General features: G+C 63.7%; 58 protein-coding genes, 1 pseudogene and 1 riboswitch (2 of these 60 cut by a window edge). Of the genes and pseudogenes, 27 read left to right on the forward strand and 32 right to left on the reverse strand.

From position 1 onward, the window contains the following. Window positions 1–42, reverse strand: the beginning of a protein-coding gene (locus AWB74_RS09325) for a DJ-1/PfpI family protein (RefSeq protein WP_061146672.1). It extends 573 nt beyond the left edge of the window; 42 of the gene's 615 nt are visible here — the first part of the coding sequence; its start codon is at window positions 40–42; its stop codon lies beyond the left edge, outside the window. A 110-nt stretch (window positions 43–152) separates the two neighbouring features. On the opposite strand from AWB74_RS09325, the gene AWB74_RS09330 reads away from it, so the two are divergent. Further along, window positions 153–1,490: an aminotransferase-like domain-containing protein gene (locus AWB74_RS09330; RefSeq protein WP_061146485.1), complete on the forward strand. Its 1,338-nt coding sequence runs from the start codon at window positions 153–155 to the stop codon at window positions 1,488–1,490. Window positions 1,491–1,588: 98 nt separating this feature from the next. Then, window positions 1,589–4,096 (forward strand): hybrid sensor histidine kinase/response regulator, encoded by a 2,508-nt coding sequence (locus tag AWB74_RS09335; RefSeq protein WP_061146486.1) that lies wholly within the window; start codon window positions 1,589–1,591, stop codon window positions 4,094–4,096. Here the strand turns inward: AWB74_RS09335 and AWB74_RS09340 are convergent. Next, complete coding sequence (locus AWB74_RS09340; protein WP_087038918.1) at window positions 4,038–5,972, reverse strand: CaiB/BaiF CoA-transferase family protein; 1,935 nt, start codon at window positions 5,970–5,972, stop codon at window positions 4,038–4,040. The genes AWB74_RS09335 and AWB74_RS09340 overlap by 59 nt on opposite strands. A 58-nt stretch (window positions 5,973–6,030) precedes the next feature. Here AWB74_RS09340 and AWB74_RS09345 point away from each other — a divergent pair, with 58 nt between their 5' ends. Continuing rightward, window positions 6,031–6,915 carry a LysR substrate-binding domain-containing protein gene (locus AWB74_RS09345; protein ID WP_061146673.1) on the forward strand — a complete coding sequence of 295 codons (885 nt, stop codon included), beginning with the start codon at window positions 6,031–6,033 and terminating at the stop codon, window positions 6,913–6,915. 4 nt (window positions 6,916–6,919) lie between these two features. Here AWB74_RS09345 and AWB74_RS09350 read toward each other — a convergent pair whose 3' ends face one another. Both AWB74_RS09350 and AWB74_RS09355 read right to left on the reverse strand, forming a co-directional pair. Further along, a complete protein-coding gene (locus tag AWB74_RS09350; protein ID WP_061146487.1) occupies window positions 6,920–7,723 on the reverse strand; it encodes an enoyl-CoA hydratase/isomerase family protein in 804 nt (267 codons plus the stop codon). Window positions 7,724–7,733: 10 nt separating this feature from the next. Continuing rightward, window positions 7,734–8,489: an SDR family NAD(P)-dependent oxidoreductase gene (locus AWB74_RS09355; RefSeq protein ID WP_061146488.1), complete on the reverse strand. Its 756-nt coding sequence runs from the start codon at window positions 8,487–8,489 to the stop codon at window positions 7,734–7,736. A 191-nt stretch (window positions 8,490–8,680) separates the two neighbouring features. Between AWB74_RS09355 and AWB74_RS09360 the strand changes: the two genes are divergently transcribed. After that, complete coding sequence (locus tag AWB74_RS09360; RefSeq protein WP_061146489.1) at window positions 8,681–9,982, forward strand: MFS transporter; 1,302 nt, start codon at window positions 8,681–8,683, stop codon at window positions 9,980–9,982. 55 nt (window positions 9,983–10,037) lie between these two features. Then, a complete protein-coding gene (locus tag AWB74_RS09365; protein WP_061146490.1) occupies window positions 10,038–11,210 on the forward strand; it encodes a thiolase family protein in 1,173 nt (390 codons plus the stop codon). Here AWB74_RS09365 and AWB74_RS09370 read toward each other — a convergent pair. After that, a complete protein-coding gene (locus AWB74_RS09370; RefSeq protein ID WP_061146491.1) occupies window positions 11,191–11,970 on the reverse strand; it encodes a DeoR/GlpR family DNA-binding transcription regulator in 780 nt (259 codons plus the stop codon). The two genes, AWB74_RS09365 and AWB74_RS09370, sit on opposite strands and share 20 nt — an antisense overlap. Window positions 11,971–12,225: 255 nt before the next feature. On the opposite strand from AWB74_RS09370, the gene AWB74_RS09375 reads away from it, so the two are divergent. Genes AWB74_RS09375 through AWB74_RS09390 form a run of 4 tightly spaced genes read left to right on the forward strand, consistent with a single transcriptional unit; the run spans window position 12,226 to window position 16,946 of the window. Next, window positions 12,226–13,242: a 2-keto-3-deoxygluconate permease gene (locus AWB74_RS09375; protein WP_061146492.1), complete on the forward strand. Its 1,017-nt coding sequence runs from the start codon at window positions 12,226–12,228 to the stop codon at window positions 13,240–13,242. Further along, the gene (locus tag AWB74_RS09380) at window positions 13,239–14,489 is read left to right on the forward strand and encodes a four-carbon acid sugar kinase family protein (protein ID WP_061146493.1); all 1,251 of its coding nucleotides are present in this window, start codon (window positions 13,239–13,241) and stop codon (window positions 14,487–14,489) included. Before AWB74_RS09375 ends, AWB74_RS09380 begins: the two co-directional genes overlap by 4 nt. 26 nt (window positions 14,490–14,515) lie before the next feature. Next, the gene (gene pdxA, locus AWB74_RS09385) at window positions 14,516–15,517 is read left to right on the forward strand and encodes a 4-hydroxythreonine-4-phosphate dehydrogenase PdxA (RefSeq protein WP_061124119.1); all 1,002 of its coding nucleotides are present in this window, start codon (window positions 14,516–14,518) and stop codon (window positions 15,515–15,517) included. 49 nt (window positions 15,518–15,566) lie between these two features. After that, the gene (locus AWB74_RS09390) at window positions 15,567–16,946 is read left to right on the forward strand and encodes a CoA transferase (protein ID WP_061146494.1); all 1,380 of its coding nucleotides are present in this window, start codon (window positions 15,567–15,569) and stop codon (window positions 16,944–16,946) included. 99 nt (window positions 16,947–17,045) lie between these two features. Here AWB74_RS09390 and AWB74_RS09395 read toward each other — a convergent pair whose 3' ends face one another. The 4 genes from AWB74_RS09395 to mntP form a co-directional block, all read right to left on the reverse strand. Next, entirely contained in the window at window positions 17,046–18,857 is a 1,812-nt protein-coding gene (locus AWB74_RS09395) for an L-lactate permease (protein ID WP_061146495.1), read from the reverse strand. A 145-nt stretch (window positions 18,858–19,002) separates the two neighbouring features. Continuing rightward, window positions 19,003–20,037 (reverse strand): MerR family transcriptional regulator, encoded by a 1,035-nt coding sequence (locus AWB74_RS09400; protein ID WP_061146496.1) that lies wholly within the window; start codon window positions 20,035–20,037, stop codon window positions 19,003–19,005. Window positions 20,038–20,091: 54 nt separating this feature from the next. Further along, window positions 20,092–21,195 carry an alanine racemase gene (gene alr / locus AWB74_RS09405; RefSeq protein ID WP_061146497.1) on the reverse strand — a complete coding sequence of 368 codons (1,104 nt, stop codon included), beginning with the start codon at window positions 21,193–21,195 and terminating at the stop codon, window positions 20,092–20,094. Between the two features lie 122 nt (window positions 21,196–21,317). Next, entirely contained in the window at window positions 21,318–21,887 is a 570-nt protein-coding gene (gene mntP / locus AWB74_RS09410) for a manganese efflux pump MntP (protein ID WP_061146498.1), read from the reverse strand. An 8-nt stretch (window positions 21,888–21,895) separates the two neighbouring features. Beyond that, window positions 21,896–22,067, reverse strand: a riboswitch (yybP-ykoY riboswitch). 99 nt (window positions 22,068–22,166) lie between these two features. On the opposite strand from mntP, the gene AWB74_RS09415 reads away from it, so the two are divergent. Further along, window positions 22,167–22,613: an ester cyclase gene (locus tag AWB74_RS09415; protein ID WP_061146499.1), complete on the forward strand. Its 447-nt coding sequence runs from the start codon at window positions 22,167–22,169 to the stop codon at window positions 22,611–22,613. Here AWB74_RS09415 and AWB74_RS09420 read toward each other — a convergent pair. Then, window positions 22,610–23,083, reverse strand: a complete 474-nt coding sequence (locus AWB74_RS09420) for a hypothetical protein (RefSeq protein ID WP_061146500.1) — start codon at window positions 23,081–23,083, stop codon at window positions 22,610–22,612. The two genes, AWB74_RS09415 and AWB74_RS09420, sit on opposite strands and share 4 nt — an antisense overlap. Window positions 23,084–23,147: 64 nt before the next feature. Further along, window positions 23,148–24,827, reverse strand: a complete 1,680-nt coding sequence (locus AWB74_RS09425; protein ID WP_061146674.1) for an outer membrane protein assembly factor BamB family protein — start codon at window positions 24,825–24,827, stop codon at window positions 23,148–23,150. 147 nt (window positions 24,828–24,974) lie between these two features. Here AWB74_RS09425 and AWB74_RS48180 point away from each other — a divergent pair, with 147 nt between their 5' ends. Then, window positions 24,975–25,109, forward strand: coding sequence for a hypothetical protein (locus AWB74_RS48180; RefSeq protein WP_268807827.1), 135 nt, complete (start codon window positions 24,975–24,977; stop codon window positions 25,107–25,109). Window positions 25,110–25,148: 39 nt separating this feature from the next. Here the strand turns inward: AWB74_RS48180 and AWB74_RS09430 are convergent, their stop codons facing one another. The 3 genes from AWB74_RS09430 to AWB74_RS09440 form a co-directional block, all read right to left on the reverse strand. After that, window positions 25,149–27,695, reverse strand: coding sequence for a glucose/quinate/shikimate family membrane-bound PQQ-dependent dehydrogenase (locus AWB74_RS09430; protein ID WP_061146501.1), 2,547 nt, complete (start codon window positions 27,693–27,695; stop codon window positions 25,149–25,151). 174 nt (window positions 27,696–27,869) lie between these two features. Next, a complete protein-coding gene (locus tag AWB74_RS09435) occupies window positions 27,870–28,193 on the reverse strand; it encodes a hypothetical protein (RefSeq protein ID WP_061146502.1) in 324 nt (107 codons plus the stop codon). 51 nt (window positions 28,194–28,244) lie between these two features. Then, on the reverse strand, window positions 28,245–28,493 hold the full coding sequence (locus tag AWB74_RS09440; protein ID WP_061146503.1) for a hypothetical protein: 249 nt from the start codon (window positions 28,491–28,493) through the stop codon (window positions 28,245–28,247). A 147-nt stretch (window positions 28,494–28,640) separates the two neighbouring features. Here AWB74_RS09440 and AWB74_RS09445 point away from each other — a divergent pair, with 147 nt between their 5' ends. Next, a complete protein-coding gene (locus tag AWB74_RS09445; RefSeq protein WP_061146504.1) occupies window positions 28,641–29,012 on the forward strand; it encodes a hypothetical protein in 372 nt (123 codons plus the stop codon). 1 nt (window position 29,013) lies between these two features. Here the strand turns inward: AWB74_RS09445 and AWB74_RS09450 are convergent, their stop codons facing one another. Further along, the gene (locus tag AWB74_RS09450; protein WP_061146505.1) at window positions 29,014–30,216 is read right to left on the reverse strand and encodes an amino acid aminotransferase; all 1,203 of its coding nucleotides are present in this window, start codon (window positions 30,214–30,216) and stop codon (window positions 29,014–29,016) included. A 23-nt stretch (window positions 30,217–30,239) separates the two neighbouring features. Beyond that, entirely contained in the window at window positions 30,240–31,640 is a 1,401-nt protein-coding gene (locus tag AWB74_RS09455) for an amino acid permease (protein ID WP_061146506.1), read from the reverse strand. Between the two features lie 21 nt (window positions 31,641–31,661). Between AWB74_RS09455 and AWB74_RS45565 the strand changes: the two genes are divergently transcribed. From AWB74_RS45565 to AWB74_RS46885, 3 genes are all read left to right on the forward strand, one after another. Next, a complete protein-coding gene (locus tag AWB74_RS45565; RefSeq protein ID WP_143749175.1) occupies window positions 31,662–31,874 on the forward strand; it encodes a hypothetical protein in 213 nt (70 codons plus the stop codon). A 60-nt stretch (window positions 31,875–31,934) separates the two neighbouring features. Then, window positions 31,935–32,204, forward strand: coding sequence for a hypothetical protein (locus AWB74_RS09460; RefSeq protein ID WP_235024526.1), 270 nt, complete (start codon window positions 31,935–31,937; stop codon window positions 32,202–32,204). Between the two features lie 66 nt (window positions 32,205–32,270). After that, window positions 32,271–32,429 (forward strand): hypothetical protein, encoded by a 159-nt coding sequence (locus AWB74_RS46885; RefSeq protein WP_200821952.1) that lies wholly within the window; start codon window positions 32,271–32,273, stop codon window positions 32,427–32,429. Between the two features lie 38 nt (window positions 32,430–32,467). Here the strand turns inward: AWB74_RS46885 and AWB74_RS09470 are convergent, their stop codons facing one another. Continuing rightward, entirely contained in the window at window positions 32,468–32,767 is a 300-nt protein-coding gene (locus tag AWB74_RS09470) for a fimbrial protein (protein WP_061146508.1), read from the reverse strand. 8 nt (window positions 32,768–32,775) lie between these two features. Further along, entirely contained in the window at window positions 32,776–33,141 is a 366-nt protein-coding gene (locus AWB74_RS09475) for a hypothetical protein (protein WP_143749177.1), read from the reverse strand. A 651-nt stretch (window positions 33,142–33,792) separates the two neighbouring features. Between AWB74_RS09475 and AWB74_RS09480 the strand changes: the two genes are divergently transcribed. Together AWB74_RS09480 and AWB74_RS46890 are read left to right on the forward strand one after the other, a co-directional pair. Beyond that, a complete protein-coding gene (locus AWB74_RS09480) occupies window positions 33,793–34,047 on the forward strand; it encodes a hypothetical protein (protein ID WP_061146510.1) in 255 nt (84 codons plus the stop codon). Window positions 34,048–34,122: 75 nt separating this feature from the next. Continuing rightward, the gene (locus tag AWB74_RS46890) at window positions 34,123–34,284 is read left to right on the forward strand and encodes a hypothetical protein (RefSeq protein ID WP_200821953.1); all 162 of its coding nucleotides are present in this window, start codon (window positions 34,123–34,125) and stop codon (window positions 34,282–34,284) included. 64 nt (window positions 34,285–34,348) lie between these two features. On the opposite strand, the gene aroQ is transcribed toward AWB74_RS46890, so the two are convergent. The 3 genes from aroQ to AWB74_RS09495 all read right to left on the reverse strand — a co-directional run bounded on the left by aroQ (window position 34,349) and on the right by AWB74_RS09495 (window position 37,394). Then, window positions 34,349–34,795, reverse strand: a complete 447-nt coding sequence (aroQ, locus tag AWB74_RS09485; protein ID WP_061124133.1) for a type II 3-dehydroquinate dehydratase — start codon at window positions 34,793–34,795, stop codon at window positions 34,349–34,351. A gap of 25 nt (window positions 34,796–34,820) precedes the next feature. Beyond that, window positions 34,821–35,879 (reverse strand): Gfo/Idh/MocA family protein, encoded by a 1,059-nt coding sequence (locus AWB74_RS09490; protein ID WP_143749179.1) that lies wholly within the window; start codon window positions 35,877–35,879, stop codon window positions 34,821–34,823. A gap of 93 nt (window positions 35,880–35,972) precedes the next feature. Then, window positions 35,973–37,394 (reverse strand): MFS transporter, encoded by a 1,422-nt coding sequence (locus AWB74_RS09495; protein ID WP_061146677.1) that lies wholly within the window; start codon window positions 37,392–37,394, stop codon window positions 35,973–35,975. 457 nt (window positions 37,395–37,851) lie between these two features. On the opposite strand from AWB74_RS09495, the gene AWB74_RS09500 reads away from it, so the two are divergent. Next, window positions 37,852–39,426, forward strand: a complete 1,575-nt coding sequence (locus AWB74_RS09500; RefSeq protein ID WP_087038919.1) for a sensor domain-containing diguanylate cyclase — start codon at window positions 37,852–37,854, stop codon at window positions 39,424–39,426. A gap of 15 nt (window positions 39,427–39,441) precedes the next feature. Here the strand turns inward: AWB74_RS09500 and AWB74_RS09505 are convergent, their stop codons facing one another. The 6 genes and pseudogenes from AWB74_RS09505 to AWB74_RS48185 form a co-directional block, all read right to left on the reverse strand. Continuing rightward, window positions 39,442–41,763: a putative bifunctional diguanylate cyclase/phosphodiesterase gene (locus tag AWB74_RS09505; RefSeq protein ID WP_061146511.1), complete on the reverse strand. Its 2,322-nt coding sequence runs from the start codon at window positions 41,761–41,763 to the stop codon at window positions 39,442–39,444. Between the two features lie 13 nt (window positions 41,764–41,776). Next, window positions 41,777–42,382, reverse strand: coding sequence for a methylamine utilization protein (locus tag AWB74_RS09510; RefSeq protein ID WP_061146512.1), 606 nt, complete (start codon window positions 42,380–42,382; stop codon window positions 41,777–41,779). Next, the gene (locus AWB74_RS09515) at window positions 42,379–42,801 is read right to left on the reverse strand and encodes a group I truncated hemoglobin (RefSeq protein ID WP_061146513.1); all 423 of its coding nucleotides are present in this window, start codon (window positions 42,799–42,801) and stop codon (window positions 42,379–42,381) included. The genes AWB74_RS09510 and AWB74_RS09515 overlap by 4 nt, the downstream gene beginning before the upstream one ends. Beyond that, window positions 42,801–43,703 carry a DUF3034 family protein gene (locus tag AWB74_RS09520; RefSeq protein ID WP_407642423.1) on the reverse strand — a complete coding sequence of 301 codons (903 nt, stop codon included), beginning with the start codon at window positions 43,701–43,703 and terminating at the stop codon, window positions 42,801–42,803. The genes AWB74_RS09515 and AWB74_RS09520 overlap by 1 nt, the downstream gene beginning before the upstream one ends. A 229-nt stretch (window positions 43,704–43,932) precedes the next feature. Then, window positions 43,933–44,319, reverse strand: a complete 387-nt coding sequence (locus AWB74_RS09525; RefSeq protein ID WP_235024535.1) for a hypothetical protein — start codon at window positions 44,317–44,319, stop codon at window positions 43,933–43,935. Window positions 44,320–44,325: 6 nt separating this feature from the next. Then, window positions 44,326–44,493 (reverse strand): annotated as a pseudogene (locus AWB74_RS48185) (TetR/AcrR family transcriptional regulator); the annotation flags it as partial. Between the two features lie 204 nt (window positions 44,494–44,697). Between AWB74_RS48185 and AWB74_RS09530 the strand changes: the two are divergent. Beyond that, a complete protein-coding gene (locus tag AWB74_RS09530; RefSeq protein ID WP_061146516.1) occupies window positions 44,698–45,591 on the forward strand; it encodes an NmrA family NAD(P)-binding protein in 894 nt (297 codons plus the stop codon). A 3-nt stretch (window positions 45,592–45,594) separates the two neighbouring features. Here the strand turns inward: AWB74_RS09530 and AWB74_RS09535 are convergent, their stop codons facing one another. Together AWB74_RS09535 and AWB74_RS09540 are read right to left on the reverse strand one after the other, a co-directional pair. Next, window positions 45,595–46,185 (reverse strand): hypothetical protein, encoded by a 591-nt coding sequence (locus AWB74_RS09535; protein WP_061146517.1) that lies wholly within the window; start codon window positions 46,183–46,185, stop codon window positions 45,595–45,597. Between the two features lie 128 nt (window positions 46,186–46,313). Then, window positions 46,314–46,748: a response regulator gene (locus AWB74_RS09540; protein WP_087038920.1), complete on the reverse strand. Its 435-nt coding sequence runs from the start codon at window positions 46,746–46,748 to the stop codon at window positions 46,314–46,316. 190 nt (window positions 46,749–46,938) lie between these two features. Between AWB74_RS09540 and AWB74_RS09545 the strand changes: the two genes are divergently transcribed. Continuing rightward, window positions 46,939–47,277 carry a hypothetical protein gene (locus AWB74_RS09545; protein WP_061146679.1) on the forward strand — a complete coding sequence of 113 codons (339 nt, stop codon included), beginning with the start codon at window positions 46,939–46,941 and terminating at the stop codon, window positions 47,275–47,277. 116 nt (window positions 47,278–47,393) lie between these two features. After that, a complete protein-coding gene (locus AWB74_RS09550) occupies window positions 47,394–47,897 on the forward strand; it encodes a hypothetical protein (protein ID WP_061146519.1) in 504 nt (167 codons plus the stop codon). Between the two features lie 87 nt (window positions 47,898–47,984). On the opposite strand, the gene AWB74_RS09555 is transcribed toward AWB74_RS09550, so the two are convergent. Beyond that, on the reverse strand, window positions 47,985–48,494 hold the full coding sequence (locus AWB74_RS09555; RefSeq protein ID WP_061146520.1) for an Lrp/AsnC family transcriptional regulator: 510 nt from the start codon (window positions 48,492–48,494) through the stop codon (window positions 47,985–47,987). Between the two features lie 163 nt (window positions 48,495–48,657). Between AWB74_RS09555 and AWB74_RS09560 the strand changes: the two genes are divergently transcribed. From AWB74_RS09560 to AWB74_RS09570, 3 genes are all read left to right on the forward strand, one after another. Further along, window positions 48,658–49,794: a branched-chain amino acid ABC transporter substrate-binding protein gene (locus AWB74_RS09560; protein ID WP_061146521.1), complete on the forward strand. Its 1,137-nt coding sequence runs from the start codon at window positions 48,658–48,660 to the stop codon at window positions 49,792–49,794. Between the two features lie 64 nt (window positions 49,795–49,858). Beyond that, the gene (locus AWB74_RS09565; RefSeq protein WP_061146522.1) at window positions 49,859–51,088 is read left to right on the forward strand and encodes a diaminopropionate ammonia-lyase; all 1,230 of its coding nucleotides are present in this window, start codon (window positions 49,859–49,861) and stop codon (window positions 51,086–51,088) included. Between the two features lie 35 nt (window positions 51,089–51,123). Continuing rightward, window positions 51,124–52,287, forward strand: coding sequence for a M20 aminoacylase family protein (locus AWB74_RS09570; RefSeq protein WP_061146523.1), 1,164 nt, complete (start codon window positions 51,124–51,126; stop codon window positions 52,285–52,287). A 24-nt stretch (window positions 52,288–52,311) separates the two neighbouring features. Here AWB74_RS09570 and AWB74_RS09575 read toward each other — a convergent pair whose 3' ends face one another. Then, the gene (locus tag AWB74_RS09575) at window positions 52,312–52,752 is read right to left on the reverse strand and encodes an RDD family protein (RefSeq protein ID WP_061146524.1); all 441 of its coding nucleotides are present in this window, start codon (window positions 52,750–52,752) and stop codon (window positions 52,312–52,314) included. A gap of 259 nt (window positions 52,753–53,011) precedes the next feature. Here AWB74_RS09575 and AWB74_RS09580 point away from each other — a divergent pair, with 259 nt between their 5' ends. The 3 genes from AWB74_RS09580 to AWB74_RS09590 all read left to right on the forward strand — a co-directional run bounded on the left by AWB74_RS09580 (window position 53,012) and on the right by AWB74_RS09590 (window position 54,907). Continuing rightward, a complete protein-coding gene (locus tag AWB74_RS09580) occupies window positions 53,012–54,322 on the forward strand; it encodes a hypothetical protein (protein WP_061146525.1) in 1,311 nt (436 codons plus the stop codon). A 33-nt stretch (window positions 54,323–54,355) separates the two neighbouring features. Beyond that, on the forward strand, window positions 54,356–54,628 hold the full coding sequence (locus AWB74_RS09585) for a hypothetical protein (RefSeq protein WP_061146526.1): 273 nt from the start codon (window positions 54,356–54,358) through the stop codon (window positions 54,626–54,628). 99 nt (window positions 54,629–54,727) lie between these two features. Beyond that, a complete protein-coding gene (locus AWB74_RS09590) occupies window positions 54,728–54,907 on the forward strand; it encodes a hypothetical protein (protein WP_235024527.1) in 180 nt (59 codons plus the stop codon). 1 nt (window position 54,908) lies between these two features. Here AWB74_RS09590 and AWB74_RS09595 read toward each other — a convergent pair whose 3' ends face one another. After that, window positions 54,909–55,535, reverse strand: the 3' portion of a protein-coding gene (locus AWB74_RS09595) for a response regulator transcription factor (protein ID WP_061146528.1). The gene runs 36 nt beyond the window's last position; only the last 627 of its 663 coding nucleotides appear in the window; its start codon lies off the right edge, out of view — the gene reads right to left on this strand; its stop codon occupies window positions 54,909–54,911.

Here is a 55,535-nt window from a genome sequence, read left to right on the forward strand (position 1 = left end):
CAGCTCGTTGAAGCCGTCGAACGTGAGTATGGCGATATGCATGATGTGTTCCTTTCGGGCATGGGTTGCGCACGGACCCATGCTAAGGGCATAAACAAATACAATCAAAAACTTGTCATGGATACATCTGCCACGTCCGACGAGGGCCGCTCATGCCGCAACCGCCTCGCTACAAGCAAATCGTCGACCGATTCGCGGACGATATCCGCTCGGGGCGGCTGAAGCCGGGCACGCGACTGCCGACGCATCGGCAACTGGCCGCACGCGAAGGGCTCGGGCTCGTGACCGCCACGCGCGTCTATACGGAACTCAGCGCGATGGGTCTCGTCAGCGGTGAAACCGGACGCGGCACCTTCGTGAAGGAAACGACGCTCGCGCGGGAGCTCGGCCTCGATCAGGTTGCGATCGCGTCGGACATGGTCGATCTCAACTTCAACTATCCGGCGCTGGCGAGCCAGGCGGATTTGCTGCGCAATGCATTGCGGCAGTTGTCATCGGCGGGCGATCTGGAAGCGCTCTTGCGCTATCAGCCGCATGGCGGACGCGCGCGCGACCGTGCGTCGGTGGCGCGGCATCTCGCGCGGCGCGGGCTGGAGATCAGCGGCGATCGCGTGATGCTCGTCGATGGCGCGCAACACGGCCTCGCCACGACCGTGATGGCGCTGCTGAAGCCGGGCGATGTGGTTGCCGTCGATACGCTGACGTATCCCGGCTTCAAGATGCTGGCCGAGGCGTACCGGCTCGAACTGGCGCCTTTGCCCGCATCGGGCGCGGGTCCGGACGCCGACGCGCTCGATGCGCTATGCAAGCGCCGTCGCGTGCGCGCGCTCTACGCGATGCCGACGCTGCACAATCCGCTCGGCTGGGTCATGACGGCTTCGCGCCGCAGGCAGTTGGTGTCGCTTGCGCGCAAGCATGGTTTTTTCATCATCGAGGATGCCGCTTACGCCTTTCTCGCCGACGATGCTCCGCCGCCGCTCGCCGCCATCGCGCCCGAACTCACGGTGTATGTGTCGGGGTTTTCGAAGAATGTCGCGACGGGACTGCGTGTCGGCTATGTCGCCGCGCCGCCCGAATGGGTGCGCAAGATCGAACGCGCGATCCGCGTGACGACATGGAACACGCCCGGCGTGATGACGGCGATCGCGTGCGGCTGGCTCGAAGACGGCACGGTCGAAAGGCTCGAAGCGGAGAAGCGCGCGGATGCGTCGATGCGGCAGGTGATCGCGGCTCGCGCGCTGGGACGGCTGAAGCGCGTCGCGCATCCGGCTTCGTACTTCGTCTGGCTGCCGATGCCGGAAGACGTGCGCGCGGACCGCATCGCTGCGGCGCTGGCGGAAGAGCGCATTTCGGTGTCGATGGCCGAGCCGTTCTGCACGTCGGCGCACGTGCCGCATGCGTTGCGGCTGGCGTTGGGATCGGTGGATGCGGCGACGCTGGAGCAGGCGTTGGGGCGCGTGGCGGAAGTGGTCGGGCGGTATGCGTATTGAATGCGGCCCTTTTTCGCCATTAAACGTTTCCGTAATCCGCAAACGATTGCCGCCAATCTATGTTCCAATGGCTCCGATGCATCGAGCGAACTAGGCCTATGCGGACACAATACGAGGCATCCACACCGGACCGGAAAATCAAGGCGGAACACAGGCGTCAGGCGCATTTCCAGCGATGGTTCGCCACCTTCGCCAGTCTCGCCCACTCGCGCCTGCCGCTTCCCGCCTATCTCCAGAAAGTCACCGACACGCTGAGGGAAGTCGCAGGCGTCGCGTCCGCGGTCGTCGAATGGATCGAAGGCGACGAGCTTTTGTATCTCGCGGCGAGCGGCGCGGCGGCGGCGCACATCGGCGTGCGGCTGCCGACGTCGGGCAGCCTGTCGGGACTTTCCATCACGCGTCAGCAGGCGCTCATCTGCCGCCATGCAGCGACGGATCATCGCGTGGATCGCGCGGCGTGCGAGGCGGTCGGCGCCGTGTCCATGGTCGTCGCGCCCGTCGTCTACGAAGGCCGCTCGGTCGCGGTGCTGAAACTCATCTCCGGCGAAGTCGATTATTTCGGGCAATCCGACATCAGCATTCTCAATGCGTTCTGCGCGTGCATCGCGGAGACCATCGCGCGGGAAGAGATCGCGCAGGAAAATCGCAAGCTCGTGAAGGAAAACGCGAACGTCGCGGCGGATCTGACCGTCGAGTCGTCGCTGCGCATCGAGTACGAAAAGAAGCTCGCCGATGCCATGCGCCGCCGTCAGACGGTGCTCGACAACGCGCACGTCGCGTTCGTATCGATGGACGAAGCCGGCATGACCGTCGACTGGAACGAGGCGGCCACACTGCTATTCGGCTGGAAGCCGCATGAGGTGACGGGCAAGGATCTCGCGTCGTTCATCGTGCCGGAGCGCTTTCGCGACGCGCATCGCGCCGGACTCACGCGCTATCTCGCGACAGGCGAGGCGCGCATGATCAACAAGCGCGTCGAGCTGCCCTCGCTGCGCCGCGATGGCAGCGAGTTCACCGCCGAGCTCACGATCAGCGAAGTCTGGTACGAAGGCCAGCGCCAGTTCGCATGCTTCGTGCACGACATCACCGACCGGCGCGCCGCGACCGAGGCGAACGAACGCTTGCGCCTGCTCATCAACTCGGTAAGCGACTACGCGATCTGCATGCTCGACCAGAACGGCCACGTGCGCTCGTGGAACGACGGCGCGCACGCGATCTACGGCTTCACGTCGGCGGAAGCGATCGGCCGCCACTTCGCGCTCTTCTATACCTCCGACGAGCACGGCCGCGACCGTCCCGGCGAGGATCTCATGCTCGCGGCGCAACGCGGGCGTGTCGAGCACGAAGACTGGCACGTGCGCAAGGACGGCTCCGAGTTCTGGGCGCACATGATCCTGAGCGCGCTGCCGAACGCGAACGGCAACGCGCAGGGTTTCGTGCAAATCACGCGCGACATGACGGCGCGGCGGCGTCTCGAAGAGCTCGAAGCATCGAGCCGGCGCATGAACGAGTTTCTCGCGCTGCTGGGGCACGAGCTGCGCAATCCGCTCGCACCGATCCGCAACGCGGTGAGCATCCTGAAGCTGAAGGCATCGGATGACGCCGACGTGATCCGCAGCCGCCAGATCGTCGATCGACAGCTCGCGCATCTGACGAAGCTCGTCGACGACCTGCTCGAAGCCGGGCGCGTGAGTTCCGGCAAGATCCGCCTGACGACGGAGACCGTCGATATTGCCGATGTCGTGCATCTGAGCGTCGAAGCGAGCGAACCTTTGTGCGACGCGCGCGGGCAGCGCATCGTCGTGCAGACGGGCGGCCAGCCGCTCTACGTCAACGGCGATCCGACGCGGCTCGTGCAGGCGCTCAACAATCTGCTCAACAACGCATCGAAGTTCAGCCCGCACGATTCGATCATCACGCTCGAAGTCGGTCCACGCGGCGGCTCGGTGCTGGTGCGCGTGACCGACGAAGGCCGCGGCATATCGCCGGACGCGCTCGGCATCGTGTTCGATCTGTTCGTGCAGGAGCATCCGCCGGGCGCGCATCCCGACGAGGGCGGCCTCGGCATCGGCCTGACGCTCGTGCGCGCAATCGCCGAGCTGCACGGCGGCCATGTCGAAGCTAAGAGCGGCGGCGCGGGACGCGGCAGCGCCTTCTCGCTGTGGCTGCCGCTCGCCGAGCCGCCTGCGAGCGACGCAACCACGGGCGCGGCGCCGTCGGCGATCGCGAGCCGTCAGCTCGATGTGCTCGTCGTCGACGACAACCGCGATTCCGCCGACAGCATGACGCTGCTCGTCGACATGCTCGGCCACAGCGCGCGCGCCGCCTACGATGGCGCGGGCGCGCTCGATTCATTCGATGCAACGCGGCCCCAGGTCGTGCTGCTCGATCTCTCGATGCCCGGCATGACGGGCTTCGACGTGATCCGCCGGATGCGCGACGAGGATGACAAGCCCGGCCGCCGCGTGATCGTCGCGGCGATGACGGGCCTCGGTTCCGACGAAGACATCGCGCGCACGCGCGCCGCCGGTTTCGACGCGCATCTCGTCAAGCCGGTCGATCTTCCGGAACTGGAGCGCGTGCTGGCGCTGGCGGGGCGCGTCTGAAGCCTTGCGCCGCGCCCGGCACCGCGCGCACGCTGGCGGGCGTCTTCGCCAGCCGATAAGGCACTTTCAGCACTGGCCAGAACGCGCCGTTCGCATCGCGCGCGGCGCTCAATACGTCGGCGAGAAAATCGCCGTCTTCGAGCAGTTCATCGACGCGCACGACCGGCACCGCTTGCGCAAGTTTCTGCGCCGCGACTTTCTTCGGCAGCGTGATGCAGCCTGCGCGTTCGGCGTCGGTGACATCGCCTTCGACCCACACGTGGCCGTCGAGACACGCAAGCGCCTGTCCGCGCGATGGTTCACGGCCCGCCGCGAACAACGCGCACCACGCGGCGACGTCCTGCATCGATATTTCGATGAACGCGCCCGCTTCTTCCCTTCGCGATGCCAGCCGCGCGACGATCGCGAAAAGCGCCGCCTGACCGCCGAGAATATCCGCGCCCGAAGCGCCGATCTTGACCGGCGCGCCATCGCTGCGCGTGAGATCCATGAGGCCGCCCATCGCCTGAATGACGGTGTCGAACGCGGGCCGCGACGGATACGCCGACTCGATCCCGAAGCCCGATATCGAGCAATAGACGAGACGAGGATTGATCGCGCCGAGCGTCTCGCGCGTGAAGCCGAGTTTCGCGAGCGCACCGGGACGCAGGTTTTCGACGAGCACGTCGGCATCCGCGAGCAGCGTGCGCAAGTGCGCGCGATCGCTTTCCTGCTTGAGATCGAGCGCGATCGTCTCCTTGTCCGTGTTGTTGAGCGCGAAGAAATAGCTGGTGCCGCCCTGCCCCGGCAGCCACGAACGCGCGACTTCGCCCTCGGGCGGCTCGATCTTCACGACATGCGCGCCGAGCGCCGCAAGATGCTTGGCGACGAGCGGCGCCGTCGTGTACTGGCCGATTTCGATGACCTTGACCCCCGCGAGCGGCGCATTACTGCCCTCTTCACAGGTTTCCGGCTCTCTTTCGGCGCGCGTCTGACTCAACACCGACGCTTCGAAGATCGAAACATGCTTGTACGTATCGGCATCGATGCCGTTCGTTTCGATCGAAGTCGCCGCCTCTGCATGACGCATGCGAAAGTTCGGCTCGCGCGGCAATTCCCCGATGCCGACGATCGGCCCCGCCGCCACGCCGATGCGCTCGCAGATGCGCGTGCAATCGTCGGTGGCGAGCGTCGTCGTCCACGTTTCGATGAGCGCGTCGAGTTCATCGACATGTTGCACGCGACCGCTGAGCGTCTCGAAACGCGCGTCGTCGAGTTGCGGCACGGACGCTTCCTGCCTGAGCTTGCGCCATTGCTCTTCGGTGCTCGTGCAGATCAGAATCCAGCCGTCGCGAGTGCGGTAGGCATTCCACGGCGCGCACGCCGGATGGCGATTGCCCACACGCGCCGCCGTGCGGCGCGCGAATGCCGCGGGCAGGAAAGTCGTGAGCGCGCTCGCCGCACAGCCGCTCAATGTCACGCCGATGTTCTGCACGATGCCGCGCGTGCGCTTCACACGCACCGCCGACGCAATCGCCGCCGACGCATACAGCGCCGCCGATACTTCCGTGAACGGAATGCCGATGCGCACCGGCGCGCCGTGCGCGAAGCCGGTCGTGTCCATGAGGCCGCTCATCGCCTGGATTTGCGCATCGGACCAGGGCGTGCCGGAACGCGAATCCTGCGGCGATGTCGCGGTGATATCGCACACGATGCTTGCGTCCGATGCTTTCCAGCCAGCGGCATCATCCATATCCGACGAAATCACGATCACGTCGTAATCCATCGAATCCGCCGCGGCGAAATCCACCATCGCGCCCGCGCGTTCGAGCAAAGTCGCGCACAGCTTCACCGCATCGCGCGCGCCGCACGCCAGCACTTTCAAACCTTCCAGCATGATCGTCTCCTTGTTTCTACGGCTGGCGCGTCATCGCGCACATTGCTACCATTTTTTGATGCGAACCCTACCGTCACTCAACGCGCTGCGCGCCTTCGAAGTCTGCGGCCGCCTGCTCAGCATTCAGCTCGCCGCCGATGAGCTGAACGTCACGCCCGCCGCCGTCAGCCGGCAGATCAAGCTGCTCGAAGATCAGCTCGGCGTGCTGCTCTTCGAGCGCGGGCATCGCGCGATCACGCTCACGCCGATGGGCTCGCGCTATCTCGCCGACGTCATCCGCAGCTTCGACACCTTGCGCACCGCGACCGTCAATCTCACCGAGGCGCGGCGCCGGCGCACGCTGAAAATCCGCGCCTACACGACCTTTTCGATGAACTGGCTGCTGCCGCGCCTTTCAACGTTTCATCGCGATCATCCGGATATCGAAGTGAGCCTGACGACATCGCTTCAGCCGGTCGACTTCAACAGCGAAGACGTCGATGGCGCGATTCGTCTTTCGCATGCGCCGTCATCCGATCTCGGCTTCGACCGGCTCGTGCCGAACGAACTCGTGCCCGTGTGCAGCCCGGCGTTTCTGCAATCGCATCCCGATCTCGGCGACGCCACGCCCGAAGCCTTGCGCAACGTGCCGCTATTGCATTCGCTCGCGCGCCGCGAGGACTGGGCCACATGGCTCGACGCCGCCGGCGTGCGCGGCGTGAATCCGCTCGGCGGCCTCTCCTACGAAAGCTCGATCCTCGCGTACTTCGCAGCGACGCAAGGGCACGGCATCGCGATGGCGCAGCGCGTGCTCGTCGCGGATCAGTTGCAGGCGGGCACGCTCGTGATGCCGTTTTCCTTCGTGCTCGATCTCGGCGCGTTCACGTACTACCTGATCTATCCGCCCGCGCATCTGTCGAATCCCGAGTTCGCCGCGTTTCGCACGTGGCTGCTTTCTGCGTGATGATTCAACGTCCGCGATAAACCGGCTTGCGCTTCTCCGCGAACGCCTTGCGCCCTTCGACGCGGTCTTCCGATTCGCGCATCGCGCCCCACGCGAGTTCGGTGAATTCGAGCGCCTGCGCGAGCGGCACGTTGGCGCTCGTCTCGATGACCTTCTTGATCATCTGCACCGCGAGCGGCCCATTCGATGCGATGCTTCGCGCGAGCGTGAGCGCATCGTCGAGCAACGCTTCCGGCTCCGCGATATCCGATATCAAACCGATCCGATGCGCATACTCCGCATCGATCTTTGCGCCGGTGAACAGCATCTTCATCGCAACCGCGGACGGCACCGCGCGCTGCAACGCCTGAATGCCGCACACGGCCGGAATGCTTGCGACGACCGCTTCCGGCAACCCGAACACCGCGCTCTTCGATGCGATGCGCAGATCGCATTGCAGCGCGAGTTCGAGCCCGCCGCCGAGGCAATAACCATTGATCGCGGCGATCATCGGCTTGAAGATGCGCAGCGAACTCAGCTCCATTAATCGCACGTAGATGCCTTCCGCGCCCGCGCGATCGATCGACTTCACGAACGACGATCCGAACGAAGTCGATGGCGGCAAGGTGCGCTTCAGATCCGCGCCGACGCAAAACGATTTCGCGCCCGCGCCGGTGATGACGATGACGCGCACGTCGTCATCGTCGCGTGCATCGGCGAGATGCGCGCGCAGTTCGGTGAGGCTGTCGAGATCGAGCGCGTTGAGCGCTTCGGGCCGATCGAGCGTCACGACGGCGACGTGATCGGACACGCTATAGCGAATGGTCATCGTCGTCTCCTTACACGCTCGGCGACGCGAGCGAGCGCCCGCCGCACACATAGAGCGTCTGTCCGGTGATGTACGACGCCTCGGGCCGCGCGAAAAAGCGCACCGCTTCCGCGATATCGTCGGGCGTGCCGATGCGCTGCACCGGCACCGATTTCTTCAGCTTCTCCTGAAGCTCGTTATCGAAGGCCTGAAACAATGGCGTATCGACGATGCCGGGCGCGACCGCGTTCACCGTCACGCCGTCCTTCGCCCATTCGAGCGCGAGACTGCGCGTGAGACTCACGACGCCGCCCTTCGCCGCTGAATAGTTCGTCTGCCCCGCGCCGCCGAGCCATGCGCGCGACGAGATGTTCACGATGCGCCCGTACTTCGCCGCGCTCATGTGCGTGAGCACCGCGCGGCAGCACAGGAATTGCGACTTGAGATTGACATCGATGACGGCGTCCCAATCGTCGTCGCTCATGCGCGTGATGCGCTTGTCGCGCACGATGCCCGCGTTGTTCACGAGCACGTCGATTCTTTGAAAGCGCTGGGTCACGGCTTCTACCGCGTGATTCACCGATGCGCTGTCCGTGACATCGACGGGCAGCGCGATCACATCTGCGCCTTCCGCTGAAAGACGCGTCGCGGCTTCATCTAGCGCGGCGCGATCGAGATCGAATAGCGCGATGCGCTTGCCATCGCGCGCCAGCCCTTGCGCGATGCCGAAACCGATGCCTTTCGCGCCACCTGTGACGATCGCGACTTCTTTTGCCGTTGCATTCATTGCTGTCTCCTTGAACGAATGCCTCGATGCTAGGACTTCATACGGCACGCACTCAAACGACATTTTTTGCGAGCTTGATTGAGTTTTCCTGATCGAGAAAAACTCAATCGAAAGCGCAAAAAATGTCGGTTGAGCGACGGATAAGCCAAACCTACGATGCGTCCATCACATACCCACACGGAGACGACATCATGGACACCACGCTACCGAACGTCGCGGAACCCGCCGCGACGCCGCTTACGCGAACGCAGAAGAAAGCGATCATCGCGGCCACGCTCGGCACCATCGTCGAGTTCACGGACTGGATCATCTACGCGACGTTCGCGTCGCTGTTCTCGCGGCAGTTCTTCCCCGCCGACAACGCCAGCATCGCGCTGCTCGCGACCTTCGCGGTGTTCGCGGTCGGCTTCGTGATGCGGCCCATCGGCGGCGCGCTGCTCGGCGCTTATGCGGACCGCCACGGCCGCAAGAACGGACTTGCGCTGTCCGTGGCGCTGATGGCGGGCAGCTCGCTCGTCATCGCGGCGTGTCCCGCTTATGCGTCGATCGGCGTCGCCGCGCCGCTCGTGCTCGTCGCGGCGCGGCTCGTGCAGGGCTTCGCCGCAGGCGGCGAGTTCGGCTCGGCATCGACGTTCCTGATGGAATCGGCGTCACCGTCGCGGCGCGGCTTCGCCGGGTCGTGGCAGCACTTCGCGGTGAACGCGGGCGTGCTCGTGGCGGCATCGATCGGCGCGCTGCTCACGTCGATGATCGACGCGCCTTCGATGGCCGCGTGGGGCTGGCGCATCGCGTTCACGATCGCCGGGCTGATGGGCTTCGTCGCGCTGTGGTTCCGGCTCGCCGTCGCTGAAACCGATGCGTTCAAGAAGAGCGCGTCCGCACGGCAGCACACACGCCATCCGTTTGTCACGATCGTGCGTGAACACCGGCGCGCGGCGCTGCGTGTGATCGGCATCGCGATGGCGGGCAATCTGTGCGTCTATCTCTGGCTCGTGATGTTTCCGACGCTCGCCCATATGCGCGGCCTGCCGCTGCGCGATGCGTTCAGCGCGAGCGTCGTCTCGATCGTCGTGTCGCTGGTCGCGATTCCGCTGCTCGGCATGCTGTCGGACCGCATCGGACGCAAGCCCGTGCTGATCGCGTTCGCCGCCGGCTCCGCGCTCTTCGCCTGGCCCGCGCTGCACTTTCTTGGCAACGACTACTGGACCGCGACGGTCATCGTCAGCATCGGCATGTTGCTGTCGTCGGGTTTCGCCGCGACCTGCGCCACCGTGATGGCCGAGCAGTTCCCCGCGCATGTCCGGGCGACGGGCGTCGCGCTGCCTTATGCGGTATCGGCGGCGCTCTTCGGCGGCACGCTGCCGACGGTCGTCACCGCGATGAACAACGCCGGCATCGCGCAATACCTGTGGATCTACGTGGCCATCGTGTGCGTGGCGAGCTGCATCGTCTATGCCCGCATGCCGGAAACGCGCGGCAAGACGCTCGACTAAGGCTCGACTAAGGCCCGACTAAAACCTTCCCTTTTCAAATGCAATGGAGACAACCATGCGTAAAGTAGTGATCGGCGGCGTCGGCATGACGCCCTTCGGCAAGTTCCTCGAACGCAATCTGAAGTCGCTGGCGGAAGAAGCAGTGTCGCTCGCATTGAAGGACGCACACGTCACCGTGAACGATGTCGACCGCGTGTTCTTCGGCAACGCGGCGGCGGGCGTCGTCACGGGACAGGAGATGATTCGCGCGCAGTCGTCGCTGCGCAATACCGGGCTCGACGGCAAGCCGATGTTCAACGTCGAGAACGCGTGCGCATCCGGCAGCTCGGCGCTCAATCTCGCGTGGCTCGCGGTGGCGTCGGGGCAGGCGGAAACGGCGCTCGTCGTCGGCGTGGAGAAGCTGTCGCACGAAGACAAGTCGGTTTCGTTCGGCGCGTTCGCGAAGGCCGTCGATCTCGAAGAGCCGCTGCCCGAAGGCGTGACGACCGGCACGGGCTCGCTTTTCATGGACCTCTACGCCGCGAAGGCGCGCAAATGGATGGAGAAGACCGGCGCGGAAGCGAGCGATTTCGCGCGCGTCGTCGTGAAGAGCCGTCACGCGGGCTCGCTCAATCCGCATGCGCAATTCCGCAAGGAAACCAGCGTCGAGGAAGTCTTGACGAGCCGCATGGTCAGCGATCCGCTGACGCTTTTCATGTGCTCGTCGATCGGCGATGGCGGCGCGGCCGTGTTCATCTGCTCCGAGGATTTCGCGGCGAAGCACGATATTCAGCCGGTGTTCATCCGCGCGAGCTCGATCGTGTCGGCGAAAGCGGATGGTTCGGGCGAACTGGTGGCGGTGCGCGCGGCGCGCGAGGCGTATGAGGAAGCGGGCATCGGGCCGGAGGACGTGCATGTCGTCGAATTGCACGATGCGTCCGCGCCCGCCGAGCTGATCCACTACGAGAATCTCGGCCTGTGCGCGCCCGGCGATGCGCCGAAGCTCATCCGTTCGGGCGATACGGATATTGGCGGAAGAATCAGCGTGAATCCGAGCGGCGGCTTGCTGTCGCGCGGGCATCCGGTGGGCGCGACGGGCGTCGCGCAGATCGTCGAGTTGACGCAGCAGTTGCGCGGCAAGGCGGGCGCGCGGCAACGGCCCGGCGCGAAGGTCGCGCTCGCGGAGAACAACGGCGGTCAGCTCGCGGGCGATTCGGCCGTCGCGCTCGTCACGATTCTTTCGACGTAATCTCCGCGGTTTCCACCGTCACATTCCCCAGCCCTTCGAAGCGCGCGCGTATCGGCGCTTCGACCAGCGCATCGGTGACGAGGGTCCAGTTGCGCTCCAGCGGCGTCCAGTGCTGCTGGCTCGCGCGCTCCAGCTTGTTCGACGTCACCAGCACGAACACGCCCGCCGCCTGGCTCGCGATGCATTCCTTCAGAAACGCCTGCTCCGCCGTCGCTTCGCACAGCCCGCGCCCCGCGACGACGCCATCCGCGCCCAAAAACGCCTTGTCGAACGTCACGCGCGTAAGCGCCACCTGCGCGAGCGCCCCGAGCGTGCTCATGCTCGACGGCCGCACGTCGCCGCCGATCAGCGTCACGCGCACATCCGCCGCCGCCAGCACGCTCACCGCCAGCAGATTGTTCGTGACGACGTGAATCTCCTTGCGTCCCGCGAGGCAGCGCGCGAGCGCGGCAGTGGTCGTGCCGCCGTCGAGAAAGATCGTGTCGCCGTCCTGCACATGCCGCGCCGCCGCGCGCGCAATCGCTTCCTTTTGCTCCCGAAAACTCTCGCGCCGCGTATCGAGCGATTCTTCCGGCTCGTGCATGCCCACCGACGCCGCGCCGCCATACGTGCGCACGATGCGCCGTTCGTCGGCGAGCGCGCGCAGGTCGCGACGCACCGTCGCCTCCGACATGCCGAAGTGCCCGCACAGCGCGGCGACATCGTTCATGCCGGACAGCACGGCCTTGAGCATCGCCTCACGGCGTTTCTCGACTTTCATCCTTCTCCCTGAATGCTTGCGGTTCTGGCGGCGACGCACAGTGTAGCGGGTCTGCCGAATGCTCCTATCGGCTTCGAACGCGTGACGGATATTTTGATCGGTTCGATCATTCGAGCAGGCAAAACGGTTCGAATCGATCAGAGTAAACACTAACATCGAGCGATTTGCGCAAAAAGCACGAGAGGACTACACTCCGATTTGATCGATTCGATCAATCCATGACCGAATCGGACAGAAACCACCGTGGAGACTTGCATGGCTCAGATTCACATCAAGCGCGCCGTCGAGCGCGTTCCTGGCGGGATGATGATCGTTCCGCTGCTGATCGGCTCGCTGATCGCGACGTTCATGCCCGGCATGCCGAAGTTCTTCGGCTCGTTCACGAACGCGCTCTTCACCGGCGCGCTGCCGATTCTCGCGGTGTTCTATGTGTGCATGGGCGCGAGCATCGACGTGAAGGCAACGCCGTATCTCATCAAGAAAGGCGGCGCGCTCTTCGCGACGAAAGTCGGCACGGCGATCGTCGCGGGCATCGTGCTCGGGCATTTCCTCGGCGAGCAGCCGATCACGTCGGGCCTGTTCGCGGGCATTTCGACGCTCGCCGTCGTCGCCGCGATGAACGACACGAACGGCGGCCTCTACATGGCGCTGATGGGCCAGTACGGTCGCTCGGAAGACGTCGGCGCGTACACGATCATGTCGCTCGAATCCGGCCCGTTCCTGACGATGGTCACGCTCGGCGTCGCGGGCCTCTCCGCGTTTCCGTGGCCGACGCTCGTCGGCAGCATCCTGCCGCTCGCGGTCGGCATGCTGCTCGGCAATCTCGATCGCGAGATGCGCGATTTCCTCGCCCGCGCCGTGCCCGTGATGATTCCGTTCTTCGCGCTGGCGCTCGGCGCCGGGCTGGATCTGCACAAGGTCTGGCAAGCCGGCCTGCTCGGCATCGGCCTAGGCCTCGCGGTCGTCATCGTGACGGGCATTCCGCTCTACTTCGCGGATCGTCTGACGGGCGGCACGGGCGTCGCGGGTGCGGCGGCGGCGAACACCGCGGGCAACGCGGCAGCGGTTCCGGCGTTGATCGCGGCGGCCAATCCGGTGTATGAAGCAGCCGCGAAATCGGCGACGCTGCTCGTCGCGGCATGCGTGGTCGTGACGGCCATCGTCTCGCCGATTCTCACGGCGTCGATCGCGAAGCGCGTGAATGCGCGGAATCAGGCGCGCGCGTCGTCCGAATCGAAGTCACGCGCGAAGGCGAGCGAGGCCACGCAATGAAGAGCTTGCTGATCGTCGCCGACGATCTGTCGGGGGCCGCGGACTGCGCAATCCCGTTCGCGGCGGCGGGTTTGAAGACGGTCGTATCGCTCGATGCGAATGCGTCGCACGATGACGCGGCCGTCATCGCCGCCGACACCGACACGCGCCGCCTCGCCCCCGCCGATGCGGCGAAGCGCACGGCGAGCGCGTGGCAGGCGTTGCGCGCGCCGGGGCGGCGTCTGTACAAGAAGATCGATTCGACCTTGCGCGGAAACTGGACCGCCGAAGTCGCGGCGCTGACGAAGCTCGCCGGGCCGGCGATCGTCACGCCCGCGTTTCCGGCGACGGGCCGCACCGTGCGCGACGGCCGCGTGATCGTGCGCGGGGTGCCGCTCGAAGACACCGAAACGTGGAAGCTCGAGAACGCCGGACGGAACGCGGAACTGCGCGCGATGCTCGACATGGTCGGCTTGCGCACCGCGCTGGTTTCGCTCGATGCGTTGCGCGCCGCGCCGCAGGACATCGCCGCGATGGTGGCGTCGGCGGCGACGGCGAACGGCATCGACGCGATCATCGTCGATGCCGAAACCAGCGATGATCTCGCCACGCTCGCCCGCGTGACCGCATCCGTCGATGCGCAATTTTTCTGGGTCGGCTCGGGCGGACTCGCGCGCGAGCTGGCCGCTTTGCCCGATTTGTTCGATGCGAACGCTTCCGTGAAAGCGACGTGTTCCATCGACCCGACGCAAGGCCCGATCCTCGCGCTCGTCGGCAGTCTTTCGGCGATTTCAGAGCGTCAATGCGCGATGCTCTGCGCCGAAGCCGGCGTCTGCGAAATGATCGTGCCGCCCGACGTGTTGCGCGACGGCGCGCGGCATCCGGAATGGCGGACGTGGGGCGAACGCATCGGCGCGAAAGTGCGTGGCAAGGAAGATGCGATCGTTCGCATCGGCCGCGACGACGCGTTCGATCCCGCCGAAGGCGCGCTGCTGTCGAACGCGCTGGCGGCGCTCGTCGCGCCTTCGTTCGATGCGCTCGGCGGGCTCATCGCGACCGGCGGCGAAACCGCGCGCGCGATGCTCGCCGCCGCGAAGGTCGGCAGCCTGGAGCTCGTCACCGAGATCGAGGCGGGCGTCGCGCTCGGGCGGCCATCGAATGGCGGCGGACCTTCGATCGTCACCAAAGCCGGCGCGTTCGGCAGCGAGCATGCGCTGCTCGGCGCCTATTTGCATTTGCGCGGCGCGGATCTTCCCGTCGCGCGTTGAGAACAGACATCACCAGACCCCACATCATGAGCAACTATCTCCCCGTAATCGGCATCACGATGGGCGACGCGAGCGGCGTCGGCCCGGAAGTCGTCGTCAAGAGCCTCGCGCACGATGCGGTCTACAAGCAGTGCCGTCCCCTCGTGATCGGCGATGTGCGCCGCCTCGAACGCGCGAATGAACTCGTCGGCGGCAAGGCGACGGTGCGCCGCATCAAGGACGCAACCGAAGCGCGTTACGAGCCGGGCGTGATCGACTGCATCGACCTCGGCCTGATTCCCGACGATCTGCCCTTCGGCGAGCTGTCGGCGATCGCGGGCGATGCGGCGTATCAGTACATCGCGCGCGCCGTCGAACTGGCGCAGGCGAATCAGATCGACGCGATCTGCACCGCGCCGCTCAACAAGGAAGCGCTGCACGCGGGCGGTCACAAGTTTCCCGGCCATACGGAAATGCTCGCGCATCTGACGGGCGTCGACGAAGTCTCGATGATGCTCGTCGCGCCGCAATTGCGCGTGATCCACGTGACGACGCATATCGGCATCATCGATGCGATCCGCAAGATCGAGCCGGGTCTCGTGCAGCGCACGATCGAGCGCGGCAACGCAACGCTCGTGAAGGCGGGCATTGCGAAGCCGCGCATCGGCGTGTGCGGGATCAATCCGCATGCGGGCGAAAACGGCCTCTTCGGTTACGGCGAGGAAGAGGAGAAGATCATTCCGGCCGTGAAGGTCTTGCAGGAACGCGGACTCGACGTAACCGGCCCGCTGCCCGCCGATACGCTGTTCTATCGCGCGGGGCGTGGCGATTTCGATCTCGTCGTCGCGATGTATCACGATCAGGGGCACGGTCCGGTGAAGGTGCTCGGGCTCGAAGCGGGCGTGAACGTGACGGTCGGGCTCGATGTGATCCGTACGTCGGTCGATCACGGCACGGCGTTCGATATCGCGGGCAAGGGCATCGCCGATGAAGGCAGCATGCTCGAAGCGCTGCGTCAGGGCGCGGAGCTGGCGACGCGGCGTCATTGACGCTTATGGCGTGATAATGGGCGCTTCACACGACGTGCGAGCGCCCATCATGACTTTTTCCCTCGATACGCTGCGCAGCATATGGCGCATCGCCGGCTTGCCCGACGATGCGCTTTCTTACATCGACCTTCCCGGTCGCGATCCGGTTTTTCCTTCCACGTTTGCCGTCGGCACGGCGGCGCAGGCGACCATCGGCGCGGCGGCGCTCGCTGCGTGCGAGTTGGCGCATGCACGCGGCGTCGAACGCCAGCGCGTGTCCGTCGACATGACGCATGCGGCCGTCGAATGCACGGGCGCGTTCACCGTCGATGGCAAGGAACCCGAGACGTGGGGACGCTTCTCCGGTCTCTATCGATGCGCCGACGGCTATGTCCGCATTCACGCGAACTTCGAACATCATCAGGATGGCGCGCTGCGTCTGCTCGGGCTCGATCCGAAGACAGCCACGCGCGAGGATGCCGGGCGCGCGTTGCTGGCGTGGCGCGGCTGCGATTTCGAGGATGCGGCGGCGGCGCAAGGGCTTGTCGTCACGATGCTGCGCACGTTCGATGAATGGGATGCGACGCCGCAGGGGCAGGCTATCGCCGGGCAGCCGCTGATGACGATCACGCGCATCGGCGATGCTTCGCCTCGCTCGTTGCCTTCCTTGTCGAACGATGCGCGTCCGCTCGATGGCGTCCGTTTGCTCGATTTCACGCGCATTCTCGCGGGGCCGGTCGGCGGGCGGGCGCTCGCCGCGTTCGGCGCGGATGTGATGCTCGTGAACGCGCCGCATCTGCCAAACATTCCCGCGATCGCGGATACGAGCCGGGGCAAGCGCTCGGCGTTGCTCGATCTTCGGCTGGATCGCGATCGGGAGACGCTCTGGCGTTTGATCGATGACGCGCATGTGTTCGCGCAGGGATATCGGCCGGGCGGGATTGCTGCGCTTGGGTTCGGGCCGCAGGCGCTTGCGGAGCGCCGGCCGGGGATTGTTTATACGTCGCTGACGGCTTATGGCACGGAAGGACCGTGGGCTTCGAGGCGCGGCTTCGATTCGCTCGTGCAGACCGCGATGGGGTTCAATGCGGCCGAAGGCGAAGCTGCGGGCGATGGCAAGCCGCGGCCCTTGCCGATGCAGATGCTCGATATGGCGAGCGGGTTTTTGATGGCGTTCGGAGCCGCGGCGGCGTTGTGGAAACAACAGCGGGAGGGTGGGAGCTGGCACGTGGAGGTGTCGCTCGCGCAGACGGGGCAGTGGTTGCGGGGGTTCGGGCGTGTCGATGGCGGATTGAAGATCGCCAGGCCGGATTTCGCGGCGTATGTCGAACGGTATGGATCGGGGTTTGGCGAGTTGGCGGCGGTGCGGCCTGCGGCACGGTTGGCGCGCACGCCGGTGGGGTATGCGCGGGAATCGGAGCCGCCGGGAGCGTCAGAGGCGCGGTGGTGAGACAGTAGCCCGAGGGCCACAAATTTGCCCTTCTTATCGGTGCTTGTATCCCTGGAGCTACAACTTCGCTTTTTGTCGTGTGGCCCTTGGACTACAAACTCACCCCCCCGGCGGCACCGGAATCATCCACGGGAACACATACGCCTGCAGCATCGCGATCACGCCGATCACCGCCGCGCCCGCGATCGAATGGAAGAACACCGTCCGGAATATCGGCCCGAGCGCAAACGAGCGCTCCGTCGGATCGTCGTAGCACGCGGCGCACGCGACCATGATCGATTGCGCATCGATCATCTTGCCCATCACGCCGCCCGTCGAATTCGTCGCGACGATGAGGATCGGATTCAGATTGAGTTGCTGCGCGGTGATGCGCTGCAGGCTTCCGAAGAGCGCATTCGAAGCCGTGTCGGAGCCCGTCAGGAACACGCCGAGCCAGCCGAGGAACGCCGCGAAGAACGGATAGAACACGCCCGCGCCCGTGAACGCGAGGCCCAGGACCGCGTCGGTGCCCGAGTAGCGCGTAAGAAATCCGAGCCCGAGCACCTGCGCAATGACGAGCACCGGAATCTTCATGCGGCGCATGGTCTGCGTGAACGCATCCCGCCATTGCACAGCGGACAGACGCAGCACGAAGCCGGAAAGCATCGCCGCGACGAACACACCGGTGCCCGCCGCCGACAGCCAGTTGATCGTGAAGCGCGCCGCTTCCGCCTTCGCATTGACGGGCGCGACCGGCGGCATGCGCTGCACGAGGTTATGCAGCGCGGGCATGTCCCAGACGGGCAAAGACAGTGTGCCCTTGAACGGCGAGCCGAGAAGCGTGGTGGAGAACGTGACGCCCGCGAACACGTTGTTCAGGAATTTCTTGAACTCGGGCACGCCCCATAGCGCGCAGCACGCGATCAGGATCACCCACGGCATCCATGCATAGATGGTCTCGCCGACGGTGTACTTGTACTTCCATTCGGCCTTGTTCAACGCCACTGTCGTCGCGGTCTTGCCTTGCTGCGCGAGCGCCTCGCGCTCCGAGCGCAGCAGAAAGCGCGTCTTCGGATGCCACACGAAGCGCAGGAACAGCGCCGTGCAGATCACCGAGAACACGCCGGATACCACGTCCGTCATCAGATGCAGCGCGTGACTGCCGGACGCATAGAACTGCATGATCGCGAACGAGCCGCCCGCGCAGAGCATCGCCGGCCATACTTCGAAGACTTCCTTCCACGAGCCGCCTTCCATCTTCACGAAGGTCGCGACGAGCCAGAACGGCACCAGCACCGAGACGAATGGCAACTGATGGCCCGCCATCGCGGAGAGCGTGACCTGATCGAGTTCGCTGACGGCGGCAAGCGTGACGATCGGCGTGCCGATCGCGCCCCACGCGACCGGCGCCGTATTCGCGAGCAGATTCAGCACGGCGGACTGGAACGGCCTGAAGCCGAGCCCGACCATCACCGCCCCGGCGATCGCAACAGGCGTGCCGAATCCCGACGTGCCCTCGATGATCGCGCCAAACGAAAACGCGATCAGCACGCACTGCAGCCGCCGGTCGAACGAGATGTGGACGATCGAATCCTTGACGATCTCGAACTTGCCGGTCACGACGCTCATCGTGTAGAGAAACATCGCCGCCAGGACGATCCAGATGATGCCGAGAAAGCCCGAAAGAGAGCCGAGCGCGAAAGCCGATACCGCCGACGTCACCGGCATCCGGAACACGAGACACGAAATGATGAACGCGGCGATCACGCCGAAGAACGCCGCATACGGCGCCGATATGCCCAGATGCACGTTGCCCTGCGGATCGCGATGACGATGCAGCGCGATGAAGTAAAGCAGCGTCAGAATCGGAATCGCCGCGGCGATGGTCGACAGGAAAACGTTGCCCAGCGGATTGTAGGTCTGATGGTACATGTCGTTTCCTTGTTGATCTTAGGAATCGAAACGCGCCCGCAGTCCGGACGAGACGACACGCCGCCGGAACTGCGAGCGCCCGGGCAACCACTCTTCCTTACGGATTTACTCCCCGATTCTTTCAAGGTATAGCGGGACGAAAGGTCTATTTCAAGTGCGTGCTTTCGAGACGCCTCACTGCGTCGCGAACGAAGCCGAGCAGAGTCTCGTTCGCCCACGATCCTCTCGACAATTCCGGCTCGGTCTGCAACGCATGCCGGATCTTCGCGTGCGTCCGCGGATCGTCGCCCGCGAAGCTGCGAAAGAGCGACACCCAGCGCCGCGCCAGTTCCTGCGCGCGCGGCGAATCGGGCGTCGCGCCTTCGTCGATCGCATCGCGGACATCGGCCATCAGTTGCGGCCATTCCATCGCGCGCTTGCCGTAGTTGTCGCGCAGAAAGCGAAACTCGTCCGGCGACAGATGGCGCTCGTAAGTCGCGATCATCGTCGCCGAGAACGCGCGCAGCACGTAGTCGCGCAATTGCGTCGATATGCCGATGCTCGCCTGCATCGACGGCTCGTTGTCGTGCATGCGGTTCAGCTTCGCGAGCAGGCGCGGATCGTCGCCGGTGTCGCGCGCAAGCAGCGTCATCCAGCGGTCCGCGAGCGCGCGCGCACGCTCATCTTCGGGCGGCACGCCCGCGTCCATCAGCGCGCGCACATCGGCGACGAGCGCGGTCCAGTCGGGCGGTTGCGTTTGTGATTTGCGATACATCGGCAGGCGGTCGAGTTCTTCTTGAGAAAAGTAACGGTCGAACATCGTCATCAATTCCAGCGTGTTGAGCCAGTCGGCCAGCTCGGGCTCCTTGCCGTCCATCAGCATGCCGCGCAAGTCTTCGAGGCGGCCGCGCAGACGCGCCGCCTTCTCGATCTGACTGTCGAGCATGGCGATCTGACGCGCGATGAGATCGGCGAGAGGTGCATCGGGCTGGGAGAGATAGGCGCCGATATCGGCAAGCGAGAGGCCGAAACCGCGCAACGCCTGGATGCGATGCAGCCGGGCGATGTCGTCGCGGTTATACAACCGGTAGCCGTTATCGGCGCGCGCCGAAGGCGTGAGCAGGCCGATGGCGTCGTAGTGATGCAGCGTGCGGACGGTCAGTCCGCTCTTCTTCGCCAGTTCTCCTACTTTCAACAGCATGCAGCCTCCGTTCAGTGCGCACGATGGAGGCTAGAACCTTACGCTACGTGAGGGTCAAGCGATATGCGCTTCGGTCTTATTCGGAATGTCCGCGCCGATGCTCACAGGCACGCGCCGCGCGAGCGCGCACATCAGCTCGTAGCCGATGCTGCCGGCTGGCTCCGCGACTTCATCGACCCTGATCTGCTCGCCCCACAGTTCGACCGATGAACCGATGCCCGCCGACGGGCACGGTGTGAGATCGACGGTGAGCATGTCCATCGACACGCGTCCGACGATGCGCGTGCGCACGCCATCGACCGCGACGGGCGTGCCAGTCGGCGCGTGGCGCGGGTAGCCGTCCGCGTAGCCGCATGCCACGACGCCGATCGTCATCGCGCGATCCGCCGTGAACGTGCGGCCATAGCCGATCGTCTCGCCCGGCTGCAGCGTCTGCACGCCGATGATGCGGCTCGACAGCGTCATCGCGGCGCGCAGGCCGCAGCCTTCGATATGCCGCGCGCAGCCCGTCGGCGACGCACCGTAGAGGATCGTGCCGGGCCGCACCCAGTCGCGATGCGCGCGCGGATGCCACAGCACCGCCGCCGAATTCGACAGCGAACGCGTGCCGGAAAGATGGCGCGTGGCTGCGTCGAACTCGTCGATCTGCCAGTCGATGGCGCCATCGTCCGCGTTCGCGAAGTGGCTCATCAGACCGATCGAGCCGATCGCCTCGATATCCGACGCGCGCCTGAACGCGCGCTCGAAGTCGCCTGGCCGGAAGCCGAGCCGGTTCATCCCGGAATTCATCTTCAACTGGATATCGATGCGCTCGCGGGGCCGCGCGGCGTTCAGCAACGCGAGCTGTTCGTCGCAGTGCACCGTGACCGTCAGCCGGTGACGATCCGCCGTCTCGACATCGTCCGGCTCGAACACGCCTTCGAGCAGCAGAACGGGCTTCGTCCAGCCGAATTCGCGCACGCGCACGGCTTCGTCGAGATCGAGCAGCGCGATGCCGTCCGCGCTCGCGAGCGCCGGATAAATGCGCTCGATGCCATGACCGTACGCATTCGCCTTGATGACGGACCACACCCGTGACGACGGCGCAGTGCGTTTGACGAGCTGGAGATTGTGACGAACGGCGTCGAGATGGATGCGCGCGGAAATCGGACGTGGCATGGCGTTCTGGATTTGGAGTCGAAGGCAGTGGATAGAGCGATCGTATCGACCTAAGGCCAGTTGTTGTTAATGTATTCAACGTGAATTTTGGTCGAAACGCCTGCTACTGTCGTCCGGCGTGCTCAGCTCAAATACCCGAGATGCTCGGCCAGAATCACGCAACCGACGCCGATCAGAATCAGCCCGCCGACGATCTCCGCGCGCTTGCCGATCGTCGCGCCGACGATTCGGCCGACCATCACGCCGATCGTCACCATCAGCATCGTCGCGAAACCGATGGTCGCGGCGGTCGAAAAGATATCGACGTCGATGAACGCGAGGCCGGCGCCGACCGCCATCGCATCGATGCTGGTCGCGAAGCCGGTAAGCGCGAGCACCCAGAACGAATGCGAGTTGGGCTTCTCTTCGTCATGGCTCGCCGGGCTCAGTCCTTCGCGGATCATGCGCGCGCCGAGCAGCCCCAGCAGGCCGAACGCGATCCAGTGATCCCAGGCCGTCACGTATTGCGCGGCCGCCCTGCCGAGCGCCCAGCCGACGAGCGGCGTCAATGCTTCGATCACGCCGAAGATCACGCCGGTCTTCAGCGCTTCCGTGATACGCGGCTTGTGCAGGGTTGCGCCCTTGCCGACCGCGGCGGCGAAGGCATCGGTGGACATGGCGAAGGCGAGAAATATTGTGGAAGCGAGGTTCATCGAGTAGCGCTCTGGTCGGGCAAGACGGAACGACAGAACGCGCGCCCGACCGGTCGCGAATCCTGTCGATGGTCTTGCCAACCTGTGACGGTTGCTCATGCCACGGCCTGAACGGCCGAGCGTGTTGACATGAGCGCTTTCCCTGTGCGGAAAAGCCGGCTACTCCCCAGCGAAGAAACGTGAGCTTAACACGGCCTGGCGACCGTTCCTGCGCGCTCAGGGCCGTTGGGATACAGTGATTCCGCAGTGCCGCGCCCTCACCGCGTCCAAGGAGGCACCATGCAGGAAGCTCATCTGACCCAGTCCGCCGCGCGCGAAGCGGTCGAGCGTCTCTATCGCGCGTTTGCCACGCAGGACGTCGCGCTCTTGCGCGAGGCCGTCACGCCCGACTGGGAATACCTCCCCGAGCCGCCCGGACAGCAGCCCGGTCCCGATCAGATGATCCCCGTCTTCGCCGATCTCGCGGCCGCGCTGCCCGACATGCGCATCCAGATTCTCGACATGCTGATACAGGACAATCGCGTCGGCACGCGCGCGGAAGTGAGCGGCACGCAGTCCGGCCCGTTGATGGGCATCGCCGCGACGAAGAAGCCGATCCGCTTCGCGATTCATTCGTTCCACGAACTGCGCGACGGCCGCGTCTCGAAGACCTGGCATCTCGAAGACTGGCTGAGCGTGTTCCGGCAACTCGACGCAGTGCCGCCGAAGATCCATCCGCCGGTCTAGCCGCGGCGCGCTCTGCTTTTCGCGTTCGCGCGCAGGACGTGCTCCACGCACAGTCCGACGAGCGTCGCATCGAGGCGTTCCAGCATGCAGGCTGCTTCGCGCAACGCGGGCACATCGGTGCCGAAGGAATCGAAGAAAAGCAGATCACGCTGACGCGCCGCCGCTCGCGCCGATTGCACGGCCGCGCTCAACTCGGGCATCCGGGCGAACCCCGCCGCGCGCGCTTTCGTCTCCAGCAGCGCGGCCAATGCGTCGAGCGATTGCGACGCACCTCGCGCGATGGCGCGGCCGTCGTCGAAATGGGAAAGAAAGCGCAGCACGCTGCCCTGCAAGCGCCGATGCGCATCGACGAGATCGCGTATGGATTCGGCGCGCTCGTGGTCGCGCGCCGCCTTTACGGTGATGATGGTCGCGCCATAACCGCTGTCGGCCGGCTCGCCGCGCAGGGGTTCGATTGTTTGCGTCAGCATGGTGAACGAGGATTCGCTATATATTTACGAATATAACGCATCCTCGTTGCGATACACCAGTCTTCTACTTCGCCAGCAACCCGAACACGCCGACGCCGGTCTTCGTGCCGACATACACCTTCCCGTTCGCGATCGTCGGCGTGATGAACTTATTGCCCTGCCCGAACTGATCGCGCCCGCCCGTATCGCCGCTGTTATAGAGCTGACGGCTCAGATTGGCCGCATCGTAGGCGCGCAGCCCGGCGTTCGTCCCGTTCTCGGCCGCCCACAAAATGCCGTTCGCGGTGCCGTTCGCGGAAATGCTCGGTGTCGCGCCGGGAAAGCCAAACGCGTTCGGCGTCTGGCTCGTCGGCGTGGCGGAGAGTGCCGCGTTGCTGATCGCGAACGCCTTGATGGTGTCGCCGACCGAGCCGAAATAGACCGTGTTGTTGAAATACACGGGCGCGCCGAACATCGGTCCGCGAATCTGCCCGACCAGTTCCTGATAGATGTGATCCGCGTTCGAATCGAACTTGCCCATCGAAAAGCGGTTCACGACATAGATCGTCTTGTTCTTCCCCGCGCCGAGCGCGAGATGACGCACGACGCCGTTCGCGTCGGTCATGTCGGGTAATACGATCGCGCCGCCCGAGCCGAGATCTTCGTCGTCGTTCGATTCCTGCACGGTGTTCGACGGCTGAAAATAATCCTGCACCCGCAGCGGCCCGGTGTCGAGCCGCAGGAAGCCGTTGCCGTAGTTCCCGTTGATCGGCATTTCGTTCCCGTTTTGCGTCGGGTCGAAGGTGCCGTTCGCATCGAGGAAATAGATCGCCTGGCCGTCCGATGCGAGACCCGCGCCGCTCATCCAGATCGCGCCCATCTGGCCGTTGGGCGTCACGTTCAGCACGCTCGCCTGCTGCAGCGTGCCGGCGTCGTAGCCCATCACCCAGCCGGTGTACGGCATGATGTCGCAGTGGGACGTCCACGCGGTATAGACCACGCCGTTGAGCAGCAGCAGCGACGCGCGCTCGGCATACTGGCCCGGATCGAAGGTGAGCGTGCCGTTCTGGCTGCCCGCGCCGTTGCCGGGATAGGTCGCGCGAATCTCAGTCGGGCCGTTGAAGAGCTCGCCGCCCGTCGCGATGTCGAGCGCGTGAATGCGCTGGTGATAGCCGCCCGACCCGTCCTTCGACATGCCGACGACATACATCGCGCCATTCGGCCCGCGCGAACGGTCGATGACCGGCGTCGCCGTGATACCGATCTTTGGCGTGATCTGGCCGCAGCCGTGGTCGTCGCTCGGGCTCTCGCCGCTGCCGAGAGTCGACACTTTCCAGAGCACGGCGCCGTTGTCGGCGTCGAATGCGTAGACGCTGGCGTTTTCGGTCGCAACGTACAGCACGTTGTGCGTGCCGCCCGCGATCGCCACGCCCGCGAGAAAGAGCGGCTGTGCATCGACGGCGCCATCGACGGAAAACACGCCGAGCTTGCCGAAGGTGCCCGAGTTCACGTTCGCGGGTGTGAGGACGGTTTCCGCGAGCTGCTGACCCGTGCGCGCGATGTCGTTGTGATACGTGGCGACGTCCATCGGACTGCTGCCCGCACTGCCGCCCGATGCCGCCGCCGGACTCGATGCAGCCGATGGCGCGCTGGCGCCCGCCGCTGCGTTGGTATCGCCGCCCGAGCCTCCGCTGCACGCGCCGATGATCGCCGCGGCAAGCGCACCGCCGACCGCCGCCGAAAAACCGAGGAAACGCGTCTTCATTTGCATGCTCCCTGATCGGCTGAGCCTGAGCGCGTCGACGATTCGCTTGCGCGCACAGTCAATTTCCCGAAAGGAATTTGTTGCACTGCGTCGAATGTGCTAACCTAGGGTTATTACCTAGTTAGTTACCCTAGTATGGAGTCAGTCATGGGAATCATCGCCGCCACCCCTATCGCCTTTGTTTCGTTCATCGCCGCCAAGCTGCGCACCGCCGCACGCGACGCGCTCAACGCACGCGCGAAGGTCAGCGCGCTGATGGCCGAAGCCTATCGCCGGGCGTAACGCACGGGCGCGGGGCAATATTCCCCGCGCCATCGACGTTTATTGCAACGTATAGGCGATCACATAATCGCCCGCCTTCGTGCCGAGCGAGCCATGTCCGCCCGCCGTCACGAGCACGTACTGCTTGCCGCTGGCATCGGCGTAGCTCATCGGCGTCGCCTGACCGCCCGCGGGTAGCCGCGCTTCCCACAGCTTCTTGCCGTCGCGCACGTCGTACGCGCGTACGTATTGATCGAGCGTGCCCGTCAGGAACGCGACGCCGCCCGCCGTCACGATCGTCCCGCCGAGACTCGGCACGCCGAGCGGCATCGGAATCGGCAAGGGCGCGCTGTCGCGGATCGTGCCGTTCTTGTGCATCCACGCAATCTTGTTCGTGCGCAGATCGACGCCCGCCATGTAGCCCCACGGCGGCGCCTGACACGGAATGCCCAGCGGTGAAAGAAACGCGCTGATTTCGTAGGCGAAAGGCGTGCCCCGCGCCTGCTTGATGCCGCTCGTTTCACTCGTGCTGGTCGCGCCCTCCTGCAATTTCTCGCGCGGAATCAGCTTCGACGTGAACGCCATGTAATCCGGATTCGCGATCAAAATCTGCCGCACCGGATCGACAGAAATCCCGCCCCAGTCGAATACGCCGAAATTGCCCGGAAACACCATCGAGCCCTGCTCCGATGGCGGCGTGTACGGCCCGTCGTAGCGCAGGCTCCTGAACTTGATGCGGCACCAGAGCTGATCGAACGGCGTCGTGCCCCACATGTCCGCTTCCTTCAGGCGCGGCGGATTGAAATTGAGCGCGGAAACGGCCTGCGTCGGCGCGGTGTGGTCGCCCTTCGCCGCGCCTTGCGGCACCGGCATCTCGCTGATGGGCACGATCGGCTTGCCGGTCTCGCGATTCAACACGTAGATGCTGCCCTGTTTGGTCGATGCGATCACCGCCGGCTGCGCGCCCTGCGGCGTCTGCAAGTCGACGAGCGTCGGCTGTCCGCCGACATCCATGTCCCACAGATCGTGATGCGTGAACTGATAGTTCCAGCGCAGCTTGCCCGTCGCGGCATCGAGCGCGACGAGGCCCGCGGCAAACTTCTCGGCCTGCGGCGTGCGCTCGCCGCCCCACTGGTCGGGCGTCTGATTGCCCATCGGCAGAAAGATCGTGCCGCGCTTCTCGTCGACGCTGAACATCGACCACATGTTCGGCGAGTTGCGCACGTAGGTGCCGCCCGGCGCGATCGGCTCGGTCGCGTCCGGATTGCCCGGATCCCAGTTCCATACGAGATGGCCGTCGTTCACGTCGAACGCGCGGATCACGCCGGACGGTTCGTTGTTCGATTCATTGTCGGTGACGTGGCCGCCGACGATCACCAGATTGCGAAACACCGCCGGCGGCGATGTCGAGTAGTAGCCGCCCGGCGTGAACGGGCCGATGTTCGCGCGCAGATCTATCGCGCCGTTCTTGCCGAAGCTCGCGCACGGCTTGCCGGTGTCCGCATCGAGAGCCATCAGGCGCGCGTCGGCGGTTGGAAGGAACAGGCGACGCGGGCATTCGGCCAGCGCGGTGGTCTGGGCGGGCGTCTGCGCGGGCGCTGCGGGTTCGGATGCGGCGCTCGCGGCGGCGGCCACGTCGGGCGCGCTGGCTCCAGCGGCCTGCGCATCGGACGAAGCGGCCGGCGCGCTCGCTTCCGCAGGCGCTGAAGCCGCGGCGACCTCGGAAGCTGCCGCTGAAGGCATCGGATGCATCGACGCGTCGTAGTAGGCCACGCCGCGGCAGGTCATATGCTCCCAATGCTTGAATCCGACCGGGCTCTGAATCTGCGGATCGAAGCGCCATTTTTCCTTGCCACTCGCGGCATCCAGCGCGATCACCTTGCTGTGCGGCGTGCACAGAAAAATCGTGTCGCCGACCTTGAGCGGCGTGTTCTCGTCGGTGGTTTCGGTGGGATCGTCGGGCCCGGGCATATCGCCGGTGCGATACGTCCATGCCACTTTCAGCTGATGCGCGTTCTGCGGCGTGATCTGCGCAAGCGGCACGTAGCGCTGCGCGAGCGGCGAGCCGCCATAGTCGATCCAGTCGCCAGGCTGACGTCCGGTCGCAGCATTCGCATCGGGCTGATTCGCGTCGGCGGCGACATCGACGTCGATGCGTCCGGGGCGGTCGTGCGGATCGTTGAAATAAGTGCCGATGCCGAGCAGCAGCGCGACGATGATCGCGGCGGCCAGCGGCGTGCGCGCGGCCCGTGCGGTCGCGGGCGGACCGAACAGCGCACCGCGATGCACGAACGGAAACAGCAGCCAGATCGCGAGCAACACCCAGATCCACAGGCGCGGCATCAACTGCCAGAAATCGAAATGTACTTCGACGACCGCCCAGATCGTCGATGCGAACAGCATGAGCGCGAAGAGCAGAAGCGCGGAACGCCGCCGTATCAGCAGCAAAAGCCCGGTCACGACGATGGCCGCGCCCGCGATCACGTAGTACCACGATCCTTTCAGCGTGACGAGATACGCGCCGCCCGCCGCCAGCGCCACGCCGATGACGATGAACACGATGGCCGTGAAGAACGTGAGCGAATGAAGTCTGCCGTTGCCAGCCATGCTGAAATTCCTCCGTGACGATGAACGTCGGAGCACGGCCGTCGAACGGTCGTGGATCGGACGCTAGGGCGTCGTGGGAGGGAGCAATCGCTGTGCCGTTCTGCGGCATCGACGGCGTGCTTACAGATGACTTCCGGTGAAGAGGCGCGAAAGGAGGGGCGACGCGCCTTCGTATCAGAGCGGGCGCGGCCAGAGTCCGCCGGGCAGGTTCACGGGAATGACACCGGCGACGAACGCCGCCTTCAGATCGGCGCGTTCGGAGAAACGCGGCGCTTCGAACCAAAGCAGAAATTCGTCGCGCCAGTTGCCCCACGCGTTTTCATCGAAATCGAAATCTTCGTCGATGCGGCCGTTGTCGCGCAGATACGCGCCGACCACCTGCTTGCCGTTCCAGTACGCGACGGCCACATCGGTCAGATCGGCGGTCATGCCGCGCGGCAGATCGCGCAGCAGCATCGCGACATGCGCCTTGAACGATTCGAATTCGGTCGGTCTCATCGCCTGCTCCGCTTCAAAAAGTGCGTAAAAACCTGCCTGCGGCGTGCCTCTTCAGCCGAACACGCCCTTGTTCAAATCCTTTTCGAACGCGGCGGTCCATTCCGTGCCGTGCCCGATGCGATATTCGCGTTCCTTCAGCGTGGAACGTCGCGTGATGGTGACCTGGCCTTGCAGCGGATAGACATCGTCCACGACATCGGACGCGCCGCCTTCCTGCACGAGAAAGTCGCTTTCCTCCAGCCGATGGCGTGCCAGGATCGCCAGAAAATCCGCTCTTTCGTCCGGTGCGATCACGGTCATGGCGCCCTCCGATCGAAACGCTGCTTTTATTCAAAGTAGCACACGCGTGGCGGAACGTCGGCGCATATCTTGCGACGAGCGCGGCGAGACGCACGCGCTTACGATGAACGCGCGTGCCGACTATTTTCTGATGGGAGGGCCATACCGATGAATCGCCGATCGATCATCCTGTGCGCGGCGGCGCTGGCCGTCAGCGCGCACGCACGCGCCGACGATGCCGTATGCGGCACGCTCGAAAGCGCCACGAACGGACAGGACGGCATGTTCGCGCTGCGCGAAGGGGAAAGCGTGAATTTCTGGCGCGGCGGCGCCGTGAGGCACGGCGCGCTGCATGTCTACAAGGACGGCGAGGTGTATCGCGTGTACTGGCAGCCAGAAGGCAGCGGCGACATGTACGTGCTCGCGAACGAAGGCACGAAGAGCGTGCGGCTCATCCTGACGCCTGCGCGCGGCACGAAAGTGGAGACGGGGCCGGGCAGCCTGCCGAAGCAGAACGTGCTGTCGTGCCCCGATCTCTAGCTTACTTGGCTGCTGCGAGCACCTTGCCGATCGCATCGGCGACGACCTGCACGTTGCGCTCGTTCAAGCCCGCGACGCACATGCGGCCCGAGCGCAGGATATACACGCCGAATTCCTCTTTCAGCCGGTCCGCCTGTTCCGCGACCAGGCCCGTGTACGTGAACATGCCGCGCTGCTTCACGTAGCGCGTAAGCATTTCGCCCTTCACGTGATCCTTCAGGCCATCGTGGATCGCCTGACGCATGCGCGCGATGCGCTCACACATCGACGCGAGTTCGGCCTGCCACGACTGCTTCAGCTCCGGCGTGTTCAGCACCTGCGTGACGATCTTCGCGCCGTGCGTCGGCGGATTGCTGTAGTTGGCGCGCACCGCGCTCGTCAACTGGCCGAGCACGCGATCGGCTTCGGCTGCATCGTCGCAGATCACGTGCAGGCCGCCGCAGCGCTCGCCGTACAGCGAGAAATTCTTCGAGAACGAATTGGCGATGAACGACGGCACGCCACGGCGCGCGAGTTCGCGCACGGCGAACGCGTCATCGTCGAGACCGGCGCCGAAGCCCTGATAAGCCATGTCGACAAAGGGCAGCAGATCGCGCTTTTGCAGCACATCGATGAGCTTGAGCCACTGCGCGGAATCCAGATCGACGCCCGTCGGGTTGTGACAGCACGCATGCAGCAGAACGACGCTCTTCGCGGGCAGCTTGTCGATGCCTTCGAGCATCGCGTCGAAGCGAAGGCCGCCGGTGGCTTCGTCGTAATACGGGTACGTTTGAACGTCGAAGCCCGCGCGCTCGAAGATGAAGCGATGGTTTTCCCACGTCGGATCGCTCACCCACACCTTCGATTGCGGAAAGTAGCGCTTGATGAAATCGGCGCCCACTTTCAACGCGCCCGAGCCGCCGAGCGTCTGCACGGTCGCGATGCGGCCGTCCGCGCGCGCGGGGCTGTCGTTGCCGAACACGAGCTGCTGCACGGCATCGCGATAGTGCGCAAAACCGGCCATCGGCAGATAAGGCTTCGGGCCGAGATCTTTCAGGATCGACAGTTCCGCTTCGCGCACCGCCTGCATCACGGGCAGGCGGCCTTCGTCGTCGAAGTAAATGCCGATGCTCAGATTGACCTTGTTCGTGCGCGGGTCCTTCTGGAAGTTTTCGTTCAGCGAGAGGATCGGGTCGCCGGGGTAGGCATCGATATGTTCGAACATGGTGTTGGTGTCAGGACGAGAGATCAGCGAGATTCGAGGCGGCCCGTGCGTTGCGCGTCACCGCCCCTTTTTTTGAGATAGTAGCCGATTACGAGAACGGCCAGCCAAACCGGAATCAGATACACGGACAGGCGCAGGTCCGGCGTTTCGAACATCACCCAGACGATGCCCGCGAGAAACGCCAGCACGACATAGTTCGTGAGCGGATAGCCGAAGCTGCGGAACGACGTCGCTTCGTTGCGCGCGCGCTTCTGCCGCCGGAACTTGAGGTGGATGATGCTGATCATCGCCCAGTTGATGAGGAGCGCCGACACCGCGAGTCCCATCAGCAGGCCGAACGCGCGTCCCGGCATCACATAGTTGATGACGACGCATGCCCCCGTGACGAGTGCCGACACGCCGAGCGCAGTCAGCGGAATGCCGCGCTTGCTTACGCCAGCGAACACGCGCGGCGCGTTGCCTTGCTGCGCGAGCCCGTAGAGCATGCGGCTGTTCGCATAGACACCGCTGTTGTACACCGACAGCGCGGCCGTCAGCACGATCACGTTGAGCACGTTCGCGACGAGCGTGCTGTTCATTTCGCGGAAGATCAGCACGAACGGGCTGCCGCCGGTCGCGACCTTGTCCCACGGATAGAGCGAAAGCAGCACGCCGAGCGCGCCGACATAAAAAATGAGGATGCGGTAGATGACCTGATTGGTCGCGCGCGGAATGCTTTTCGACGGCTCTTCCGCTTCCGCCGCCGTGATACCGACGAGCTCCAGCCCGCCGAACGAGAACATGATCACGGCCATCGACATCGCGAGACCGCCCACGCCGTTCGGAAAGAAACCGCCGAGTTGCCACAGATTCGCGACGCTCGCTTCCGGCCCCGCCTTGCCCGACGCGAGCAGATAGCCGCCGAAGAGAATCATCCCGACGATGGCCGCCACTTTCACGATCGCGAACCAGAATTCCGTCTCGCCATAGGACTTCACGCTCGTCAGGTTGATCGCGTTGACGATCACGAAGCACGCCAGCGCCGATACCCACGTGGGCAGGCCCGGCCACCAGTACTGCATGTAGATGCCGATCGCCGACAGCTCGGCCATGCTGACCAGAATGTAGATGGCCCAGTAATTCCAGCCCGAGACGAAGCCGGACGCGTGGCCCCAGTATTTATCGGCGAAATGGCTGAACGAGCCTGCGACCGGCTCGTCGACGATCATCTCGCCCAGTTGCCGCATGATGAAAAACGCCATCAGTCCGGCGATCGCGTAGCCGAGCAGCACCGATGGCCCGGCAAGCTTGATCGTCTGCGCCACGCCGAGAAAAAGCCCGGTGCCGATCGCCCCGCCGAGCGCGATCAACTGGATGTGGCGGCTCTTCAGTCCGCGCCTGAGTGAATCCTGTTGCGAAATTTCGTTGCTGCTGCCAGAAACCATGTCGATGCCTGTTCAAACTGCGTGAAAACCCCGAGCGTTGAGCCGCTCGAAAAAGACATAAAAAAAGCACGAACTGTTGTTTTTTTGCGTGAACGCTCTGCCGAAGCGGCTTTTACGCCGCGAATCGATTGCGAGGAAAACAGCAATGTTACCGTCTGCCGCCCGCAAAGCCATGACGGACGGCGCTTTCACCCGGCGTCATATGTGGCCGGCGTCAAGCAGCAGACGATATGAAGCCGTAATAAGGGGTTATTCGGAGGATTGAGACGAAACAAGTGGCGGCAGAATTCACCCATGCACTCAAACACGGGGATCGACATGTTTCAGACGATGGAAGGTAACGCCAGACCGCATCGCATAGCGGGTGTCGATGCTGAGAGCCAGGCCGATCTGATGCGCGCGCTGCAGGCGGCATCCGACCAGGTGATGCGTCTCGCCGGCCGTGTGAGCGGCGAACCAGACGCCATGCGCAGCGCCGCCGACGCCATCGAACTGAAAAAGCAGCACGAACTCGCGGATGCGCTGATCGCGCGCCTTCTGGCGATGCCCGCGTCGGCAATCTGAAATCAGAGGGTGAGGCAGCCGCGCGTGACGGCGGCCTTTGAGGACCAGAATTCGAAGGAAGCGGAAATGAGCTACTTGAATACCATCCTGGCTGTGTGGGCGACCTGTGGAATCGGCGCGGTTCTCTTTATCCGCGGCGCGACACGGCAGGAAGCGAAGCCGGTTCTGGTACGCGTGCGCGAGTCGCAACGGGCGGACGCAAAGCCGCTCGGCCACACGGCCTGAGCCTGTCCGGACGCTCAGGCTGCTTACTGATCGCTCACTTACTGATAGCTCATCGTGAAGGTGACCTTCGCGTTTGCGCTGCCGGGGACGACAGCGCCGGTGCGAACGTAGCTGACGCTCATCGGCACCGAAAGCGGGCCCGTGATCGTCGGCACCGACGAGACGAAGATCTGATTCTGATTCCCCGCCGCCGCCGTGTCCGCCCCATAGGCGACCGGCACGCCCCTAAATGAAATCTGATAGCCGACGCCCTTCGCCGTCGAACTGGGCGTCAGGGTAAGCGTCGTGCTGCGGTTGGCTGGCGTGGTGACATCCGTGAGCGTGAGGGTGACGCGCACCCCCCATCTCAATCGAGCGAGAGATTGACCGGTGTCGCGCCAGTCGTTGCGCCGATGCTTGCCATATTCTTCATGAACGCCTTTGGCATATCGACTCGAACGGTCGAATTCGTCACCGAACGGGCGATGCTGTTGAAACTGCCGCTCGCGGCGCCCGTAAACATCTTCCCCCACAGTGTGCTGCCGGACTGATTGTTGATGCTGTGGGTCGCGGTGATCTTCGGAATGGTCGTGACCGGTCCTGACACGATCGCACCCGTTTTGACCAATGCGGCTGAAACGGTCAACGTATAGTCATAGCCGGGGGTCGCCGGCCCTGAATATTGACGACAGGTGATTGTGACGGCAGGGCAATGAAACCGGATCGTACTCATATACGTCGACGAGGTCGTGCTTCCTATCGGCGCATCGCGGCCGAATGAATGGGTCCCACATTCGGCGCGAGATTACCTATAGCCGTGAGATTGCACGCGATTGTCGTGGCGCGAGCGGCACTGGTCGTCAGCAGAAGAATCGGCGCAAATCGCGCCAGCCAACGAAACAAATGGACCGGAAAACTCAGCGAAAGAAACAGCCGCGTGCACGCCCCTCGTATCGACTGCGCTCCTCATACTTTAGGCGCCGGGGTCGAAACAACCAGGCCTCCCGCAGGAACCTGGATGCTGCTGACGCCGCGCGCAAACCAGGCACGATGCCCGCAGTACCGCAATAATTACCGCCCCGAGAAGTGGCTCGCTTTTTTATGTCATTTCGACCACATATGCGCATCATCACTCGCGGTAAAAGTGTGGTTTTTTGGTGCGGATGGTCATATTGGCCGGCGGAAAAAACGCTCACTATCTCGCTGAGGATCTGCGATTTTACCGCCCGGCGGCCCGCAGACCTTGACGGGTGGACCCGCCGCAGCCGCGCGCGAATCTTCAGAGCGAACATCAAACGATTTGAGACCGGAATCGGGTGTTATTCGGAGGATTGAAGGAAGCGCGACGGCGTGACAATCGCATCATCCACTCACGGGGGTCGCCATGTATCAGACGATGGAAGGAAACGCCAGGCCGCATCGTACGGCCGAGTGTTTCGCTGAAGGATCGCAGCACGCCACGCAAGCCGAACTGCTGAGCAGGCTGCAGTCGGTGTCGGACGACATCATGCGCCTCGCCGGCAAGCTGCACGCCGGCCGCGACGCAACCGATGCGGACGCCGAAGCCATCACCGGACAACAGGCGCTTGCGCAACAGTTGATCGGCCGGTTGCTGGCGATGCCGGCGTCGCAGGCGTAAAGCGTCACAGGCACGGAAACAGGGACCAAGCGCGAGAGCGGCCGTACGCCGCCCGCGTTTATCGGGGAAGTGAAAATGAGCTACTTGAGCATCATCGCCGCTGTATGGGGAATTTGCGCGATTTGCGCGGTGCTGTTCATCCGCGGCGCGGCGCAGCGCAATCAGGAACCGTTGCGCCCGCAAGCGGAACGCGAGCCGAACGCGGGGCGCTCGCAGGATTTCAGCCGTCCGGCCTGACCCGATGGACCCGGCGAGACGCGAACCGCGCCTCGCCGACTGCTTTACTGCATCAAAGCATCAGTTACTTGCCCGCGTTGATGGCCGATACCGCCGCACGCAGGCCCAGCAGATAGCTTTCGACGCCGAACCCGGAAATCTGTCCCTTCGCGATTTCCGCGAACACCGATTTGTGGCGGAACTCCTCGCGCGCATGCACGTGCGACATATGCACCTCGATGACCGGCGCCGTCAGAATGGCGAGCGCATCGCGGATCGCGTAGCTGTAATGCGTCCACGCGCCCGCGTTGATCACGATCGCATCGACCTTTTCCTCGAACGCCCGATGAATGCGCGAGCACATCTCGCCTTCGATATTCGTCTGGTAGCACTCCACTTCCACGCCCAGTTCCTTGCCTAGCGCGGTCATCTGCTCGTCGATTTGCGCGAGCGTCGCCGTGCCATACTGCTTCGGGTCGCGCTTGCCGAACATGTTGAGGTTGACGCCGTGCAGCGTCAGGATCTTTGCCATGACTTGTCCTTGATGGATGGGTGATTCAGACGGTTTCGACGATCTCGCCGCTCTTCGCGGCCTCGACGATAGCCTCGGTGATGCGCAGATTCTGCAGCCCGTCGCGCGCGCTGACAATAGGCTCGGCCTCGCCGCGGACCACGCGCGCGAAATGCGCCATCTGATGCGCGAGCGGATCGTCGCGCTGCATCGGCACGATGCTTTCCTCGAACGGCTTCCACCACGAGCGATCCTCAGCCTTGGAGTAGGACCTGAGGCGCATCGTCGGCACGGACAGCGAGCCGAAGGTGCCCGCGATCACGTAGCAGTCTTCGTCGGGATAAGTCGAATACGCCTTGTTCTCCTGTGATGTCTGCTCCCAGCTGCGCGGACACGCGGCCGTATCGGAGAGCATGAACGTGCCGAGCGCGCCGCTCGCGAAGCGCAGATTGATCGCGACGGTGTCCTCGACGGGAAAGCCGCGCGTCGCGTGCGAAGCGAACGCCTGCACCGCGACGATATCGCCGCACAGCATGCGCAGGTTATGCACCTCGTGGATCATGTTGAGCAGGATCGGGCCGCCGCCCGGCTCGCGCCGCCACGGCGCGCTGGCGTAATACTCGTCGGGCTTGAAGAACACGGCGCTGCCCATCACCGCGACGAGCTTGCCGAGCCGCCCTTCGTCGATGACCTGTTTCGCGCGCGCCATGATCGGGCTATGCGCGCGATGATGCCCGATCAGCACCTTCACGCCCGAGCGTTCGGTTTCGTCGACGAGCGCCTGCGCTTCCTCGACGGTCGGCGCGATGGGCTTTTCGAGCAGCATCGGCACGCCCGCTGCAAGACAGACGCGCGCATGCTCGACATGCAGCTGATTCGGCGTCGCGAGCACGATGCCGTCGGGACGGTCTTTCGCGAACAGTTCATCGAGCGTCTTGTAGAGCGGCACGCCCGCCTTCTCCGCGATGGCGACCGCCGCCGGCGCCGGATCGACGATTGCCGACAGCGTGCACGCTGCACTCGTCTGCGCGACGCCCATGTGCGCCTGACCGATATAGCCCGCACCGGCCACTGCGATGCGCGTTTTGCCTGAGTCTGTGTTCACTTCGATTCCACCGTGTTGAGAAAAAAAGCGTGAGTTCACCCCGGCGGCGCGCTTTCACGCGCCGCCCGAGCAGCAAAAAGGGAGAAAGGAAACTTAGGAAGCGCGCGCCTTCGCGACCGATTCCGCGCGCAGGCGGTCGTACTCCGACTTCTCGACGGGCCGCGCAGTGTCCTCGCCGAGCTGGCTGAGCGGAATGCGATACGTCTCCCGCGCGCTCCACGCGGCGATGGCCGAGATGATCGTGACGGCGAGCGTGATCGAGCCGATCGTGAACGGAATGTTCGTCGATCCCGGCGGCGCAACGGTCGCGAAGAGCGCGGGCAGCAGCGCCGTGATGGTCGTGCCGACGTTCTGCGAGATGGCCATCGCGGAGACGCGCGTGCGCGTCGGGAAGAGCTCGGGATAGAAGCTCGGGAAGATCGCGTTATAGCCCTGATAGACGATGCCCCACATCAAGAGCGACGCGATGATCGCGAGCCAGAGGTTGTGAACGCTGATCGCGTAGAGATACAGATACGACAGCACGCCCGACGCCAGCGCGCCGACGATCACCGGCGGCTTGCGCCCGATCTTGTCGGAGAGATTGCCGACGAGCGGAATCACCAGCACGGCGAGAATATTGCCGACTACCGGAATCCACAGATACACGCTCTTGTGAAAGCCGATGCCGTAGGCCGCCTGCACCGCGTACGCCGCGCCGAAGATGGTCGCGACCACGGGAATCACGTTCATCAGCGCCATGCAGACGACGCGGATCATGTCGGGGAGGTTGTACTTGAAGGCATCGACGATCGGCGAACGCGGCACCGCGCCCTTTTCGCCTTCCTTCTCGAACGCGGGCGTCTCGTGCACTTCGCGGCGGATGATGTAGCCCGCGACCAGCACGAATGCCGACAGCAGGAACGGAATGCGCCAGCCCCACGCATTGAACGAGTCTTCGGGCATGTAGTACGCGAGCGGCAGGAACACGGCGGCCGCGAGAATCTGCCCGGCCTGCACGCCTTGCAGCGTGAAGCTCGCGAAGAAGCCACGACGCCCGAATGGCGCGTGCTCGAGAATCATCGAACTCGCGCCGGAGATTTCGCCTGCGACCGCGAAGCCCTGGACGAGACGCAGCACGACGAGCAGCGTCGGCGCGAGCATGCCGACGCTGTGATACGTCGGCAGCAAGCCGACGGCCATCGTCGAAAAGCCCATCAGGAACATGCACAGCACGAGCACGTTCTTGCGTCCATGGGTGTCGCCCAGATGACCGAGCACGAAGGCGCCAATCGGACGCGCGACATAGCCGACGCCGTACGTCGCGAGCGACGCGACGATCGCCACTTTCGGATTGCCCGACGGAAAGAAAAGCTGGGGAAAGATCAGCGCGGCGGCCTGCGCGTAGATGAAGAAGTCGTAGTACTCGAGCGCGGAGCCGATCCAGCCGCTCGCGGTCGCCTTCTTCGTCTGCTTGTGGTGTTCGGCATGCGACGCGCCTTTTGCACCGGGCGGAGTAGCAGAGTTCGTGTCCATGATGTCTCCTGTCGACCAGAGCCGGCGCTTCAGCGCCTTGCTCCGGTCCATGCAGAGCTTTTAGTTGGCCGCGCGACGGCTTCTGCGGCCATCGTCGCGACGACGTTTTGTCCTTACATCGATATCACAGTTCCACTTGCTTCATTTCCACTCGACGGCATCCGACACGCGGCGCGCACGGACCCTCATCATGATCGTCTCTGAACCGAAAGCTTTCGATGAGGCAAAACCCGTGCGCGCGCCGGAAATGAAAGGGCTGAGCCGTAAATTACTATGTCATCGGGAAAACATAATCTGGCCGACGGGAAAGTCAGAATGCGCTGCGGACGAATAATCGGCGCGCGCCCGAGAGACCCGCGCGCGGATGCCTAAAGTTTGTGCAGACGACGCCGTAAATACGAACACCAGCGGTGACAGCATTGCCGCCGCCTTTTCACTGCATCCGTCGGTCTTCCGTATGTCAGGCAATCCGTCCCTGATCGATTCGATTCTGGCCACGCCGGCGACAGAGGACGGGCGCATCACGCCCGCCATCCGCGCGTCGCTGCTGTCGACCCTGGTCGAGGACATCCGCCCGCTTCTGCTATCGGGCATCTCCGGCGCGTTCGTCACGATCATCGCGCTCGGGCGCCAGCAGGCGCTGTGGGCACTCATCTGGGTCGTGTGCGATCTGCTTCTGCTTACCGCGCGCGTTTCCATCGTGTGCCGCTATCGCGCGCGCTCCCGGCCGGACGCGCCGCATCCCGGCCCTTGGGCCGCGCGCTATGCGCCGTTCGCGCTCGCCGCGTGTCTCGCGACCGGTCTCGGCACGATGGCCTGCGTGATTTCCGGCGACGCCGTGCTCGCCTCGCTCGCGATCATGGTGACGGCGGGGCTGCTCGGCGGCATCGCGTCGCGTAACGCGGGCATTCCGCATCTGGCGATCGCGCAGGTGTGCCTGGGCGCGCTGCCGATCGGCGTCGGCGGGCTGTTCGGGCCGCCCGGTTACTGGATCCTCGTGCCGCCGCTCTTTCTCTATAGCGCCGCGATGTGCGCGGTCGTGCAGCGCCATTACCGCGGTCTCGTTGCGCTGATGACGGCCGAGCAGGGCCACGCCGAAATCGCCGCGCGCTTCGACGCGGCGCTCGCGCACATGCCGCACGGCCTCTGCACGGTGGATGCGGCGGGCAAGGTCGTCATCGCGAATCGCAAGGCGGCGGAGCTGTTCGGCGCGACGGTCGAAACGCTGCGGCTCAACGTGTCCCTGCCGGAATTCATCGGCTACGTGGGGCTCGCGAAATTCGGCGAAACGCTGCGCGCGCAGTTCTCCGAGCGCTGCGCGCAATGGCTGAAGGACGGCGATCTGCCGCTCGATCTGCCCTTGCGCGACGGACGGCATCTCGAGCTGAGCCGCAATCCGGTGCCGGACGGCAGCGCGGTCATCATCATCGAGGACGTGACGGAGCGCCGCAAAGCCGAGGCGAAAATCCTGCACTGGGCGCATCACGATTCGCTCACGGGCCTGCCGAACCGGCGCTATCTCGGCGATCACGCCGAGCGCCTGATGGCAAGCGGCGCGGGCCGCGAAAAAGTGATGGTGATGTACGTCGATCTCGACGGCTTCAAGCGCGTGAACGACACGCACGGCCACAACGCCGGCGACGAACTGCTCAAGCGCGTCGCCGACCGTCTGCGCAACGTGATGCGCCGCGGCGAGCTGGCCGCGCGTCTGGGCGGCGACGAATTCGCGATCGTTGCGACGTATATCGCTCACGCGTCAAGCGCGGCCTTCGCGCGCACGATCATCCGCGAGTTGTCGGTGCCCTACGCGCTTGCCTGCGGGCTGACGCTGCGCGTGGGCGTGAGCGTCGGCATCGCGCTGGCGCGTCCGGGCGAGCCGTTCGAAAGCGCGCTGAAACGCGCCGATGCCGCGCTCTACGAAGCGAAATCGGAAGAGCGCGGCAGCTACCGGTTCTCCGAGGGCGATGGCGAATCCGTGGCGAACGACGAGCACGCCGTCGCCGCGATCGCCGACCGCGGACGCGCGTGGTAACGCACCTCAACGCGCTCAGGCCTCCTGCCCGCTCGTCACGCACCACTCGTCGAGCCACGCCTCCAGCTTCGCGGGCGGCAGCGGCCGGCTCAGATGAAAGCCCTGCGCGAGATCGCAGCGCAGCGCTTTCAGCCGCTCCAGCATCGCTTCGTTCTCGACGCCTTCCGCCACCACCTTCAGGCCCATGTTGTGTCCGAGATCGATGGTCGAGCGCACGATGGTCTCGTCGTCCTTGTGCTGCGCCATGCCCATCACGAACGATTTGTCGATCTTCAGTTCATCGACCGGCATGCGCTTCAGATACGAAAGCGACGAATAGCCCGTGCCGAAATCGTCGATGGACAGGCGAATGCCGAGCGCATGCAGCCGGTCGAGCGTGTCGATGGCGTGGTTCGGGTCGTCCATGATCGCGCTCTCGGTGATCTCGATCCAGATCCATTCGGGCGCGACGCCGTGCTTGTCGAGCAGGCTCTGGAAGGTTTCGGGCAGCGTCGACTGGATCAACTCGCGCGCCGATACGTTCACCGACACCGCCAGTTCGATGCCGCGCTCGCGCCACGCCGCGCACTGCGCGATGGCCTTGTCGGCGACCCAGCGGGAAATCGTCTTGATGTAGCCCGTCTGCTCCGCGAACGGAATGAACTGGTCGGGTGCGACGAAGCCGCGTGTCGGATGATCCCAGCGCACGAGCGCCTCGACATACTTCACGCGATGCGTCGCGAGATCCACCTTCGGCTGATAGTAGAGCGTCAGCTGATCGTGCTCGACGGCCTGCCGCAGCTCGCTCATCAGCGAGAGACGCTCGGCACTGTGCTCGTCGTGACGTTCGTCGTAGAGCGCAAAGCCGAGGTTCGAGCGCTTCGCCACGTACATCGCGATATCGGCGCGGCGCAAGAGCACGTTCATGTCCGTGCCGTTTTCCGGGAACGTGACGATGCCGATGCTCGCGCCCACGTCGACGAGCTGTCCTTCGATGGTGATCGGCTCTTCCAGCGCGTGCAGCATGCGTGACGCGAGCAGCTTCGCCGCCGGCAGATCGTCGCTCGGCAGAAGCACCGCGAATTCGTCGCCGCCCAGGCGCGCGACGGTATCGGCCTGCCGCGGCAGTGTCGCACGCAGACGCTTCGCCACTTCGCACAGCAGCATGTCGCCGATCGGATGCCCGAGCGTGTCGTTCACGTACTTGAAGCGGTCGAGGTCCATCATCATCACGGCAAGCGGGCGGTTGCCCGGCAGCGCGGCGGTGATCGCCTGCTGCAGGCGGTCGTTGAAGAGCGCGCGATTGGGCAGCCCCGTCAGCCGGTCCATGTACGCAAGCTCCGTGATGCGCCGCTCGCGCTCCGAGATGCCTTCCTGCATCTGATTGAACGCGCGCGCGAGCTGGCCGATCTCGTCGTTCTGGCGAATCGCGATGGGCTCCGCGTAATCGCCCTGCCCGATGCGCCGCGAGAACTGCGCGAGCGCCGCGATCGGGCGCGTGACCGAGCGCGCGGTCAGCACGCTGCCGACGATCGACACCAAAACGCCGAGCAGCGTGATGAGCAGGAGCGTGGATTGCAGGCGATGAAACGGCGCGAGCGCTTCGCTGAGCGAGCGCTCGAGCAGCACCGCGACCGAACGCCCTTCCGAATGCAGCCGCAGGATGCGCGTCGCGTAGCCGTCTTCGGCGAGTTGCGCGGGATCGCCGAGCGCGGCGCGCGCGTCTTGCGGCAGCGAGCTTGCGAGCACGCCCGGAGCGCCGCGATCGCCGATGGTGATGAACGACACGTCGAGCGACGTCAGCGAGCTCATTTCGCGCGCGAGCGCGTCGTCGATGGCGAAGCCCATCACGACCCACGCGATCGCGATCGGCGCCTTCACCGGCACCGCGACGAGCTGATACGCGCGCGCGCCGATCATGCCGAACGACGACGCATCGCCCTTCGTCGCGACGGTCCTGATGAGCTCGGGAAACGGAAACGCCATGCCCTCGCGGCCGACGCCGCCGCTGTCGGCGATCAGCTTGCCGTCGAGATCGACCAGCATCACGACATCCGCGTGAATGCGGTCGCCGTGATTCTGGAGCGCGGACGCGACGGTCTTGCCGTCGTGCGTCGCGACCGCCTGGCGAAAGCCGAAATCGGCGGCGACGACGCTCGCGCCCTGCGTCAGCCGTTCGCTGTTGCCATGCAAAACCTGCGCGAACACGCGCTCGGCCACCGACAGTTGCTCTTCCGCGTTGCGATGCGCGTTCTTCAGGATCACCGAGTTGATGACGACGAACGCCGCGGCCTGCGCGACGAGCATCAGAATCACGAAGACGAGCGCGATCCGCGCGCGCAGGCTGTGAAGGAGCATGGCGTCGGGCGTCCTATTCGGCGGGCCGCAGAGGCAGGGCGAACTTCGCCGTGACGTCGGCGGCGACGCTCAGCTTCTGCGTCGGTTGTGCGTTCGGATCGCGCTGGCGGAAATGCCACGCGATCAGCCTGTACGAATCGGCGGGCATGTTTTCGATGACCGCGGCGCCGCTCGCATCGGTTTTCGCGAACCATGGCGTATCGACGATCAGCAGATACGCGACCATCGAATCGTGAATGTTGCAGCCCATGACGACGAGGCCGGGCTTGTCGAACACGACCGGGTTCGCGGGCACGCCGTGATACAGGTTCAACTCGAAGCGCTTCGGCGGCGAGAACGAATAGACATCGTGCTCGAAGTTGTCCTTGTTCGGAAACGTCACCGACGCGCCCGTCTGCACGACGGACACCATCGGCACGAAGCGGCGCCTGATCTGATCGATGATGGCGCCGGCGGGCTTCGCAGCCGGCAGCTTGCCGCTCACGGGCAGCGCGTACACGATGGCGTCCTGCACAGGCGCGCCGGCGTCATCCACGATCTGCGCGCGGATCGTCGCGGCGTGCGCGCACGATGCCGTCAGCGCGCACGTCGTCAAAAGCATGGAGATGAGTTTGTTCATTCGCGGTCCTGCACCTCGCGGTACATCGGCGCGAGCTTCGCGAGCAGCTTGTTCTGCGCGTGAAACGGCACGCCGTTCTTGTCCATCGCGGACTGCAGATCCTCGACGAGCGCGTTGAACGCGGCCCGGTCGATGTTCTGGCCTGCGTGAGTGCGCTTCATGTCGCGGCCGGTGTAGACGCACGGGCCATCGAGCAGCACGCACAATTGTTCGACGAGCTTCTGCTTGATGCGTCTGACCGGCGCGTTGTCGAAATACGGCGCGGTGCGCGGATCGGAGAGCACGTTGTCGTACATGTCGTCGACGATTTTCGTCAGGCCTTCTTTCTCGCCGAACTGCTTGTAGAGCGCGTCGTCGGCGCGGGCATGGGCGCTGGCGAGCGCGAGGACCAACAAAGCGGCATGGCGCATCTTGATCATCAGAACCCCGCCTGCAAGGATACATAGAGGCCGCGCTGATTCTTGATCGTCGCGATATCGCCGAGCGCGACATACGCGGCCGTCAGCGAGACGTGCTTGTTCGGCGCCCACGCGACGAACGCGTCGTAAGCGTCCTGCTCGCGCGCGAACGAGAGGTTGTTCGGCTTCATCCGATATTCCCCGCCGATCGCAACGTTCTTCGACAACAGATACGCCACCGACGATTCGAACTCCGGGTGATACGCGTTCGATTTGTCGCCGCCGAAGCCGAGCAAGCCGAACTGGTTCGCCTTCGTGAAGCGCAGCGTGCCGTTGAGCAGCAGGCTTTGCGCGAGCAGCAGCTTGGTCGCCGAGAGATAGAAGTCCGTGCCCGAATTGCTCGCGGCGCCGATCGCTTTCACGATATCGCCCTGTTCGTTGTGCTTGAACTGCACGCCCGCCGCGATCTGCGGCAACCACGTGTCCTGATCGAGCACCGCATCGCCGACGAGGCGCACCTTCATCCCGAAGATGTTCTGGTTGAAGCGGAAGCCCTCGCCGAGACCGAGCTGTGCGCCGGCATCGCGCGTATCGAAACTCTGGCGCGCGAGCGAAAGCTCCACGCGATTCGCGACGCCGACCGTCAGGCCCCACGAGCCGAGCGCGTAGTCCTGCGTGTGGATGTATGTGCCGTGCACGTTCGCGCCCAACTGGCGCGCCGTGCCGTAACCGCCGATGACGGCCCACGGCGTCAGGCCGCCGCCAGCCGCGCCTTCGACTTCCGACACGCCGCCCGTCAGCAGCAGTTTCCCGCCGGTGAGCGGCACGGCGGGCGGATCGTCGGCCCGGGCGGCGGACGATAACGAAACGAGCGCGGCAGCCGCAGCGGCGAGGCCGGCGCGGCGCGATTTAGTGCGGGTCAATCGCATTGCGAGTGGCATTCGAACGGGTGGAAAAGATTCCCGCATGCCGCCGCGGGATGCCGCGTGCCGTACACGCGGCGAGCCGGGCGCCGGGAGCAGCGCGTACCGGATAGGCACGCGCCTTGTCATCCACGTGTAAACGGCGGCTGGCGCCCGGACTTGACGGCCGTTCGTGAGTATTTTGCGTGGGACGTTTTGAGCTGAAGACCGAACAGCCCGTTGGAATTCTTCAAGACAGCAAGTCGAGCACCCCCGTCAGGGCTCCATCGAGGATCTGCTTCGAGAGTCGACGGTCCGACACGGCCCGCGACAACGCCGCGGCGCCGACGCATGCGCTCAAAATGAACAGTGCATCGTTGCGTTTCGCTGCTGCGCGCTCGGCGGGCAACGCGCGCGAAATCAGGTCGACGATTTTCCTTACCTCGCTCGAAACGACTTCCCTTGCGGCATCGGAACTCCGTCCCATGTCATTAGCGAGGGCGGATAGGGGGCATGCTGTTTCTACATTGTCGCGATGAGATTCGGACAGATACGAGCGCATTGCCCGACGCGGAGAAACCGGAATGGCTGCCTCCCACGACTCGATGTCGTGCAAAGCGTGCTTGAACGCCTCCACGACGAGTTCGTCGCGCGACGCAAAGTGCTTGTAGAACCCTCCGACCGTGAGACCAGCTTCCTTCATCACGTCAGCGATGCTCACGCCATCGATTCCCCGCTCGCGAAAACGCTTCGCCGCGATATCTATGATGCGCTGATGCGTCTCCAATTTTTCGACTTGAGAGCGTCCCACGTTTCACCTCGGATTTGTATTGGTAAGCGAGTGTAATCCTCCATGTCACTGCGATTCATGCAGTTCTGACAATTATCACTTGTTTTTCCACCTAATTTTCTCCACAAAGATTATGCCTATAATCCTCATCAATGTGATCGAGCGCAGACATCGGACGCTCAAATCTGTGTATATGCACTCACATCATTCTCAAGGAGAAGCATCATGGAACAACGCAAGATTCTGGTTACGGCTGCCGCCGGAAAGACGGGCGTACACGTCGTCCAAAACCTTCTCGACAGAGGCCATTCCGTCCGCGCCCTCGTGCGCAAGGAAGACGAGCGCAGCGAGCCGCTGCGTCGCGCTGGCGCTGAAATCATGACGGGAGACCTGCTATCGCATGACGACGCAATACGTGCCGCCACGGACATGGATGCCGCCTATCTCTGTTTTCCCGTGCGTCCCGGCTTCATTCAGGCGACTGCTTATTTCGCCGATGCTGCGCGTCGGGCCGGCCTCGATGCGGTCGTCAACATGTCGCAGATATCGGCGCGGGAGAACGCAAGAAGTCACGCGGCCCGTGACCACTGGATCGCGGAGCGCGTCCTCGACTGGTCGGGCGTGCCGACTGTTCATATCCGGCCGACGTTCTTTTCGGAGTGGCTCGTATTTCCGTGGGTGCGCGATACGATCGTGCGCGACGGAGAGATTGCGCTGCCATTCGGCGATGGCAAACATGCGCCGATCGCCGCGGAAGATCAGGCACGATTCATCGCCGCGGTGCTCGCGAAGCCGGACGCTCACATCGGGAAGGCCTACGAGCTTTGTGGGCCGGCGCAGATGACTCAATCGGAGATCGCCGAGGTCATGAGCGAAGTGTTGAACCGGAAGATTGTGTACAACCCGGCGACGCTCGACGGATATCGGGAGCATTTGAGCCACTACGATCTGCCGGAATTTACGATTCAGCACTTTATCGAAGTGGCGGTCGACTATCAGAACGGCGTCTTTGAAGGAACCGATAGCGTTATCGAACAAGTGACCGGAAAAGCGCCGCAGACCGTCGAGGAATTCGTGAAGGTCAATCGGGAAGCTTTCGAACGAGGCCGTCGCGGCTGAGCATCACGCGCGGCGACGCTTCTTGTAAGTCACCGCGACCGGTGCGGCGGGAGTAGAAGGCTGCGCGTACGGCGCTTCGTCAGGACGTGACTCCTGTGCCGCCGCGAAGAGCGCATCGTCGAGCGCTTCTTCAAGCGCGGGTTCCGAGTCGCCGCCTGGTACGGAACGGCCTGCCGTGTCGTCACCCTCGCGGTGATCTGCTTCCGCGGTCAATGTTTCGGAGTTATGCGTCGAGCGTGAGAGCGCCCACTGCATCATGAGCTCTTGCGCCCTGGCAGAGGAACATGTGATGACCCCTCGAATGGCCTCCAGCTGCAGCGCATGGCGCGCCGAGAGTGTGTCCGCGTCGACGTGCTGGTCATCGGCCAGCATCAGCGCCGATATCCCCAGGGAATTGGCCTCGCCTGCCTCCAGCTTCGCGTTGATAACCACCAACTCGCGCCATTCATTGAATCCGCAACCGAAAGCCACGGCTTCAAGCGCCTGATTCAGACGCAACGCGTTCTTGCCGCCGGCAAGCTCCCGAAGAAGCCCCGCCTTTTCCTCCGCTGTCTCGGACGAAATCAAGTAGCGCGCCTTTGACTTGTCTTCCATACCGTCATCACCCTCCCAGCCAATTCTGCGGCTTTACAGTTTCGACGCTCTCCGCTGTTCCATCAAGAGAAACGACACAAGCCTCAACTGTAGTCCATTCTCGTTCTTGCGAAGCGAGCGGTGATGCATCAGTGCGCTTCTACGGCCTTCGAATCGCTGAAAGACAAATGGCGGAGAAAGGCGACAAGGCGCTCGGGCGACGCGCCTTTTCTGAAATATCCATCGAAAAGGGCGCTGTCGGGGCTTCGCGTAATGAAACCGTCATGCTTCGCGGTGTACGCGCAGATGAACGCGCCCGATGCCGCAGCGCTCTCACGAATCGCGCGAGCAGTATCGAATCCGTCGCGCTGAGGCATCATCAGGTCGAGCAAGATCACGTCCGGAACCCAGTGCCGGACGATCTCGAGCGCTTCGGCGCAGCCTCCGGCGACGCGCGTGTGAATCCCTTCCAACGATAAACATTCAGCGGTGGCAACCGCGGCGCCCCGATAGTCATCGACGATGAGCACCCGCGCTAAATGCTTAAGTGGCCGCTGGGTCCAGTTCCATTGCTCGGTCACCATCGAACCTCCCTGCGTCAAACGTTGCTTTTGAAGAGGCGATTATGCGAGTCCCTTTCCGCATTCCAGTGCCGGGCACCGCACATAAGAAGGCCAGTGGCCGTGCGGCCAGCCGGGACACGGCCTTTCGAGGTGAACTTATACTGGTACTCTCATGTCGAGGATGATGGGCTGCCAAGTACAGGAGGTCGCAATGGCGGAAGACACCGATGTGCCGGACAACGGCAATCGCGAACGCGTTTCTGAACCGTTGAAAGCCCTCGCAGAATTGCTGGAACGATCGCTCGACAGCGCGGCGAGCATCGTTATGATGCGGCATGCACCGGGCGTGTGCAGCGTGTACCTGGGCGACCCCTCTGGTCCGAGGGAAGAGCTTCGGAGAATAGGGAAAATCTCCACATCGTTGGCGGATGAGATGCTCGTATCGACGGCGTCGGGGGCGAATCGCATGGAAATCAACGGCCAGATCTACCGCTTTGTTCGCACGTTCACGCTCGTCGACGACATAGCGGCCGTGGTCTTTTCGACTTGATCTATTTTCCTTCGCTCCGACGACCACGAAATTCGTGACCGGGCGTTCGCCACCGAGCCTTCCGGCAGAGTTGGTACCATTGCGGTATCGAGTGAATAACGAACGGAAAGCACCTGATGGATATCTTTTACTACTCACACAACTTCGAACAGAACGTCAAGAACGGTCAGGTCGGTCTTATCGGTTCCAACAGTGGCAAGATTCGTGAGCTCGCCGAGCGGCTACCAAAGCGCTTGTGGATTTTCAAAACGCCCAAAGGGATGAAGGGCTCTGTGCAGTTGCTCGCATCGCTGCTGGTCAGCGATGAACCCAGGGTCGCAGTGAACACTGACTACCGTAACGTCATTCACTACGACCCGTTTTCGCCAGAGTCCGTCATGTTCACGGACGCCGGGACGCCAGCGCATATTCAGGAAACGTCCGCGTTTCTTCAATATCGATGGCACGCTGCGTTCAGCGCGGGGTTCAAGGGAGACGCCGGATTGCAGGCGATCGAGGCGAATGTCGTGCGAGGCCTCGAAGCGATGGTCGCAAACTGGGAGCGAGTGCAAATGCTCGAGACGGTCAAGGACCGGCAAAAGGTGCAGCCCATCAATCCGTTCGCGCAACCAGCGCGCTAGATCAAGTCGCGACGCCATCGACAGGTGCGTTCGGGGTGAAAGTCGGAGCAAGCCCGAACGTACGTAAAAGGGCAGCGAAAACTAGCCCTATCTCGTCAGGCCGACGGGCACATCGAGCGTTGCTTTGACCCGCTCCATCGCGACGAAAGTTCGAAAGCTCCGAACGTTGCCTTCCGCAAAGAACAGCGACCGCGTCAGGGCCGTGTACTCCGCCATGTCCCGCGTGCAAAAGATCAGGATGAAATCGACGTCGCCGGTCACGTAGTAACACTGCTGGATCTGCTCGCAGGCATCGAACCGCGCCTTCATCGCGTCGAGCAGCTCTATCGCTTCGCTTTCTGCGGACACGTGCGTGATGATCGTGACCCGCGAACCCAGCGCGTCCGGGTTCAGTACGCTGCGGTCCGCGGCGATCACGCCGACACTTCGAAGCCTCTGCAGCCGCCGCGCCACCGATGGCACCGACAGATTGACTTCCAGCCCGATCTCGCGATGAGGCGTCTGATTGTTCCGTTGCACGATCGCCAGAATCTGCAAATCGAAAGCGTCCAATTCGACATCTCGAAGATTCGTCGGCGTGCGGGGCTTGATCGGCATGAGAATTTTTCTCGAAAGAGAGGCGGAAAAGAATAAATATTAAACCCTCTCTCGCAATAAACTTTCCCTGTCAAGCGCTCGGACATCGGGTGCCGGACCGGCCGATCAAGGCCGACGAATTCCGACGATCATCCCTGACCGCTTCGCATTCCTACGGAAAATCATGAACATCAAGCATCTTTCCCGCACTCTGATGGCGGTCGCAGTTGGCGCTTATGCATCGGCAGCGTTGGCCGATGTCACGGTCAAGATCGGCCAGGTTTCGCCTCTGACTGGCGAACTCGCGCACATCGGAAAGGACGACGAGAATGGCGTGCGGCTCGCCATCGAAGATTTGAACAGCAAGAAGCTGAGCATCGGCGGCCAGATCGTGACCTTCGAACTGGACTCTCAGGATGACGCCGCCGATCCGAAGACCGCGGTGACGGTCGCCCAGAAACTCATCGACGACCACGTATCCGGCGTCGTGGGGCATGCCAACTCCGGTACATCCATTCCCGCCTCCAGGATCTACGCAGGCGCCGGTATTCCGATGATTACCGAATCCGCCACGAACCCTTTGCTGACCCAGCAAGGGCTCAAATCGGTATTCCGGATGGTCGCGAATGACGTTCGTCAGGGCTCGGTCATCGGAACGTACCTGGTTCGGGACCTGAAGGCGCCCAAGGTTGCAATCGTCGACGACCGTACGGCGTACGGTCAGGGTCTCGCCGACCAGATCGAAAAGGCAGTGAAGTCCGCGAACGGCACCGTAATCGCCCGCGAGTTCGGCACCGATAAGACGACCAACTGGATGGCCGTTCTCACGACCATCAAGAATCAGCGACCGGATGCCATAGCTTTCACGGGAGGCGATACGCAAGCCGCCGCCTTCGTTCAACAGATGCGCAGGCTCGGGATGAAGGTCAGGTTCATCGCTGGCGACGAAGCCTGCACGCCGCAGTTCATCACACTCGGCGGCTCGTCGATGAACGGCGACATGTACTGCACGCTCGCCGGCGTGCCGCCCTCGCAGATGCCGCACGGCCCGGCGTTCTTCAAGCGATTCGAACAGCGGTTCAAGACGCCGGTGCAGCTTTACGCGCCTCCCGCCTACGACGCGGTCATGACCATGGCCGCAGCCATGCAGGCAGCAAACTCGACCGACCCAAAGGTCTATTTGCCGAAATTGCAATCGATGAAGGTCGACGGTGTGACCGGCCCCATTCAGTTCGACGAAGCTGGCGACATTCGCAATGGCGCGATCACCGTTCGTCAGTTTGGCAATAATGTCTGGAACGACAAGTCGGTAGTCCGTTGACCGTGCGTACTTCGGCAAACCCTATTAAACAAGGCACGTCGAGTGCCTCCAGGAGCTTTTCTCGATGCTGACTGCAAACTCTCGCGCCACCCACTCGCCCTACCCCGACGAACTTCGCAGCATTTTGAGCATTCGATCCGCGGACGAAAGCGGCGCCTGGTTATCGAATTGGGACCAAATCTCCCCGTCAGCGACGCCGCTGTGGGATCTTCCGGACGCCGCGGAAGCGCTCGGCCTCGCACGCGTCAGCCTCAAGGATGAAGGTCTCCGCTCGCCGCTAGGCAGTTTCAAAGCGTTGGGCGCGCCCATCGCGCTGGTGCGGCTGATTCTTCGGCATTGGCACACGCACGGGCTGAATCCGGCCAGCGTGCTGCGCGGGGAATACGCTGAAATGCTTGCGAACCTGACCGTCATCAGCGCCACGGACGGTAATCACGGAAAGGCATTGGCGGCAGCCGCGCGGGACATCGGTTGCCAGTGCGTCATCGTCCTTCACGCCAACGTCAGCGTCGAGCGTGAAGAGGCCATCGCGTTCTATGGCGCAAGGATCATCCGCATCGCGGGAAGCTATGACGAGTCCGTGGAACATGCGGCTAACCTGGCAGCGGAAAATGGCTGGCATGTCGTCTCGGACACATCGTACGAAGGCTACGAAGCGATCCCTCGCGACGTCATGCAGGGATATGGCGTCATTGCCGCCGAAGCAATAAGTCAGCTCAACCGTTCCGCCGCTTCCCAACCGGTCACTCACGTGTTTCTGCAAGGGGGCGTCGGCGGTCTGGCGGCGGGCGTCGCAAGTTATATCTGGGAACATGCTGGACCGCGGCGGCCGCGATTCATCGTCGTCGAGCCTGAGCAGGCAGACTGCCTGTATCAGAGCGCAATCGTCGGCTACGCCACGAAAGCGACCGGTTCCGTCGATTCGGTCATGGCCGGCCTCGCGTGTGGCGAGACATCTCCGCTCGCCTGGAAAATCCTCGAGCGGTGTGTGGACCATTTCATGACCATAACCGATGACGACGCGGTCGCAGCAATGCGTTCGCTTGCGAAGGGCACGGACCGTGACGCACCTCTCGTCGTGGGTGAGTCAGGCGCCGCGGGCTTCGCGGGCCTGAGCGTGCTCATGCGCAATCCGGCTCTCGCCCGGCAAGTGGGCCTTGGTTCCGAGTCGCATGTGCTCGTCATCAACACTGAAGGCGCAACCGCGCCCGGCGTGTATGGAGACCTCGTCGGGGAATCGGCGGAAGCGGTTCTCGCGCGTCAGGGCGAATGGCAAAAGTCGCTCGAGCACTGACTCCCAACCGCCGACTCAACGTCAAGGACCGAAACATGGAAATGTCCCTGCAGGACAGCCTGAAGGACTGGCGTCATCAGTTCCACAAGAATCCCGAAACCGGCTTCGAAGAAATCCGGACATCGGACTTCGTTGCGAACATTTTGAAAACCCTCGGCCTCGAGGTTCATCGCAACATCGGCGGGACTGGCATGGTAGCCAACCTGCAGGTTGGCAGTGGGACGCGCGCAATCGGCCTTCGTGCCGAGATGGATGCGCTGAACATCACAGAAAATGCGCCCGGCCGACCCTACGCATCGTGCATTCCGGGAAAGATGCACGCGTGCGGTCACGACGGCCACATGGCGATGATTCTAGGCGCGGCTCGACTTCTCGCTGAGCGAAGAGACTTCGATGGTACGGTTCGCTTCATCTTCCAGCCGGCCGAAGAACACGGACGCGGGGCGAAAGCCATGATGCGGGACGGCTTGTTCGACCGTTTTCCCGTCGACGCCATTTTTGGCGCACACAACATGCCGGGCATGCCGGCGGGCAGCTTCGCAACGCGTCCGAACGGCATCATGGCCAGCGAAGACAACTTCGTCATTCATATCAAGGCAAAAGGGACACACGCGGCGCGCCCTCATATGGGCGTCGATCCTATCGTGATCGCTTCGCAGATCGTGCTCGCCTTGCAGACGATCATCTCGCGCAATCTGGACCCAAGCCTCTCCGCCGTCATTTCATGTACCGAGATACTCACGGACGGCCTTCGGAACGTCATTCCGTCGAACGTCATCATCAAGGGGGACACGCGCAGCTACGCGCCGGAAGTGCAGAGGCTATTGAACACGCGGATGAGAGAAGTCAGCGAAGGCATCTGCCGCACGCATGGCGTCGAGTGCGACTTCGAGTACACGCACGAGTTCGTCCCGACGGTCAACACGCCCGAATTCGTTGACGTCGCGGTGACGGCGGCATCGAACGTCGCCGGCGCGGAGAACGTGGATGCCAACGTTCAGCCGATGATGATATCGGAGGATTTCGGCGCATTTTTGCAGGCCGTACCGGGCAATTTCATTTTCATAGGCAACGGAACGGACGGTGCCGCAGGAGGCATTCCGCTCCATAACGCAAGTTACGATTTCAACGACGAAATCCTGTCGGTCGGCTCGCGATACTTTGCCGAGATCGCAAGACTGCAACTGCCTATGCGATGACCGGCGGCGCGGTTCGACCTCGACCTATGCGCGCGGCGCACTCGCGCTGCGCGTGTCTATGACGACCGTATTGGCGATACGGTCGTGCAGCGCTTGCTTGCGCGAAGTGAACAGAACCCAGAGAAATCCCGCTCCGCACGTCGCGAATGTGAGCAAGTAGCCTATGGTGCGCAGGACAGCTTGATTGACAGTCATACTCTGCCCGGTATCGGCATCCACGATCTGAAGCCGCAACGCGCGTTTCCCGGGAGTGGTCCCCCAAACCGCCCAGAAAATACCCGTGAGGATGATGGGAACGCATTGAGCCAACAGCAGCCACAGCACGGCGGACACCGCGAATGCATCCGGCGATAGCGGCATGGTCTCGGGCGATGGGCCGAGCGGCACGAAGAGGACGATGACCGTCCACCAGATCGAATCGAGAAACAAAGCGCGAGCGCGCTGCGAGTAAGTTGCGAAGTGCAATCGATCGTCCGTCCGGATAGCGTGGGCCTGCTGTGGTGCCGGCGCCGAGTATAGAGAATCGCAAGCAGATAAGCCTAAACCACGCACCGATGACCCCACGCGAAATTTGTCGGAACATTGTGAGGTCAAGTAAATCAAGGACGTGCGCGCCGCCCTTTCATCGCCCATTTACGCGTCGAATAGAGTGTGCAACCATCGCTTCCAGCCCGCGACCAGGCGAACCCAATGCGGCCCGAAATTCGTGCTCGAGGATTGGCATATGGACTGGAAGTTCTGGAAACCCGAGAAGCATCCTGGCGAACCGACAGCCAACTGGCCAGTCGACATCCACGCCGCCCTGCGACACCTCCTGGACCTGTACGAGCGCGCCGACGCCCTTCCCTTTTCAAGCTGGGCGGCTCCGGGCATCGAATTCTCGTCAGACGTTCGAGACATCGCCCAAACGGGTGCACGCGGTTACCAGCTCGCACTCTGGTTCTGGCTCTTTGCGGAGAAACACGGCGCCCTCGCGGCCCGAATGGCGCGCGAGAGTTTTTGCTTGCTCGCAGATGCCAGGCATCAAGGAAGCGGCGATTCCATCGATCAGCTTCTCGACCTCGAGAATCGCATCGCACATGTGTTCGAGACCATTTCCGCGGAACAACGCACGTTCAAACAGGAAGGATTGACCGTGCAGTTGCCGATGGAATATTTCCTCGCCTCTGCCTACTTCAGGCTCGCCCCGCATTCACCTTACGCAGCGGAGCACGCCTCGGACATGCAGGGCGACGACTACAAGGTGGCTGCCTGCTTCCGTCACGCGACCGAGCAGGCCCTGTCGGTATTTCGGCCGATGATTGAGGCCGTCGAATTCAACGCCACTTCACTGCCGAACTGGAAATGGAGCGCTCAGGCCGGTGCGGCCGAACGTCATTTGCGACGTCGATTCAACAATCCACTCTTTCCTTTGCACCGGCAGATGGTGACAGCTCACGATGTTCACGAAGCGCGTGTTGCCGACAATCGTGCTCTTCAGGATATCCGGCACGAACTCAACGACCTTGCTCGCGAGTTTTACTCGACCAACGACCTCCCGCTGAACTGGCGCCCGTTCCTGGACGATTTCCGCGAGCGACTGGATCTGCTGGAAGACCGCAGGGTCATCGTTGGCGGTGCAAACGACGGGCTCGGCGACGCAATTGCCGAAGTCCGGCGTAATGTTCTCGACGCGTGGCGCGGCGCCATCCAGAAGAACCGTCAGAGCCTCACCGCACTCGATCAGGAAGAAGCCCGAAGGACCGAACGCCGTGCGATGCTCATCGATTCCGACTGGACCGCTCAGCTCTTCAGTCAAGGCTCGCTGATACCGTCCGACGAGATCGTGCCCGCGCTGTTGAGCGAACCGCCCGGCGAGGTCGAAAGAGCCGTTACCTGCATGCAGGCCGACCCGCGTCTTCACGAGACCCTTGCCACCTGCCGCGTATCGGCGCGTCGGCTCGTGGAATCGCTCCGTGCTGCGGGTCATGACGTCCCGGATGTGAGCGAGAAGCTGCGCATCCTCGACGGCGCTCCCGGGCAAGTTCCTGCGTAGTCGCTGAGAAGGGCAAAGCGGAAGGAGACCCGAATGATACGCAAGACGCTCAATGCCTCGCGGCTTCAGCAAGAGGTCGACCGTCGCATTCATCGGCTGCAGGAAATCGTCGATGATGGCGTGAAGATTCGCGTACCGCGGCCCCAGTTGCAGGAACCGGACAAGACAGGCTGCAACTGGAATATGGCTCACTTCGGCAACGCGGCTGGCTTCGAGCGCGACATCGAAGGCGTGCTGAAGGCAGTGCGCGCGGAGTACAACCTCAGTACCGAAACGAAGGACACCGGGAACCCGTTCGAGGACTGACATCAAACGTTCGTATGAGCGCGTCGAGCCGTTCGTAGAATGGCCGGCGCGCGGGCGCTTGCTTATGCTGACGTCATGGTCACGCACCGGGAGCGCATCATGAGCGATACATCGACACGCAGGCTGTTATCGGGTTGCGCCGCCGTGCTGGCGTTCGGCGCGTGGTATTCGTTCAGTGCGCCGCATCCGAATGACTGGAATGCGCTGGATCGCGCCGTCTGCGACACGCAATTGCCGCTGGAGAGGATTGCCGTCGACGAAGCGCAAACCGTTCGCTGACTTACAACCGCTGCGCCCGCGACGGCGTCGATGCCCCCTGCGGCATCTTCACGCCGAGCGCCTCCGCCTTCAGCACGAGATCGGCGAGCGATCTTGCCGCCATCTTCTTCATCGCCTGGCCGCGATGAATCTTCACCGTGATCTCGCTGAGATTCATCTCCGCCGCGATCTGCTTGTTCATCAGACCCGACACGACGAACGCCATCACTTCGCGCTCGCGCGGCGTGAGCGATTCATACGAGCGCCGCAAGTCGGCGACCGAGCGGCTCGCCGCGCGCCGCTCTTCATCGGCCTCCAAAGCCTGCGCGACGGCATCGAGCATGTCCTGATCGCGGAACGGCTTCGCCAGAAAATCCTTCGCGCCCGCCTTCATCGCCTTAACCGTCATCGCGATATCGCCGTGCGCGGTCATGAAGACGATCGGCAGGCCCAACTGGCTCGCCGCCATCTGCTCCTGCACGGCGAGACCGCTCTGCCCTTTCAGCCGCACGTCGAGAATCAGACAGCTCGGCACCTCGGGCATGTCGTGAGCGAGAAACTCATGCGCGGACGCGAACGTCGTCACGTTCAGGCCGACGGAGCGCAGCAGCATGCGCAGCGCATCGCGCATCGATTCGTCGTCGTCGAC

Origin of the sequence: Caballeronia arvi (assembly GCF_001544695.2) — a bacterium.
GTDB classification, from domain to species: Bacteria; Pseudomonadota; Gammaproteobacteria; order Burkholderiales; family Burkholderiaceae; genus Caballeronia; species Caballeronia arvi.

Coding starts and splice junctions, on each gene's coding strand:
- AWB74_RS46885 (WP_200821952.1), top strand. CDS start 32,271: ATGAGCTACTTGAATACCATCCTGGCTGTGTGGGCGACCTGTGGAATC.
- AWB74_RS09460 (WP_235024526.1), top strand. CDS start 31,935: ATGCACTCAAACACGGGGATCGACATGTTTCAGACGATGGAAGGTAAC.
- AWB74_RS09365 (WP_061146490.1), top strand. CDS start 10,038: ATGCGTAAAGTAGTGATCGGCGGCGTCGGCATGACGCCCTTCGGCAAG.
- AWB74_RS09360 (WP_061146489.1), top strand. CDS start 8,681: ATGGACACCACGCTACCGAACGTCGCGGAACCCGCCGCGACGCCGCTT.
- AWB74_RS09425 (WP_061146674.1), bottom strand. CDS start 24,827: ATGAAGACGCGTTTCCTCGGTTTTTCGGCGGCGGTCGGCGGTGCGCTT.
- AWB74_RS09515 (WP_061146513.1), bottom strand. CDS start 42,801: ATGATCAAGATGCGCCATGCCGCTTTGTTGGTCCTCGCGCTCGCCAGC.
- AWB74_RS09495 (WP_061146677.1), bottom strand. CDS start 37,394: ATGGACACGAACTCTGCTACTCCGCCCGGTGCAAAAGGCGCGTCGCAT.
- AWB74_RS09430 (WP_061146501.1), bottom strand. CDS start 27,695: ATGGCTGGCAACGGCAGACTTCATTCGCTCACGTTCTTCACGGCCATC.
- aroQ (WP_061124133.1), bottom strand. CDS start 34,795: ATGGCAAAGATCCTGACGCTGCACGGCGTCAACCTCAACATGTTCGGC.
- AWB74_RS09540 (WP_087038920.1), bottom strand. CDS start 46,748: ATGGTGACCGAGCAATGGAACTGGACCCAGCGGCCACTTAAGCATTTA.
- AWB74_RS09475 (WP_143749177.1), bottom strand. CDS start 33,141: ATGAGTACGATCCGGTTTCATTGCCCTGCCGTCACAATCACCTGTCGT.
- AWB74_RS09480 (WP_061146510.1), top strand. CDS start 33,793: ATGTATCAGACGATGGAAGGAAACGCCAGGCCGCATCGTACGGCCGAG.
- AWB74_RS09390 (WP_061146494.1), top strand. CDS start 15,567: ATGACTTTTTCCCTCGATACGCTGCGCAGCATATGGCGCATCGCCGGC.
- AWB74_RS09450 (WP_061146505.1), bottom strand. CDS start 30,216: ATGTTCGAACATATCGATGCCTACCCCGGCGACCCGATCCTCTCGCTG.
- mntP (WP_061146498.1), bottom strand. CDS start 21,887: ATGAACCTCGCTTCCACAATATTTCTCGCCTTCGCCATGTCCACCGAT.
- AWB74_RS09590 (WP_235024527.1), top strand. CDS start 54,728: ATGAGCGATACATCGACACGCAGGCTGTTATCGGGTTGCGCCGCCGTG.
- AWB74_RS09415 (WP_061146499.1), top strand. CDS start 22,167: ATGCAGGAAGCTCATCTGACCCAGTCCGCCGCGCGCGAAGCGGTCGAG.
- AWB74_RS09335 (WP_061146486.1), top strand. CDS start 1,589: ATGCGGACACAATACGAGGCATCCACACCGGACCGGAAAATCAAGGCG.
- AWB74_RS09535 (WP_061146517.1), bottom strand. CDS start 46,185: ATGGAAGACAAGTCAAAGGCGCGCTACTTGATTTCGTCCGAGACAGCG.
- AWB74_RS09330 (WP_061146485.1), top strand. CDS start 153: ATGCCGCAACCGCCTCGCTACAAGCAAATCGTCGACCGATTCGCGGAC.
- AWB74_RS09580 (WP_061146525.1), top strand. CDS start 53,012: ATGGACTGGAAGTTCTGGAAACCCGAGAAGCATCCTGGCGAACCGACA.
- AWB74_RS48180 (WP_268807827.1), top strand. CDS start 24,975: ATGGGAATCATCGCCGCCACCCCTATCGCCTTTGTTTCGTTCATCGCC.
- AWB74_RS09545 (WP_061146679.1), top strand. CDS start 46,939: ATGGCGGAAGACACCGATGTGCCGGACAACGGCAATCGCGAACGCGTT.
- AWB74_RS09435 (WP_061146502.1), bottom strand. CDS start 28,193: ATGAGACCGACCGAATTCGAATCGTTCAAGGCGCATGTCGCGATGCTG.
- AWB74_RS09585 (WP_061146526.1), top strand. CDS start 54,356: ATGATACGCAAGACGCTCAATGCCTCGCGGCTTCAGCAAGAGGTCGAC.
- AWB74_RS09570 (WP_061146523.1), top strand. CDS start 51,124: ATGGAAATGTCCCTGCAGGACAGCCTGAAGGACTGGCGTCATCAGTTC.
- AWB74_RS09400 (WP_061146496.1), bottom strand. CDS start 20,037: ATGCTGTTGAAAGTAGGAGAACTGGCGAAGAAGAGCGGACTGACCGTC.
- AWB74_RS09440 (WP_061146503.1), bottom strand. CDS start 28,493: ATGACCGTGATCGCACCGGACGAAAGAGCGGATTTTCTGGCGATCCTG.
- AWB74_RS09380 (WP_061146493.1), top strand. CDS start 13,239: ATGAAGAGCTTGCTGATCGTCGCCGACGATCTGTCGGGGGCCGCGGAC.
- AWB74_RS09395 (WP_061146495.1), bottom strand. CDS start 18,857: ATGTACCATCAGACCTACAATCCGCTGGGCAACGTTTTCCTGTCGACC.
- AWB74_RS09340 (WP_087038918.1), bottom strand. CDS start 5,972: ATGCTGGAAGGTTTGAAAGTGCTGGCGTGCGGCGCGCGCGATGCGGTG.
- pdxA (WP_061124119.1), top strand. CDS start 14,516: ATGAGCAACTATCTCCCCGTAATCGGCATCACGATGGGCGACGCGAGC.
- AWB74_RS09345 (WP_061146673.1), top strand. CDS start 6,031: ATGCGAACCCTACCGTCACTCAACGCGCTGCGCGCCTTCGAAGTCTGC.
- AWB74_RS09510 (WP_061146512.1), bottom strand. CDS start 42,382: ATGAACAAACTCATCTCCATGCTTTTGACGACGTGCGCGCTGACGGCA.
- AWB74_RS09550 (WP_061146519.1), top strand. CDS start 47,394: ATGGATATCTTTTACTACTCACACAACTTCGAACAGAACGTCAAGAAC.
- AWB74_RS09500 (WP_087038919.1), top strand. CDS start 37,852: ATGTCAGGCAATCCGTCCCTGATCGATTCGATTCTGGCCACGCCGGCG.
- AWB74_RS09375 (WP_061146492.1), top strand. CDS start 12,226: ATGGCTCAGATTCACATCAAGCGCGCCGTCGAGCGCGTTCCTGGCGGG.
- AWB74_RS09355 (WP_061146488.1), bottom strand. CDS start 8,489: ATGAATGCAACGGCAAAAGAAGTCGCGATCGTCACAGGTGGCGCGAAA.
- AWB74_RS09370 (WP_061146491.1), bottom strand. CDS start 11,970: ATGAAAGTCGAGAAACGCCGTGAGGCGATGCTCAAGGCCGTGCTGTCC.
- AWB74_RS09420 (WP_061146500.1), bottom strand. CDS start 23,083: ATGCTGACGCAAACAATCGAACCCCTGCGCGGCGAGCCGGCCGACAGC.
- AWB74_RS09560 (WP_061146521.1), top strand. CDS start 48,658: ATGAACATCAAGCATCTTTCCCGCACTCTGATGGCGGTCGCAGTTGGC.
- AWB74_RS09565 (WP_061146522.1), top strand. CDS start 49,859: ATGCTGACTGCAAACTCTCGCGCCACCCACTCGCCCTACCCCGACGAA.
- AWB74_RS09445 (WP_061146504.1), top strand. CDS start 28,641: ATGAATCGCCGATCGATCATCCTGTGCGCGGCGGCGCTGGCCGTCAGC.
- AWB74_RS09505 (WP_061146511.1), bottom strand. CDS start 41,763: ATGCTCCTTCACAGCCTGCGCGCGCGGATCGCGCTCGTCTTCGTGATT.
- AWB74_RS09350 (WP_061146487.1), bottom strand. CDS start 7,723: ATGACCATTCGCTATAGCGTGTCCGATCACGTCGCCGTCGTGACGCTC.
- AWB74_RS46890 (WP_200821953.1), top strand. CDS start 34,123: ATGAGCTACTTGAGCATCATCGCCGCTGTATGGGGAATTTGCGCGATT.
- AWB74_RS09530 (WP_061146516.1), top strand. CDS start 44,698: ATGGAACAACGCAAGATTCTGGTTACGGCTGCCGCCGGAAAGACGGGC.
- alr (WP_061146497.1), bottom strand. CDS start 21,195: ATGCCACGTCCGATTTCCGCGCGCATCCATCTCGACGCCGTTCGTCAC.
- AWB74_RS09455 (WP_061146506.1), bottom strand. CDS start 31,640: ATGGTTTCTGGCAGCAGCAACGAAATTTCGCAACAGGATTCACTCAGG.
- AWB74_RS09555 (WP_061146520.1), bottom strand. CDS start 48,494: ATGCCGATCAAGCCCCGCACGCCGACGAATCTTCGAGATGTCGAATTG.